The organism is Mesorhizobium sp. WSM4841, from assembly GCF_055811515.1.
Genome location: NZ_JBVVQC010000012.1, coordinates 1 through 54,808 on the forward strand (window position 1 = coordinate 1; position 54,808 = coordinate 54,808).

59 protein-coding genes, 1 tRNA gene and 1 pseudogene (2 of these 61 running past the window's edge) are annotated in these 54,808 nt (G+C 62.8%); 18 read left to right on the top strand and 43 right to left on the bottom strand.

Annotation, left to right across the window (positions count from 1 at the left end):
- Nucleotides 1-207: 207 nt before the first annotated feature.
- Nucleotides 208-441, top strand: a complete 234-nt coding sequence (locus AC0L14_RS16115) for a hypothetical protein (protein ID WP_473487699.1) — start codon at nt 208-210, stop codon at nt 439-441.
- A 17-nt stretch (nt 442-458) separates the two neighbouring features.
- On the opposite strand, the gene AC0L14_RS16120 is transcribed toward AC0L14_RS16115, so the two are convergent.
- The 3 genes from AC0L14_RS16120 to AC0L14_RS16130 all read right to left on the bottom strand — a co-directional run bounded on the left by AC0L14_RS16120 (nt 459) and on the right by AC0L14_RS16130 (nt 1,777).
- Nucleotides 459-797: a hypothetical protein gene (locus AC0L14_RS16120; protein WP_473750098.1), complete on the bottom strand. Its 339-nt coding sequence runs from the start codon at nt 795-797 to the stop codon at nt 459-461.
- A gap of 439 nt (nt 798-1,236) precedes the next feature.
- A tRNA-Pro gene (locus AC0L14_RS16125) sits at nt 1,237-1,313 on the bottom strand.
- 176 nt (nt 1,314-1,489) lie between these two features.
- Nucleotides 1,490-1,777 carry a helix-turn-helix domain-containing protein gene (locus AC0L14_RS16130; protein WP_095491037.1) on the bottom strand — a complete coding sequence of 96 codons (288 nt, stop codon included), beginning with the start codon at nt 1,775-1,777 and terminating at the stop codon, nt 1,490-1,492.
- Between the two features lie 458 nt (nt 1,778-2,235).
- On the opposite strand from AC0L14_RS16130, the gene AC0L14_RS16135 reads away from it, so the two are divergent.
- Nucleotides 2,236-2,514, top strand: a complete 279-nt coding sequence (locus tag AC0L14_RS16135) for a hypothetical protein (RefSeq protein ID WP_473750099.1) — start codon at nt 2,236-2,238, stop codon at nt 2,512-2,514.
- Between the two features lie 55 nt (nt 2,515-2,569).
- Here AC0L14_RS16135 and AC0L14_RS16140 read toward each other — a convergent pair whose 3' ends face one another.
- The 7 genes from AC0L14_RS16140 to AC0L14_RS16170 form a co-directional block, all read right to left on the bottom strand.
- Complete coding sequence (locus AC0L14_RS16140; protein WP_123147532.1) at nt 2,570-2,908, bottom strand: hypothetical protein; 339 nt, start codon at nt 2,906-2,908, stop codon at nt 2,570-2,572.
- 302 nt (nt 2,909-3,210) lie between these two features.
- Nucleotides 3,211-3,753 (bottom strand): MerR family transcriptional regulator, encoded by a 543-nt coding sequence (locus AC0L14_RS16145; RefSeq protein ID WP_123147533.1) that lies wholly within the window; start codon nt 3,751-3,753, stop codon nt 3,211-3,213.
- A gap of 195 nt (nt 3,754-3,948) precedes the next feature.
- On the bottom strand, nt 3,949-4,272 hold the full coding sequence (locus tag AC0L14_RS16150) for an integration host factor subunit alpha (protein WP_095485783.1): 324 nt from the start codon (nt 4,270-4,272) through the stop codon (nt 3,949-3,951).
- Between the two features lie 104 nt (nt 4,273-4,376).
- Nucleotides 4,377-5,348 carry a beta-ketoacyl-ACP synthase III gene (locus AC0L14_RS16155; RefSeq protein WP_473750100.1) on the bottom strand — a complete coding sequence of 324 codons (972 nt, stop codon included), beginning with the start codon at nt 5,346-5,348 and terminating at the stop codon, nt 4,377-4,379.
- Between the two features lie 9 nt (nt 5,349-5,357).
- On the bottom strand, nt 5,358-6,422 hold the full coding sequence (plsX, locus tag AC0L14_RS16160; protein ID WP_473750101.1) for a phosphate acyltransferase PlsX: 1,065 nt from the start codon (nt 6,420-6,422) through the stop codon (nt 5,358-5,360).
- Between the two features lie 131 nt (nt 6,423-6,553).
- Nucleotides 6,554-7,102, bottom strand: a complete 549-nt coding sequence (locus tag AC0L14_RS16165; protein WP_473750102.1) for a YceD family protein — start codon at nt 7,100-7,102, stop codon at nt 6,554-6,556.
- Nucleotides 7,103-7,128: 26 nt separating this feature from the next.
- Nucleotides 7,129-7,671, bottom strand: coding sequence for a ubiquinol-cytochrome C chaperone family protein (locus AC0L14_RS16170; protein ID WP_473750175.1), 543 nt, complete (start codon nt 7,669-7,671; stop codon nt 7,129-7,131).
- Between the two features lie 115 nt (nt 7,672-7,786).
- Between AC0L14_RS16170 and AC0L14_RS16175 the strand changes: the two genes are divergently transcribed.
- Nucleotides 7,787-8,329, top strand: coding sequence for an outer membrane protein assembly factor BamE (locus tag AC0L14_RS16175; RefSeq protein WP_473750103.1), 543 nt, complete (start codon nt 7,787-7,789; stop codon nt 8,327-8,329).
- A gap of 276 nt (nt 8,330-8,605) precedes the next feature.
- Here the strand turns inward: AC0L14_RS16175 and AC0L14_RS16180 are convergent, their stop codons facing one another.
- The 20 genes and pseudogenes from AC0L14_RS16180 to AC0L14_RS16275 form a co-directional block, all read right to left on the bottom strand.
- Nucleotides 8,606-10,747 (bottom strand): sodium-translocating pyrophosphatase, encoded by a 2,142-nt coding sequence (locus AC0L14_RS16180; protein ID WP_473750104.1) that lies wholly within the window; start codon nt 10,745-10,747, stop codon nt 8,606-8,608.
- A 276-nt stretch (nt 10,748-11,023) separates the two neighbouring features.
- The gene (locus AC0L14_RS16185; RefSeq protein WP_473750105.1) at nt 11,024-11,788 is read right to left on the bottom strand and encodes an ABC transporter permease; all 765 of its coding nucleotides are present in this window, start codon (nt 11,786-11,788) and stop codon (nt 11,024-11,026) included.
- Nucleotides 11,785-12,722 (bottom strand): annotated as a pseudogene (locus AC0L14_RS16190) (ABC transporter ATP-binding protein). Before AC0L14_RS16190 ends, AC0L14_RS16185 begins: the two are co-directional and overlap by 4 nt.
- Nucleotides 12,719-13,885 carry an ABC transporter permease gene (locus AC0L14_RS16195; RefSeq protein ID WP_473750106.1) on the bottom strand — a complete coding sequence of 389 codons (1,167 nt, stop codon included), beginning with the start codon at nt 13,883-13,885 and terminating at the stop codon, nt 12,719-12,721. Before AC0L14_RS16195 ends, AC0L14_RS16190 begins: the two are co-directional and overlap by 4 nt.
- A gap of 168 nt (nt 13,886-14,053) precedes the next feature.
- Nucleotides 14,054-14,965 carry a glycine betaine ABC transporter substrate-binding protein OsmF gene (gene osmF, locus AC0L14_RS16200; RefSeq protein WP_473640404.1) on the bottom strand — a complete coding sequence of 304 codons (912 nt, stop codon included), beginning with the start codon at nt 14,963-14,965 and terminating at the stop codon, nt 14,054-14,056.
- Nucleotides 14,966-15,320: 355 nt separating this feature from the next.
- Nucleotides 15,321-16,541, bottom strand: coding sequence for an MFS transporter (locus tag AC0L14_RS16205; protein ID WP_473528389.1), 1,221 nt, complete (start codon nt 16,539-16,541; stop codon nt 15,321-15,323).
- A complete protein-coding gene (gene nusB, locus AC0L14_RS16210) occupies nt 16,538-17,038 on the bottom strand; it encodes a transcription antitermination factor NusB (RefSeq protein ID WP_023798402.1) in 501 nt (166 codons plus the stop codon). The genes AC0L14_RS16205 and nusB overlap by 4 nt, the downstream gene beginning before the upstream one ends.
- Nucleotides 17,035-17,529: a 6,7-dimethyl-8-ribityllumazine synthase gene (gene ribH / locus AC0L14_RS16215; protein ID WP_473487710.1), complete on the bottom strand. Its 495-nt coding sequence runs from the start codon at nt 17,527-17,529 to the stop codon at nt 17,035-17,037. Before ribH ends, nusB begins: the two co-directional genes overlap by 4 nt.
- Before the next feature lie 251 nt (nt 17,530-17,780).
- Nucleotides 17,781-18,293, bottom strand: coding sequence for a GNAT family N-acetyltransferase (locus tag AC0L14_RS16220; protein WP_473750107.1), 513 nt, complete (start codon nt 18,291-18,293; stop codon nt 17,781-17,783).
- Between the two features lie 3 nt (nt 18,294-18,296).
- Nucleotides 18,297-18,602, bottom strand: a complete 306-nt coding sequence (locus tag AC0L14_RS16225) for a type II toxin-antitoxin system TacA family antitoxin (protein WP_473750108.1) — start codon at nt 18,600-18,602, stop codon at nt 18,297-18,299.
- Between the two features lie 50 nt (nt 18,603-18,652).
- Nucleotides 18,653-19,270, bottom strand: coding sequence for a riboflavin synthase (locus AC0L14_RS16230; RefSeq protein WP_473750109.1), 618 nt, complete (start codon nt 19,268-19,270; stop codon nt 18,653-18,655).
- A gap of 89 nt (nt 19,271-19,359) precedes the next feature.
- The gene (gene ribD / locus AC0L14_RS16235; RefSeq protein ID WP_473750110.1) at nt 19,360-20,484 is read right to left on the bottom strand and encodes a bifunctional diaminohydroxyphosphoribosylaminopyrimidine deaminase/5-amino-6-(5-phosphoribosylamino)uracil reductase RibD; all 1,125 of its coding nucleotides are present in this window, start codon (nt 20,482-20,484) and stop codon (nt 19,360-19,362) included.
- Between the two features lie 2 nt (nt 20,485-20,486).
- Nucleotides 20,487-20,963 (bottom strand): transcriptional regulator NrdR, encoded by a 477-nt coding sequence (nrdR, locus tag AC0L14_RS16240; protein WP_023798407.1) that lies wholly within the window; start codon nt 20,961-20,963, stop codon nt 20,487-20,489.
- Nucleotides 20,964-21,113: 150 nt separating this feature from the next.
- Complete coding sequence (locus AC0L14_RS16245) at nt 21,114-21,704, bottom strand: hypothetical protein (protein ID WP_473750111.1); 591 nt, start codon at nt 21,702-21,704, stop codon at nt 21,114-21,116.
- An 82-nt stretch (nt 21,705-21,786) separates the two neighbouring features.
- Nucleotides 21,787-23,100: a serine hydroxymethyltransferase gene (glyA, locus tag AC0L14_RS16250; protein WP_473750112.1), complete on the bottom strand. Its 1,314-nt coding sequence runs from the start codon at nt 23,098-23,100 to the stop codon at nt 21,787-21,789.
- 118 nt (nt 23,101-23,218) lie between these two features.
- Nucleotides 23,219-24,865: a Na+/H+ antiporter gene (locus tag AC0L14_RS16255; RefSeq protein WP_473750113.1), complete on the bottom strand. Its 1,647-nt coding sequence runs from the start codon at nt 24,863-24,865 to the stop codon at nt 23,219-23,221.
- 108 nt (nt 24,866-24,973) lie between these two features.
- Entirely contained in the window at nt 24,974-26,227 is a 1,254-nt protein-coding gene (locus AC0L14_RS16260) for a L,D-transpeptidase family protein (RefSeq protein WP_473750114.1), read from the bottom strand.
- Nucleotides 26,228-26,578: 351 nt separating this feature from the next.
- Nucleotides 26,579-27,094: a transcriptional regulator LdtR gene (gene ldtR, locus AC0L14_RS16265; protein ID WP_473487716.1), complete on the bottom strand. Its 516-nt coding sequence runs from the start codon at nt 27,092-27,094 to the stop codon at nt 26,579-26,581.
- Nucleotides 27,095-27,371: 277 nt separating this feature from the next.
- Nucleotides 27,372-27,794, bottom strand: coding sequence for a DUF6163 family protein (locus AC0L14_RS16270; protein WP_473487717.1), 423 nt, complete (start codon nt 27,792-27,794; stop codon nt 27,372-27,374).
- The gene (locus tag AC0L14_RS16275; protein ID WP_473750115.1) at nt 27,791-28,834 is read right to left on the bottom strand and encodes an enoyl-CoA hydratase/isomerase family protein; all 1,044 of its coding nucleotides are present in this window, start codon (nt 28,832-28,834) and stop codon (nt 27,791-27,793) included. Before AC0L14_RS16275 ends, AC0L14_RS16270 begins: the two co-directional genes overlap by 4 nt.
- A 161-nt stretch (nt 28,835-28,995) precedes the next feature.
- Here AC0L14_RS16275 and AC0L14_RS16280 point away from each other — a divergent pair, with 161 nt between their 5' ends.
- The 5 genes from AC0L14_RS16280 (at nt 28,996) to AC0L14_RS16300 (ending at nt 32,587) form a co-directional block, all read left to right on the top strand.
- On the top strand, nt 28,996-29,814 hold the full coding sequence (locus tag AC0L14_RS16280) for a DUF2066 domain-containing protein (RefSeq protein ID WP_473750116.1): 819 nt from the start codon (nt 28,996-28,998) through the stop codon (nt 29,812-29,814).
- A gap of 252 nt (nt 29,815-30,066) precedes the next feature.
- Nucleotides 30,067-31,098 (top strand): porphobilinogen synthase, encoded by a 1,032-nt coding sequence (hemB, locus tag AC0L14_RS16285; protein ID WP_473487720.1) that lies wholly within the window; start codon nt 30,067-30,069, stop codon nt 31,096-31,098.
- Between the two features lie 48 nt (nt 31,099-31,146).
- The gene (locus tag AC0L14_RS16290) at nt 31,147-31,443 is read left to right on the top strand and encodes a nucleotidyltransferase family protein (protein ID WP_202363192.1); all 297 of its coding nucleotides are present in this window, start codon (nt 31,147-31,149) and stop codon (nt 31,441-31,443) included.
- Nucleotides 31,443-31,793 carry a HepT-like ribonuclease domain-containing protein gene (locus AC0L14_RS16295; protein ID WP_473750117.1) on the top strand — a complete coding sequence of 117 codons (351 nt, stop codon included), beginning with the start codon at nt 31,443-31,445 and terminating at the stop codon, nt 31,791-31,793. The genes AC0L14_RS16290 and AC0L14_RS16295 overlap by 1 nt, the downstream gene beginning before the upstream one ends.
- Nucleotides 31,794-31,942: 149 nt before the next feature.
- On the top strand, nt 31,943-32,587 hold the full coding sequence (locus tag AC0L14_RS16300) for a dihydrofolate reductase family protein (protein ID WP_473487722.1): 645 nt from the start codon (nt 31,943-31,945) through the stop codon (nt 32,585-32,587).
- A 273-nt stretch (nt 32,588-32,860) separates the two neighbouring features.
- Here the strand turns inward: AC0L14_RS16300 and ppk2 are convergent, their stop codons facing one another.
- Complete coding sequence (ppk2, locus tag AC0L14_RS16305; protein WP_473487723.1) at nt 32,861-33,781, bottom strand: polyphosphate kinase 2; 921 nt, start codon at nt 33,779-33,781, stop codon at nt 32,861-32,863.
- 258 nt (nt 33,782-34,039) lie between these two features.
- Here ppk2 and AC0L14_RS16310 point away from each other — a divergent pair, with 258 nt between their 5' ends.
- The gene (locus AC0L14_RS16310) at nt 34,040-35,083 is read left to right on the top strand and encodes an aldo/keto reductase (protein WP_473528399.1); all 1,044 of its coding nucleotides are present in this window, start codon (nt 34,040-34,042) and stop codon (nt 35,081-35,083) included.
- A gap of 36 nt (nt 35,084-35,119) precedes the next feature.
- Here the strand turns inward: AC0L14_RS16310 and AC0L14_RS16315 are convergent, their stop codons facing one another.
- Nucleotides 35,120-36,091, bottom strand: a complete 972-nt coding sequence (locus AC0L14_RS16315) for a glycosyl transferase family 90 (RefSeq protein ID WP_473528400.1) — start codon at nt 36,089-36,091, stop codon at nt 35,120-35,122.
- 204 nt (nt 36,092-36,295) lie between these two features.
- On the opposite strand from AC0L14_RS16315, the gene AC0L14_RS16320 reads away from it, so the two are divergent.
- Nucleotides 36,296-36,454: a hypothetical protein gene (locus AC0L14_RS16320; protein ID WP_123147561.1), complete on the top strand. Its 159-nt coding sequence runs from the start codon at nt 36,296-36,298 to the stop codon at nt 36,452-36,454.
- A gap of 55 nt (nt 36,455-36,509) precedes the next feature.
- Here the strand turns inward: AC0L14_RS16320 and AC0L14_RS16325 are convergent, their stop codons facing one another.
- Nucleotides 36,510-36,878, bottom strand: a complete 369-nt coding sequence (locus tag AC0L14_RS16325) for a DUF982 domain-containing protein (protein ID WP_473528401.1) — start codon at nt 36,876-36,878, stop codon at nt 36,510-36,512.
- Nucleotides 36,829-37,494 carry a GntR family transcriptional regulator gene (locus AC0L14_RS16330; protein ID WP_473750118.1) on the bottom strand — a complete coding sequence of 222 codons (666 nt, stop codon included), beginning with the start codon at nt 37,492-37,494 and terminating at the stop codon, nt 36,829-36,831. The genes AC0L14_RS16325 and AC0L14_RS16330 overlap by 50 nt, the downstream gene beginning before the upstream one ends.
- A 177-nt stretch (nt 37,495-37,671) precedes the next feature.
- Between AC0L14_RS16330 and AC0L14_RS16335 the strand changes: the two genes are divergently transcribed.
- Together AC0L14_RS16335 and AC0L14_RS16340 are read left to right on the top strand one after the other, a co-directional pair.
- Nucleotides 37,672-38,931, top strand: a complete 1,260-nt coding sequence (locus AC0L14_RS16335) for a multidrug efflux MFS transporter (protein ID WP_473750119.1) — start codon at nt 37,672-37,674, stop codon at nt 38,929-38,931.
- Between the two features lie 41 nt (nt 38,932-38,972).
- Nucleotides 38,973-39,347 (top strand): DUF423 domain-containing protein, encoded by a 375-nt coding sequence (locus tag AC0L14_RS16340; RefSeq protein WP_473528404.1) that lies wholly within the window; start codon nt 38,973-38,975, stop codon nt 39,345-39,347.
- 100 nt (nt 39,348-39,447) lie between these two features.
- Here AC0L14_RS16340 and AC0L14_RS16345 read toward each other — a convergent pair whose 3' ends face one another.
- The gene (locus AC0L14_RS16345) at nt 39,448-39,612 is read right to left on the bottom strand and encodes a hypothetical protein (protein ID WP_473487728.1); all 165 of its coding nucleotides are present in this window, start codon (nt 39,610-39,612) and stop codon (nt 39,448-39,450) included.
- Nucleotides 39,613-39,673: 61 nt separating this feature from the next.
- Nucleotides 39,674-39,817, bottom strand: a complete 144-nt coding sequence (locus AC0L14_RS16350) for a hypothetical protein (RefSeq protein ID WP_473528405.1) — start codon at nt 39,815-39,817, stop codon at nt 39,674-39,676.
- Between the two features lie 147 nt (nt 39,818-39,964).
- Here AC0L14_RS16350 and AC0L14_RS16355 point away from each other — a divergent pair, with 147 nt between their 5' ends.
- On the top strand, nt 39,965-41,047 hold the full coding sequence (locus AC0L14_RS16355; protein ID WP_473528406.1) for a LacI family DNA-binding transcriptional regulator: 1,083 nt from the start codon (nt 39,965-39,967) through the stop codon (nt 41,045-41,047).
- Between the two features lie 16 nt (nt 41,048-41,063).
- Here the strand turns inward: AC0L14_RS16355 and AC0L14_RS16360 are convergent, their stop codons facing one another.
- Nucleotides 41,064-42,272 (bottom strand): OpgC family protein, encoded by a 1,209-nt coding sequence (locus AC0L14_RS16360; protein WP_473528407.1) that lies wholly within the window; start codon nt 42,270-42,272, stop codon nt 41,064-41,066.
- Between the two features lie 194 nt (nt 42,273-42,466).
- Between AC0L14_RS16360 and AC0L14_RS16365 the strand changes: the two genes are divergently transcribed.
- Nucleotides 42,467-43,138 carry an alpha/beta hydrolase gene (locus AC0L14_RS16365; RefSeq protein ID WP_473528408.1) on the top strand — a complete coding sequence of 224 codons (672 nt, stop codon included), beginning with the start codon at nt 42,467-42,469 and terminating at the stop codon, nt 43,136-43,138.
- Between the two features lie 12 nt (nt 43,139-43,150).
- Here the strand turns inward: AC0L14_RS16365 and sthA are convergent, their stop codons facing one another.
- Nucleotides 43,151-44,539, bottom strand: coding sequence for a Si-specific NAD(P)(+) transhydrogenase (sthA, locus tag AC0L14_RS16370; RefSeq protein WP_473487786.1), 1,389 nt, complete (start codon nt 44,537-44,539; stop codon nt 43,151-43,153).
- A gap of 308 nt (nt 44,540-44,847) precedes the next feature.
- Between sthA and AC0L14_RS16375 the strand changes: the two genes are divergently transcribed.
- The 3 genes from AC0L14_RS16375 to AC0L14_RS16385 all read left to right on the top strand — a co-directional run bounded on the left by AC0L14_RS16375 (nt 44,848) and on the right by AC0L14_RS16385 (nt 47,238).
- Nucleotides 44,848-45,318, top strand: a complete 471-nt coding sequence (locus AC0L14_RS16375) for an RDD family protein (protein ID WP_473528409.1) — start codon at nt 44,848-44,850, stop codon at nt 45,316-45,318.
- A gap of 136 nt (nt 45,319-45,454) precedes the next feature.
- Nucleotides 45,455-46,219, top strand: a complete 765-nt coding sequence (locus AC0L14_RS16380) for an arginyltransferase (protein WP_095491336.1) — start codon at nt 45,455-45,457, stop codon at nt 46,217-46,219.
- Between the two features lie 122 nt (nt 46,220-46,341).
- The gene (locus AC0L14_RS16385) at nt 46,342-47,238 is read left to right on the top strand and encodes a DMT family transporter (protein ID WP_473528410.1); all 897 of its coding nucleotides are present in this window, start codon (nt 46,342-46,344) and stop codon (nt 47,236-47,238) included.
- Here the strand turns inward: AC0L14_RS16385 and AC0L14_RS16390 are convergent.
- Both AC0L14_RS16390 and parC read right to left on the bottom strand, forming a co-directional pair.
- Entirely contained in the window at nt 47,226-48,434 is a 1,209-nt protein-coding gene (locus tag AC0L14_RS16390; RefSeq protein WP_258117865.1) for an AI-2E family transporter, read from the bottom strand. The genes AC0L14_RS16385 and AC0L14_RS16390 overlap by 13 nt on opposite strands.
- Nucleotides 48,435-48,713: 279 nt before the next feature.
- Nucleotides 48,714-50,966, bottom strand: a complete 2,253-nt coding sequence (parC, locus tag AC0L14_RS16395) for a DNA topoisomerase IV subunit A (protein WP_473528411.1) — start codon at nt 50,964-50,966, stop codon at nt 48,714-48,716.
- 255 nt (nt 50,967-51,221) lie between these two features.
- On the opposite strand from parC, the gene AC0L14_RS16400 reads away from it, so the two are divergent.
- A complete protein-coding gene (locus AC0L14_RS16400; RefSeq protein WP_473487736.1) occupies nt 51,222-52,412 on the top strand; it encodes a hypothetical protein in 1,191 nt (396 codons plus the stop codon).
- A 266-nt stretch (nt 52,413-52,678) separates the two neighbouring features.
- On the opposite strand, the gene aspS is transcribed toward AC0L14_RS16400, so the two are convergent.
- Nucleotides 52,679-54,469, bottom strand: coding sequence for an aspartate--tRNA ligase (gene aspS, locus AC0L14_RS16405; protein WP_473750176.1), 1,791 nt, complete (start codon nt 54,467-54,469; stop codon nt 52,679-52,681).
- A gap of 199 nt (nt 54,470-54,668) precedes the next feature.
- A protein-coding gene (locus AC0L14_RS16410) for a GNAT family protein (RefSeq protein ID WP_473750177.1) crosses the window boundary here: on the bottom strand, nt 54,669-54,808 show its 3' portion. It continues 88 nt past the right edge of the window; 140 of the gene's 228 nt are visible here — the last part of the coding sequence; its start codon lies off the right edge, out of view; its stop codon occupies nt 54,669-54,671.
- Nucleotides 54,790-54,808 carry the end of a hypothetical protein gene (locus AC0L14_RS16415; RefSeq protein WP_473750183.1) on the bottom strand. It continues 638 nt past the right edge of the window, so 19 of the gene's 657 nt are visible here — the last part of the coding sequence; its start codon lies beyond the right edge, outside the window; the stop codon is at nt 54,790-54,792. The genes AC0L14_RS16410 and AC0L14_RS16415 overlap by 107 nt, the downstream gene beginning before the upstream one ends.

Genomic DNA, 54,808 nt, shown 5'->3' on the forward strand with positions numbered 1-54,808 from the left:
GCTAAACACGGGGGCTGCGCGGCGGACACGCCAACGTCACCGCTGAATGCCACGCCATTTTTGCAGAACTTGACGCACACAACTCTCACGGTCCCAGCCTGTCGCCTCTCACCCCCGGCTGCCGGGCCTGTCCGGCGCGGCCTGAGAGGCCATCTGGAGAGAATAAATGAACGCTCATGCAACCGTCACGGAAAGACCGGCCGGAACATGGCAATCGAACTCGGCCAGTGGATCACCCACCGCGACCAAGACATGCCATCGCTGGTTATGATGCGGCACAAGGCCGGCAATCTAGGAGAGGTTTACGGCGTGCGATCGTTCGCAACCGTGGATCCGAACCGGGATAGAATGATGCTAGGCTCGGCGCTGCGGCCGATTGATGATGAGGCTTGGGCGGCTTGCTTGCTAACACCGGAATGGGCCGCCGAACTTGCGGCCTGACCGCCTCGCACCGCAACCTAGAAACCCCGCTTCGGCGGGGTTTTTCGTTGAGGGAAGCGTTGCGGAGAAACTGAAGGGTAATGCGCCAGTTCCTTAGAAGGACCAGCCTCGGCTGCCCGTTCTGAAGAAGACGACGGTAGGCCAACCTCGCCAAGCCACTCATCATAGTGATGGTTCAAGGCCAACAACAACTCGTCTGGCTTATCCATGCCGCCTTGGAATAACTCGATGATGTGACGACCAAGACGCTCTCTGGTCGGATCGCCAACTGCTATCCCGGCCTGATGGCAATAATCGTCGACCACCGCGGCAAGCATTGAAAGCTGCGCTGGATCCGTTACGCGGTTGAAGGTCATATCGCTTCTCCCTTTGTTTTGGGCGAAAGCGTGGTGATCTCTTCCAATCGACGGCTTGCCGTTAATGTGCGGGCGACTTCCGTTATATAGTGTGTCGGTTTGGTACATACGAGTCGCAGCGTCAACCTAACGCAACGTCAGGTTGCGGCAGCCGCGAATGATGATCAATGCCACAGGAAACGAACCTAAGCGCGTGGCGCTTGAACACTGCGCCGGTTCCCGAAGACACAATTCGTCATTACCGCCGTGATCCCAATTCACCATAGTCTCAAGTCGGGCGCGGCGGTGAACCGTTTTCGGCAACACCGATGCGGCGGCTCAGGCAACATCTGCCGCGTCCACCAGCCCGCTTCGCGCGGGCTTTTTGTTGTGCTGGCTGCAATGTGGCTATTTTCTGTATAGCCAGCTTAGGGGATACTGGCTAAGCCTTTGATTTTAATGGTCGGAGTGGCCGGATTCGAACCGACGACCCCTTGACCCCCAGTCAAGTGCGCTACCGGGCTGCGCTACACTCCGGACCGGTCGCGATGTATCGTGATAACCCGGTTCGGGTCAACCGAATTCGGCGGCGGTCGCGCCGATGCCCGGCATGGTGGATTTGAAGTTCCTGCTCCGTTGGGCGTCGTCAGCATTCAGGAACTTCAAATCCAGAATCACACTCGTTTGTCTGGCTTGATCCTCTGGCGTCGCTGTTATGAGACGGGCCGTCGATTTTCCACGGATTGTGTCAGCACGGCTGTATTGATCAGCGCGTCTTCCGGAAGCCGGAGCGCGGAGGCTATTCGCCGAAGCTTCGACAAATCTGCATTCTTGCCGTTCTCGATGTCCGCGATTTCATCGACCGCCAGGCCGCACGTCAGAGACAGCTCTTCCATGCTGTATCCCCTGGTTTCTCGGATGGCCTTGAGGGCGCTGTGGTCGGGGGCAGCTTCGGTCGCCGACAGTTCGGAAAAAGCTTCGCTTGTTGCTATTTGGGGCATTTGGCAACTCCGTGGATTTAAAGAGTTTGATCAAAACACGATGTTGCCTGAGACGGCGCAGAGAATGCCCTCTCGATGGTGATTTGCCAAGTACCAACGGAACCGTCACGGCATCGTGATGCCGATCGGAGCAGCCCGGCACAGGCCTCAGCGGCGCCGGCGCGGGACGCCACCCCAATTAGCTTCCTTGACTGGCCGATCGCTGAATTGTTCGACGGTTCTGAGCCGCTCCCTTGTTAAGCGGCTGTCGCTGGCCCGTCAGCCGTTTTGAACGGATCGAATCAGCGGCAGGAGCCTGATGCAGGCAGAACGCGTCAGGGGGCTGCGAATATTTTTGAACCGACGCGTGAACCTTTCCTCTCCGGGCCGCACCAAGACGGTATGGACGCCACAAAGGTGGTCCCCAACCAGAAGGACGCCCTGACGGCGATCCTCGATCCAGAGAAGGAAATGCTCAAATGACTGATATCTCGAACTTCAAGCGCCTTTCGCTCGCCGCTGCCATCGTCGTCTCGGCCTTCGGCTCGATTTCAGTTCCGAGCTCGGCCTTCGCCAACGGCACGCATCCCACCGGCGACGGCGGCGCGGTTTGTAAGGGCGCGGGTCACTGTCTGGTGCTGGAGCTCGACTGCAAGGGTACATACACGGATGCTACCGACCCCAACGGCACCGTCTATGGCAAATGCAGCCAGACCGCGCAGGTCAGCCCGAAGAACAAGCTCAAGCTCGCGCGCTGATCGACTTGTTATCAAACGAAAATGGCGGCCGTCCGCGCCGCCATTTTCTTTTGTCTCAACGTGCCGATCTCGACGTCGGTCGCGACGTCTTCTGCTGTCGGCTGAGCAACAGGCTGGCGACGAGCCCGACCACAACCAGCCCGACAGCGGCCGCTGTCGCGGGATGATCGCGGGCTGTCTTCTCTATCACCCTGCTATGCCTCCTGATCGCAGGCAGAGCGTCACTGATGCGCTCGGCAAGATCCGAGTAATAATCCGACGCGGTGTCACGCCCGTCCTCGTAATAGGCGCTGCCGCGCCTGGACACGGCTTTTCTCAGCGCCGCCAGTTCCCTGGAGAGGGATGCGACCTGCTTTTCAAGGTCGATGTCGGAGAGGGTCGAAAAAGATACCATGATATGCTTCCTTCCTTTGCGAAAAAGAACGCATGATTTCGGAAGCAGTTCCGGTTTTTGCTGGCGATCGATTGGGCCTTGAAGCGCGCTGGGTCTGAAGGGATTCACGCGACCCAGCTTTTTCTTTTTATGCGTCGTTGTCCCAAAACCGCTGCCCGTCCGGCTCACGCCCGAGGGCAGGCTTTTGGGCGACATGCACTACAGCACCGCGCGTCCTATTGGACGCGCAAGGGACGCTGTAGCACTTTAATTTTGCGCATGATCCTTTTCCGAAAATCGATTCCGATTTTCGGGGTCATGCGCTAGCGCACCTGATCGAGCAGGCGCTTGCATTCCAGAAGGTCGAACAGCGCCTCCTGCAGCAAAGCACGGTTGTCGCGCGAGAGTTTCGACGTGCCCGGCTGCACCGGCCCGTCGTCGTCGGTCTTGCCCAGGCCGAAAAAGCGCCGGCTGGGTTTCACCTTGGGCTCGCCGACCAGCATCTCGTCATCGGCACCGCGCGGCTGGGCCGCCGGCGTCAGCGGCACCGCATCGGCCTGCCGGCGTTGCGAGATCGCCTCGACGGCCGCCATGTCGCCACTGCCGATGGCGACCAGGAAATGGTTGCCGTTCTCGCGCAGCAGCTTCTGCACGCCCTTGATCGTATAGCCCTGGTCGTAGAGCATGTGGCGGATGCCCTTGATCAATTCGACATCCTGCGGCCGGTAGTAGCGGCGGCCGCCGCCGCGCTTCATCGGTTTGATCTGGTTGAAACGCGTTTCCCAAAAACGCAGCACATGCTGCGGCAGGTCGAGATCTTCTGCGACCTCACTGATGGTGCGGAAAGCATCGGGGCTCTTGTCCATGGGCGAAATCCTCACGCTGGAGCATGATCCCGAAAAGTGGGAATCGGTTCTCGGCCAAGATCATGCTCAACAAAGAGTCATTCCGATCCGGCTGGTTCTGCCGAATCGGGCCTTATTTCAGCGGTTTATGAAACAATATTCAAGCCCGGCGTCAAAGCGGGCGACCGTTTTCAACCGGGCTTTGATGCGCAGCCGCTATTTGCTGCCCTTGGCCTTGCTGTTCTGGTGGGCGCGCAGAATGCGGTTCTTCAGCACATTCGACGATTTGAAGGTCATCACCCGGCGCGGCAGGATCGGCACTTCCTCGCCGGTCTTGGGGTTGCGCCCGATGCGCTCGTTCTTGGAGCGGACATGGAACGTCGCGAACGACGACAATTTCACCGTCTCGCCGCGAACGATCGCTTCGCAAATCTCGTCCAGAACCGCTTCGACGAGCTCGGCCGATTCAGTGCGCGACAAGCCAACCTTGCGATAAACGGCTTCAGCAAGATCGGCGCGCGTAAGTGTCTTTCCCCCCATGCGAACCGTCCCCATCAGCTCAAAAACATAACTCTATACAAGCAGAGATAGAGCCTAAGTAATTGATCCGGCAAGGTCAAGGACCGAACCTGTCAGTTCGGCACTTACCAGCGAACCAAAACCGCGCCCCAGGTGAAGCCCCCGCCCATCGCCTCGATCAGCACCAGGTCACCGTTCTTGATGCGGCCGTCGGCGACGGCCACCGACAGAGCCAGCGGCACGGAAGCAGCCGAGGTATTGCCGTGCAAATCGACCGTAACCACCACCTTTTGCTCTGCTATCCCGAGCTTTTTGGCGGAAGCGTCGATAATTCGTTTATTGGCCTGATGCGGCACGAACCAGTCGAGATCCTCAGCGGTTATGCCGGCAGCTGAGAACGTCGCCTCGATGACATCGGTGATCATGCCGACCGCGTGCTTGAACACTTCGCGGCCTTCCATCCTGAGATGGCCCACCGTTCCAGTGGTCGACGGTCCACCGTCGACGAACAGCTTGTCCTTGTGGGCCCCGTCGGAGCGCAGGCTGGCCGCCAGCACGCCGTGGTCGGCAATACTGCCCGCCCCCTCTCCTGCTTCCAGCACCATTGCGCCGGCGCCGTCGCCGAACAGGACGCAGGTCGAGCGATCGCTCCAGTCGAGGATGCGCGAGAAGGTTTCGGAGCCGATCACCAGCACGCGTTTGGCCAGGCCGCCGCGGATATAGAGGTCGGCTGTCGTCACCGCGTAGACAAAGCCCGAGCACACTGCCTGCATGTCGAAGGCGAAGCCGTGATGCATGCCGAGCCGGTTCTGGATGTCGACGGCGGTCGCTGGAAAGGTGTTGTTGGGCGTCGAAGTCGCCAGCACGATCAGGTCGATATCGGCCGGCGTCAGGCCGGCATTGTCGAGGGCTGCGCGCGCCGCAGCCTCGCCGAGCGAAGCCGTCGTCTCGTCGTCGGCCGCGATATGGCGCTGGCGAATGCCGGTGCGCTGGGCGATCCATTCGTCTGACGTCTCGACCATGCCTTCGAAATCGGCATTCTTCATGATGCGGCGGGGCAGCGCGGCGCCTGTGCCGCGCACGACTGATCTGATCAAGGCTCTTTCCTATTCCTCTGCGTCGGCAACGACGTCGGATTTCCTCTGGGCATGCGGATTGCGCGCATGGAACAGGTCGAGATCGGCTTCGATGCGGTCGAGCAGATTGTTGCGCACCATGTCGTAGCCAAGCTCGATCGCCGCCGCGAAGCCGTCCGAATCAGCCCCGCCATGGCTTTTCACCACGATGCCGTTCAGACCCAGGAAAACACCGCCGTTGGAGCGGCCGACATCCATCTTTTCGCGCAGGCGATCGAAGGCGCCCTTGGCGAATATATAGCCGATCCTGGCCATCAGCGTCCGGTCCATCGCGGCACGCAGATAACCGGCGATCTGTCTTACCGTGCCTTCCGCCGTCTTCAGCGCGATGTTGCCGGCAAATCCTTCGGTGACGACCACGTCGACCGTGCCCTTGCCGATGTCGTCGCCCTCGACGAAACCATGGTAGTTCATCGAGGCCATGTTGGCCTCGCGCAACATGCGGCCCGCCTCCTTGACCTCTTCCTGGCCCTTGATCTCCTCGACGCCGACATTGAGCAGGCCGACGCTCGGCCGTTCGATGCCGAAAACCGAGCGCGCCATGCCGGTGCCCAGAATGGCAAAATCAACCAGTTGATGCGCATCCGCGCCGATGGTGGCGCCGACGTCCAGCACCACGCTTTCGCCGCGCAATGTCGGCCAGAGCGCCGCGATCGCCGGACGGTCGATGGTCGCCATGGTGCGAAGGCAGAACCTCGACATCGCCATCAGCGCGCCGGTGTTGCCGGCCGAGATGCAGGCGTCCGCAGTACCTGCCTTGACCGCCTCGACCGCTTTCCACATCGACGACTTCCAGCGGCCATGGCGCAGCGCCTGGCTCGGCTTGTCGTCCATCCTGACTGCTATCTCGCAGTGAATGAACTCGCACACTTCCGCCAGCTTGGGGAGTTTTGCGAGTTCGGGACGCACTGCCTCCTCGCGACCATAGATGACGAAGCGGATGTCGGGACGCCGCGTCGCGACCGTCATGAGCGCCGGGATGACCACGCTTGGTCCGTGATCGCCACCCATGGCATCGATGGAAATCCTGATCACGCGGTGTTCATCTCACAGTTTGCTTGAGCGAGCGCCTGGCGCTGGCAACGGTTTTGGGGCTCGCGAAGGTTCGGCGAAAATAGCGTTTTTGGGCTGCCGCACAACCGGCTTTCTCCGATTGGGTCGGGTTTTCAGGATTTTCCCAGCAGGGAACGCAGCTTTTGCTGGAATTCGCTTTCCGCAGTCCCGGCATCGTCGGCAGCCTCCATTGAAACGCCTTGCTTGCGCGGATAGGGATCGATCGCCAACCCAAAGAACTGTTCGGCGAGCGCCCCGACATCGATCGTATTGCCGGAAAATGTTTCCGGGCTGTCCGGCCCTTCGGCATCGAGCATTATCTCGCCGCCGCCCTCGAAACCCTGCCGCCCGAGCTTGGACCGCTCCGGCAGGAACAGTCCGTCGACCGCCTCGTCGATATGCGCCTCGACCGGATCGAGGGTGACGATGCAGGCCTGGGTGATATCGGCCTCGACGCGGCCGCTGACCTTGACGCCGTTGCGCTTCCACGGCGCCACCAGGAGTTCGACACGGTAGTTCTCGACCGAGAGCAAATCGTGCTCGCCCGCCAGCGCGGCGCGCTGCGCGGCGTCGGCCTCGATCACCACCGGCAGTCCCTTTTGCGGCAGCCGGGCGACATTGGCCACGAAGGACACGGGGCTCTGGGAATCGGCGTGTTTCATCTTTTCCTTAGATAGTCTTATTTTTCTTAGATAGTCTTGGCCACAGGGAATGCCACAGTGCCGGAAACAATCGATTCGGTCGGCTGTTCCGCGAGTCGCCTGGAGACATCGGCGACGTAGCCGGCCAGTTGCGTTGCTTGCGGCCAGGTGGCGGCATCGGGCCTGACATTGCGGGCAAGGGCGGCGATGAGTGCATCATGGTCGTTTCGTTCCAGCGCATCGTCATAGGCGGCGGTGCGGCCATAGAACATCTTCGCCAGTTTCTTCATGCGCTTCGGCACGCCGACGTCGCCGATGCCCAGTTCCCGCAGCGAATGCTCGACATCCATGAAGAATTCGTCGATCAACACCTGCGCGACCTCCCCGGCGACACCGCCCTCGCCGCGCAGCCGGTGCTGGAACAGGAACATGTGCAGGGACAGCATCTCGAAGCGGCCAAGCGGCGTGTCCGGTATACTCCAGTCGGAATAAAACACGGTTTGCCGCGCCGCTGCCACGATTTGTGCGTAAAGCGCCTCGGTGATAGCGCGGTTGGCGTGACGTTCGCGACCAAAAAGGCGCTGGAACATTGAGGGTGGTCTCCCGGGGACCGTTTGTTTGAATTGGCCTTGTTGCATCGGCGAGCAAGCTGGTTTACCGGTTTTGCGGCCCAGCGCAAGTTGCGGCCAGCTAATGGAGTTGTAGTTGCGCGCGCTGAAATTCAAGTCGACTTTTCTGTCCAGGTCCGCTTTGTCCAGGTCCACCGGCGCGGTCTCGCTGCTGGTGGTTGCATCGGCGCTATCCGCCTGCAACTCGTCGAAAATGATCGGCGATCTCAATCCGAGCGAAACGCTGACGCAGGGCTACGTGATCGACCAGCAGGCGATCGACCTGGTGCCGGTCGGCTCGAGCCGCGAACAGGTGCTTCTGGCGCTCGGCACCCCGTCGACGAAGGCGACTTTCGACAACGAGGCCTTCTACTACATCTCGCAGACGCGCAAGCGTTACGTCGCCTTCGACAAGCCGAGGCTGGTCGACCAGAAGGTGCTGGCGGTCTATTTCGGCGAGGACGGGCGCGTCACTCAGATCGCCAATTACGGCCTGAAGGACGGCAAGGTGTTCGACTTCATCTCGCGGACCACTCCGACCGGCGGCAAGGACCAGAACTTCCTCAGCCAGATCATCAAAGGCGCCAGCAAGCTGGCGCCCGGCCTCCCCGGCGGCGGCGGCGGCTCGCCCGGCACCTGATCCATCCCGGCAGAATCGGCTTCATCCTTTCCTTTTGCTTCCCTGGAAGCAGCAACATCTCAGGCGACCGAAAACCCGCGGGAGCGATCCTGCGGGTTTTTGTTTTGAGACAGCAAGCCAGCGTCGCGGGCTGCGGGCCGCAGACGACTTGAACGCGAGCTTTGGAGCCGTCACGGGCGTCAATGCCCTGATGCTGGACGTCCAAAATAGAAGAACCCGCGGGATCGCTCCCGCGGGTTCGGTGCTGGATTTCGGCCCTGGAAAGGCCGAGCGGCCTCAGCCGTGCGCGAGCACGGCCAGCAGCAGCAGGGCGACGATGTTGGTGATCTTGATCGCCGGATTGACTGCCGGACCGGCGGTGTCCTTGTAGGGATCGCCGACGGTGTCGCCGGTCACCGAGGCCTTGTGTGCCTCGGAACCTTTGAGATGCTTGACGCCGTCCTTGCCAGTGAAGCCGTCCTCAAACGATTTTTTCGCGTTGTCCCAGGCGCCGCCGCCAGAGGTCATCGAGATGGCGACGAACAGGCCGTTGACGATGACGCCGAGCAGCGAGGCGCCGAGCGCCGCAAAGGCTGATGCCTTCGAGCCCGAGATCAGCAGCACGCCGAAATAGACGACCAGCGGCGCCAGCACCGGCAGCAGCGACGGAACGATCATTTCCCGGATCGCCGCCTTGGTGAGAAGGTCGACCGCTCGCGCATAGTTCGGCTTCGACGTGCCGGCCATGATGCCCGGATCCTCGCGGAACTGCTTGCGCACCTCCTCGACGATGGCGCCCGCCGCACGGCCGACGGCGGTCATGGCGATGCCGCCGAACAGATACGGGATCAGACCGCCGAAGATCAGGCCGGCGACGACGTAAGGGTTGGAGAGGTCGAAAGAGACGTCGCCCATGCCCTGGAAGTAAGGATATTTGTCGCTATTGGCGGCAAAGAACTTCAGGTCGTTGGAGTAGGCCGCAAACAGCACCAGCGCACCGAGACCGGCCGAACCGATGGCGTAACCCTTGGTCACCGCCTTGGTGGTGTTGCCGACGGCGTCGAGCGCATCGGTGGACTGGCGCACTTCCTTGGGCAAGCCGGCCATTTCGGCAATGCCGCCGGCATTGTCGGTGACCGGGCCGAAGGCATCGAGCGCAACGATCATGCCGGCAAGGCCGAGCATCGTGGTGACTGCGATCGCCGTGCCGTAGAGGCCGGCGAACTGGTAGGTCGATATGATGCCGCCGACGATGACGATCGCCGGAAGTGCCGTCGATTCCAGCGAGACCGCAAGACCCTGGATGACGTTGGTGCCGTGACCAGTGACCGAAGCCTGGGCGATGGAGTTCACCGGGCGCTTGTTGGTGCCGGTATAATATTCGGTGATCACCACGATGAGACCGGTCACCACGAGACCGATCAGGCCGCAGATGAACAGGTTCGCGCCGGTGATGGCCATGCCGTCGACCGTGCCAATTTCGCCCCAGCCCAGTGTTGCCGAGGTTGCGATGCCGAGGCCGACGATCGACAGCAGGCCGGTGACGATCAGGCCCTTATAGAGCGCGCCCATGATCGAGCCGTTGGAGCCGAGCTTGACGAAGAAGGTGCCGACGATGGAGGTCAGGATGCAGGCCCCGCAGATGGCCAGCGGATAGAGCATCGTGGCGCTGAGAACGGCGGTGCCGCCGAAGAAGATGGCGGCGAGGACCATGGTAGCGACCACGGTCACCGCATAGGTCTCGAACAGGTCGGCGGCCATGCCGGCGCAGTCGCCGACATTGTCGCCGACATTGTCGGCGATGGTGGCCGGATTGCGTGGATCGTCTTCGGGAATGCCGGCTTCGACCTTGCCGACGAGATCGCCGCCGACGTCGGCGCCCTTGGTGAAGATGCCGCCGCCGAGACGGGCGAAGATCGAAATCAGCGAGGCTCCGAAGCCGAGCGAAACCAGCGAGTCGATGACGACACGGTCGTTTGGCTGAAGGCCCATGAATTGGGTGAGGATCAGGTAGTAGATCGAGACGCCGAGCAGGGCCAGGCCAGCGACCAGCATGCCGGTGATGGCGCCCGACTTGAAGGCGATCTCGAGGCCGGCAGCGAGGCTGTTGGAAGCCGCCTGCGCGGTGCGGACATTGGCGCGCACCGAGACGTGCATGCCGATGAAGCCGGCAGCGCCCGACAGAACGGCGCCGATCAGGAAGCCGATGGCGGCGGTGATCGAAAGCAGCCACCAGGCGAGCAGCAGGACCACGACACCGACGATGGCGATGGTGGTGTACTGGCGCGCCAGATAGGCCTGCGCGCCTTCGCGGATGGCCGCGGAAATTTCCTGCATGCGTGCATTGCCCTGATCGGCCGCGAGGACCGAACGTGTCGCCCAGATGGCGTAAAGGACTGAAAGCAGACCGCAGGCGATGACAGCTGAAATTATGGTCATTGCCGGATTTTCCTCGCTTGATGACCCAAAAGAACCCCTCCCTGGGCCGTTGAGACAGGGAGCGGATTCCGCGCGCGGAATCCGCTCCCTTCGCACCGGCTTATGCGAAACGGGGTTGCGAACGTCAAGATATTGTTCGGTTTTTGCCCGGCTTTCGCCCAAAAGCCTCTCGGTAGAGCCGCTATCTTTCACTTCAGAACCCAGTCGGTCATGGAAATCGCTGTTTGGAATCCATTTCCGCCGAGATGAGTGAACGCGATATCTGAGTTTTGGTGACTACGCCGTCTCCTGCCCCATGCGACGCGCGGTGTAGCGCTCGATAGCCGACAGCCCGTCATAGATTAGCACGGCAAGGGCTGCGACGATCAGGCCTCCCTGCAGGACGAAGGCGAGGTTGTTGGACAACAGACCGGCGATGATCACCTCGCCGAGCGTCCTGGCCGCCACGGTCGAGCCGATCGTCGCGGTGGCGAGGCTGATGACCACCGACAGCCGGATGCCGCCGAGAATGATCGGTGCGCTGAGCGGCAGCTCGACCCTGCCCAGCCTTTGCCAGCCGGTCATGCCGGCGCCGCGCGCCGCCTCGACCACATTGGCCGGCAGCGTCGTCAGCCCGGTCAGCGCGTTCTCGAAGATCGGCAGCAGACCGTAGAGAAACAGCGCGATAAGTGTCGGCTTTTCGCCGAAGCCGACGGCCGGGACGGCCAGCGCCAGCACCGCCACCGGCGGAAAGGTCTGGCCGATATTGACCAGGCTGCGCGACAGCGGCAGGAATTCGACGCCGGCCGGCCTGGTGACCAGGATGGCGAGGGCCACGGCAACGATGGTCGCCGCCACCGTTGCGATCAGAACGGTCCTCAGATGCAGCAGCGTCAACGTCAAAAGGCTGCCCTGATTGTAGATTGCCGGCGCGTTGTTCTCGGTCAGCGGCTTCAGAAGCGGCTCGAACCAGCCGGGATTGGTCACGAAGGCAACCAGCAACGCCACCAGGACAAGCCTGAGCAGCGACGGAAGCCAAGCTTTTACACCGGCCTCCTTCATGCCGGCCTCGCCGCGCGTTTCACCAGCCCGTCCACCGTCACGCGGCCGAGCGGCTTGCCGTCGGCGCCTTTCACTGGCAATGCCGGGCGGCCCGACCAGAGGAGCTCGGCCAGCGCATCGCGCTGGCTGGCGTCGGCGGGGATCGCCTCGCCTTCGGCGGTGCCCGTCTCCACCGCGTCGCGCACCCGGCCGAGCGACAGCAGCCTGAACGGTTTTTCGCTGGCGCCGACCAGGGTCTCGACGAAGGCGCTGACCGGCTTCGCCAGGATCTCGGCGGGCTTGGCATATTGCACCAGCTTGCCGGCATCCATCACCGCGATCTTGTCGCCCATATGCACCGCCTCTTCCATGTCATGGGTGACGAGGATGATGGTGGTGCCGAAACGCTTCTGGATCGCCAGAAGATCCTCCTGCGCCTTGTTGCGGATGATCGGGTCGAGGGCGCCGAACGGCTCGTCCATCAACAGCAGGTTCGGCTCCGCGGCAAGCGCCCGGGCGACGCCGACGCGCTGCTGCTGGCCGCCAGAGAGCTCGTGCGGATAGCGTGGCCCGAACGCCTGGGATCGAGCTGGTAGAGCGTCATCAACTCGTCGACGCGGCGCTTGATGCGGGCCGCGTCCCAGCCGAGCAGCACCGGCACGGTTGCGATGTTCTGCGCCACCGTGCGATGCGGAAACAGCCCATGGCCCTGGATGGCGTAGCCAATGCTGCGGCGCAGTTCGTAGCCGGGCAGCGAGCGGTTGTCGGCGCCGTCGAGCCTGATCACGCCCGCGGTCGGCTCGACCAGGCGGTTGATCATGCGAAGCAGCGTCGTCTTGCCGGAGCCGGAGGTGCCGACGATGACGGCGATGGTGCGCGGCTCGATCAGCAACGACACGTCGTCGACCACCGTTGTCGCGTCGTAGCGCTTGGTAATGCCTTCGAACTCGATCATGCCGGTTGTGCCTCGCGTCTCCTGGTGGAGGTCATTTCGATCACCGCGTCGAGGATGATGGCGGCGGCAAAGGCCATAGCCACCGTCGGCACGGCGCCGAGCAGCACCAGGTCCATCGCCGTCTGGCCGACACCCTGGAACACGAACACGCCGAAGCCGCCGCCGCCGATCAGCGCGGCAATGGTGGCAAGGCCGATGTTCTGGACCAGCACGATGCGGATGCCGGTGAGGATCACCGGGAAGGCCAGCGGAAATTCGACGCCGAACAGGCGCTGGCGATCGGTCATGCCCATGCCGCGTGCGGCGTCATTGGCGGCGCGCGGCACGCCGGCAAGACCGACCACGGTGTTGGCCACCACCGGCAGCAGCGAATACAGGAACAGGGCAACGAAAGCGGGCGCGGTGCCGATGCCGCGAATGCCGAGCGCGGCTGCGCCGGGAACATGCGTGGCGACCCAGCCGAGCGGCGCGATCAACAGGCCGAACAGCGCGATCGAGGGGATGGTCTGGATGATGTTCAGCACGTTGAGCACGCCGGCCCGCAATTTTTCGGCGCGGTGGCAGAGGATGCCGAGCGGCAGGCCTGATATCACCGCCGCCGCCAGCGAACCCAGCGCCAGCGTCACATGCTTGGAGCCTTCCGCCCAGAAACTGTCGGCACGGTTGGCATATTCCTTGAGGATCGACAGGCTGTTCCAGCTTCCCGAGACCAGCAACAGGCCGATGGCCAGAGCTGCGACTACAAGTATGCCAACCCGCGCCCATGGCGACAGGTTCAGCCTTGTCAGCACATCGGCGAGCAAAAGCGTAAAGGCGAAGATGAGCAGCCAGAAGCCCGAGGCCGGCGAGATGCGGGCAAAGGTATTGCCCTCAGGCGTCAGGAAGCTGCCGGCGACGCCGATCAGCAGCGCCAATGCTGCAAGCACGACCACACTGGCGGCAAGGCGTAGGATCAGCGGCGTCTTCAACAGCGCGATGAGCCCCGCGGCGACAACGATCGCCAGCAGTAGCGGGCCTGCCGCCGCAGGCAGAGCCTCGAGGATCGAGCGTGCCTCGCCTGGCACGATGCGGTTGGCGCGCAAGGTGGCGAAGGGCGCCACGAAGGCGGCATAAGCAACGATCGCGGCGATGACCACGCCGAGCTTGTCAAAGCGGATGGTCATCGGAGCCCCCCGAGCGGGCAGATTGGTAGCTTCGTGAAGAGCGCCCGTCCAGCAGCCTCGGAGATTGGCGAAAGCCAAAGTGACATCTGATCTCCCCCCTTGCGGGGGAGATGGCCGGCAGGCCAGAGGGGGGCGCCTCGCACCGGCGTCATTTTCAAAACGGGCTGACTACTTCAAAAACCCGTTCTTCTTCAAAAAGTCTTCGGCGACGCCCTTGACCGGCTCGCCGCCGACCTGCACGCGGCCGTTCAGTTCCTGCAGGGTGACGAGGTCGAGCTTGGCGAAGACCGGCTTCAGCAGCGTCTCGATTGCGGGATGCTCCTTCAGCACCGCCTCGCGGATGATCGGCGCCGGCTGGTAGACCGGCTGCACGCCCTTGTCGTCCTCTAGCACGACCAGGCCGGACGGCGCGATGCCGCCATCGGTGCCGTAGACCATGGCGGAGTTGGCGCCGTTGGTCTGGTTCGCCGCAGCGGCGATGGTCGCCGCCGTATCGCCGCCGGACAGCGTGATCAGCTGGTCCGGCTTCAGCGTGAAGCCATAGGTGGTCTGGAAGGCCGGCAGTGCGGCGGCCGAATTGACGAATTCGGCCGAGGCCGCCAGCACGACCTGGCCGCCGCCCGAGACATATTTGCCGAAGTCGGACAGCGTCGCCAGCTTGTTGGCCTCGGCGACATCCTTGCGCAGCGCAATCGCCCAGGTGTTGTTGGCCGGCGACGGCGACAGCCAGACGATCTTGTTGGCGTCGTAGTCGAGCTTCTTGGCCATTTCATAGCCCTTGGCAGCATCCTTCCACACGGGATCGTCGGCCTTTTCGAAGAAGAAGGCGGCATTGCCGGTGTATTCCGGATAGATGTCGATCTCGCCGGCGGTGATCGCCTTGCGCACCACAGGAGTGCCGCCGAGCTGGATGCGGTCGGTGGTCTGGATGTTGTTGGCGTTCAGCACCAGCTGGATGATGTTGCCGAGCACACCGCCTTCGGTGTCGATCTTCGACGACACCACCACCTGAGCGCTCGCCGAGGCTGCGGTGATGCCGAGCGCTAGAGCCGCGCCGGCCAGAACCTTGACTGAAAACATTTCACAAATCCCTTGCTGAGAACCGGATTACGGCTGCCGCATATGAGCATGGCTTCAATGCCCCGTCGGGGCACACGGTTTCATAAGAAGGGGGATGGGGGCAATAATTTTGTTCGGATGCGGCTGGATCCGCTGCTGTCCGATCCCGACAGCGTCATGTCACTAAAGCGCGTCGCGTTTGGCCGGCCTCATGCGACGCGCTTTAGGTTGTTGTTTTTACGCATGTCGTTATCACAAAACCGCTGCACACTTTGCGCGACATGCATTACAGCGCCGCGCGTCCGTTTGGACGCGCAAAGGGCGCTGTAGCACTTTTGATTTTGCGCATGATCCTTTCCGAACCTTCGGTTCGGGGTCATGCGCTGGTCGGCCGTACGCTTGTCATCTTCAACACGCCCAGCGCCACGAAGCACAGCACCGTCACCGGGAAGATGATCCAGTTCAGCATCTCCCAGCCCCAGGCGTTGTAGACCGCGCCCGACATCAGCGAGGCGAAAGCGACGGAGCCGAACAGGACGAAATCGTGAAAACCCTGGACCTTGCCCTTTTCGGATGGCCGGTAGCTGTCGGCGACCATGGCGGTGGCGCCGATGAAACCGAAATTCCAGCCGAGGCCGAGCAGGATCAGCGCCGTCCAGAACTGCCACAGGGCCAGGCCCGACAGCGCCACCACGGCGCAGCCGATCAGCAGCACAAGGCCGGTTGCGACGATCCGTTCGGCACCGAAGCGATAGATCAGCGACCCGGTGAAGAAGCTCGGCGCGAACATTGCCATGACATGCCAGGAAATGCCGAGCGTGGCGTCGTCCGTCGACAGGCCGCAGCCGACCATGGCGAGCGGTGCGCCGGTCATGACGAAGCTCATCAGCGCGTAGCTGCCGACGGCACAAAACAGCGCCGCCACAAAGCGCGGCCTGGTCACGATCTCGGCGAGCGGCCGCGCGTCGCTGTCGGCGATTTCCACTTTGCCGGCTGCCCTGGCAGGGATGCGCAGGAGCGACAGGATGGCGGCGCCGACCGCCGCCAGCACCAGGATCGACGCGAACGAGCCGGCAAACATCACCGGCACAAACAATTCGCGGGTGAAGATGACGATCTGCGGCCCGAGGATGGCGGTGACGATGCCGCCGGCCAGCACGAAGGAGATGGCGCGCGCCTTGAATTCAGACGGCGCGTTGTCGGCGGCGGCGAAGCGGAATTGCTGGACGAAGGCGCCGCCGATGCCGATCACCAGCAGGCCGAAGGCGAACAGCCAAAAGCTGGCCTGGAACAGCGCCAGCGTGGCGACCAGACCACCGAGCGCAGTGACGATCGTGCCGGTCATGAAGCCGTCACGCTGGCCGAGCCGGCGGATGATGGCGGCGGCCGGAAGCGCGCCGAGCGCCACGCCGACGTTGAAGCCGGTGATCGGTGCGGTCGCCAGCGACTTGTCGGAGCCGAGCAGATAATGTCCGGCCAATCCACCCACGGAAATGGCGATGGGTGCGGCCGAACCGATGATCGCCTGCGAAGCGGCAAGGATGAGCGCCGTGCGGCGCGCTTCCCTGCCAGCCTCGGCGATAGCGACGGCCGTCATGAAGCGTCCTTGCCGCGCCCCTCGCCGCGCACCCGGCGCGACACGCGATCGAGCACCGCGTTGACCAGCTTCGGCTCGTCTTCTTCGTAAAACGCCTTGGCGATATCGACATATTCCGAAACGATGACAGCCACCGGCACGTCCTCTCGCTTCATCAGTTCGTAGACGCCGGCGCGCAATATGGCGCGCAGCGTCGAATCGAGCCTGGACAGTGGCCAGTCCTCGGTCAGCGCCTGGCGGATGATCGGATCAATGGTCTTCTGGTTCTCGACGACGCCGGCAAGGATGGCGCGGAACCATTGTGCGTCGGCCTCGCGATAGAGCGCGCCGTCGACTTCCTTGCCAAGCCTGAACGCCTCGTATTCGGCGGTGATCTCGAAGACGCCGCTGCCGGCCACATCCATCTGGTAGAGCGCCTGCACGGCGGCCAGACGGGCAGCACCGCGCTTGTTGGCGTGGCGTACCGCAGGCTGGCCGGGTGATGCGGGTTCGCTCACGATCGCTCTCCCAACTGTTGCTTGAGGGCAATCATAGTCAGCGCCGCACGCGCGGCAAAGCCGCCCTTGTCGCCTTCCGAACGCCTGGCCCGCGTCCAGGCCTGCTCGTCGTTTTCGGTGGTCAGGATGCCGTTGCCAATACAGACCGCATCCTGCACGGACAGGTCCATCAGGGCACGGCTGGATTCATTGGCGACGATGTCGAAATGATAGGTATCACCGCGCACGACGGTGCCGAGGGCGACAAAACCATCATAGCTCGGCCCGCCTTCGGCGGCGCCGTCGAGCGCGAAGGAAATCACTGCGGGAATTTCGAGTGAGCCCGGAACGGTGACGACATCGTATGTCGCGCCCGCTTCCTCGAGCGCGATTGTCGCGCCTTCGAGCAGCGCGTCGGCAAGATCGTCATGGAAGCGCGCCTCGATGACAAGAAGGTGGGCCTTCTTCTTCGGGCGAATGAACGCTTTGCCGTGTTGGGATGTGCCAGCCATAGATGTCTCCGGGATCGCCGGTGACTTAGGCCGAAGCCGGTTTGATCGCAAGCGGAAGATTGGTGGAGACGAGCCAGGTTTATCGCATCTTTGGGCGAGGTGCGGAGTGGGGGCAGTCAGCACCGATGCTTTCAGTCCACACAAGAACGGCCTCGTGATCCACCACACGGCCGTCATCCACGTCGGCCAAGGCTTCGCGCGTCAGCCGCTCTTCCTCTTTGGAATCCCTGCTTTCCATCAAAGTCCCTTCCTCATTTGAACAGCTCAGCGATATCAGCCATCGGCCGGAACAGCTTCATTGGCTGATCTGGGCACGGCAGAAAGCTCTCGCGTTGATAGAAGCGGCGTGCGTCTTCGCCTTTGGCATCGACTATAACAGCGAACGAGGCAATCTCGCTTCTGACGCACCGGGACAGTGCATCGGCCAGGAGATAGCGACCATGGCCTTGCCCCCAATATCGCCGATCAACGGCGAGACGACCGAGCAGCGTCGCTGGAATGAGGGGGTAGCGAGGAAGCTTGCGGATGGTCTGGGCGGGCCACTCGCCAATATCCACGGCAGTCGCCGACAACGTGTAGTAGCCGGCGATGGCTCCGTCCGGCAGGACAAGAACAAACGGTGCCGCGATGTTCTTGCGCGCGTCCTGTCCAGCCTGCATTCGGAAATATCGATCGAGCGGCTCTACGTCGCTCTCGAACGAAGTCCTTTCGTGATGTGGGCCAAGCACCTCAACCCGAAGAGAATCCTCGTTGGAGGCGCTCACTCGTCAGGTGCCGGTGGCCTGACGATACCCACGCACGGTATCGCGCAAACGATCGTTTACCGGCTGCGGATTGATTAGGGCATCGACGAAGGCCCGGCTGTCGCGGACAGACAAATCGAGACGCTGATGCTCCTCGATGGTCCTGCGGGCGGCTTCTTGCACACTGGTCAGCACGAAATCCGTCACCGTCCGGCCCTGCAGGGCCGCAGCATGTTCAATTAGGCTTTTCTGGTCGGCCGTAACGCGCGTCTCCAAACGCTCGCCACGGACACGGCCGCGAGGTGGCTGTGCATGTGCTGTCATCGTCATTCTCCAGCGGCAATGTACGGCCAATGGCCGGAAACTTCAAGGCTGTTGCCTCAAAGCCCCTCTTTCGCGGCCTCGGCCAAGCGCGCCGCGTAGCGGGCCATGGTGTCGATCTCCAGATTGACCCGGTCGCCGACCTGGCGTTCGCCCCAGGTGGTCACGGTCAGCGAGTGATGGATCAGCAGCACGTCGAAGCGGGTGCCTTCGACCTTGTTGACGGTGAGCGAAGTGCCGTCGAGCGCGACGGAGCCCTTGGGTGCGATGAATTTGGCCAGGTCGCGCGGCGCTTCCAGCGTGAAGCGCACGGCGTCGCCCTCCTCCTTGCGCGCCACGATCTCGGCCGTGCCGTCGACATGGCCTGAAACGATGTGACCACCGAGTTCGTCGCCGATCTTCAGAGCCCGCTCCAGATTGATCCTGGTGCCGGATTTCCAGCCCATCGCTGTGGTCAGCCTGAGCGCTTCTTCCCAGGCCTCGACCTCGAACCAGCGTGCATTGGCGCCGCTTTCCGGCAACGCCGTCACCGTCAGGCAGACGCCGCCGCAGGAAATCGAAGCACCAATGGTGATGGTCTGCGGATCATAGGCGGTGTCGATGCGCAAGCCGACGCCCTCTCTCAGCGGCTTCACGGCAGCGACGGTTCCGACATCGGTGACAATCCCGGTAAACATCAGATCCTGTCTTCTTGTTTGGCCATGATCTTTTCCGAAAACCGGTTCCCACTTTTCGCTAACGCGGACCTTCGGTTCGGGATCATGGCCTAGAAATCCCTTATCCACTCGGCGTAGCTGTCTTCGCCGAAACGCATGTCGCGCAATTTGCGAAATCCTGCCGGGATATGGTCGGCGTCGATGGGCGATACAATGCCGCGCTTGCCGATCGGCTCCTGGCCCTGGAACAGCACGATGCGGTCGACCAGCCCTTCGGCGAGGAAGGCCTTGGCCACCTTGGCGCCGCCCTCGACCAGCACGCTGGCCATGCCGAGCGCGGCCAGATCCTCGAGCAGTTCCGGCAGCGCAATATCGCCTTCGTACGTCTCGGTGCCGATGAAGCGCACGCCGGCGCGTTCGAGCGCGGCGCGCCGGTGCGGATCAGCTTCAGCGCAGGCGGCGACATAGAGCGGAACCCGGTCGACGCCGGCGACCAGTTTCGACGTTTCCGGCAGCCTGATTTGGCGGTCGAGCACGATGCGCGCCGGCGAACGGTTTTCCAGCCCCGGCAACCGCACCGTCAGCGCCGGATCGTCCTCCAGCGCCGTGCCGATGCCGATCAATATGCCGTCGGCTTCGGCCCGCATCAGGTAGACTTCGCGCCGGGCGACGTCGCCGGTAATCGAGACTTGCCCCGCGCCTTCCATGCCGATCCTGCCGTCGCTGGAAAGCGCAAGTTTCAGGATCACTTCCGGACGTTTTTTCAGAGATCGAATGAGATAGCCGGCCATCTGCTCGGCGGCTTCTGCCAGCAGCACCTTTTCGACCACTTCGACACCGGCGGCACGCAGGATCGCATAGCCGTTGCCGGACACGCGTGGATCGGGGTCGCTCGCAGCCCCAACCACCCGCGCGACGCCGGCATTGAGCAGCGCATTGGCGCAAGGCGGCGTGCGGCCATGGTGGGCGCAGGGCTCCAGTGTGACATAGGCGGTGGCGCCGCGTGCGAGCTCGCCGGCCTCGGCCAGCGCCTCGGTCTCGGCATGCGGCCGGCCGCCGACAGCGGTGACGCCGGTGCCGACGATCATCGGCCCGGTGCCGTCGTCGCGCACGATCAGCGTGCCGACGGACGGGTTGGTCGAGGTCCGCCCGGCATTTTTGCGCGACAGCCTGAGTGCTGCCGCCATGAAGCGGCGATCAAGAACTTCTTGTTCGGCTTGGCTGCGCCTTGCCATGCTCAGCCGGCGTCCTCTTCCTTGAGCTCGTCACCCTTCAGTTCGCCCAGCACGTCGTGGAAATCCTTGGCCTCACGGAAATTGCGATAGACCGAGGCGAAGCGGACGTAAGCGACGTCGTCGAGCGATTTCAGCGCCTCCATCACCAGGCGGCCGACCTCGCCCGAGGCGACCTCGGTCTCGCCCGAGCTTTCGAGCTGGCGCACGATGCCGGTCACCGCGCGGTCGATGCGCTCGGGATCGACATTGCGCTTGCGCACCGCGATCTCGACCGAGCGCAGCAGCTTGTCGCGGTCGAACGGCACCTTGCGCCCGGACTTCTTCACCACCACGAGGTCGCGCAACTGCACGCGCTCGAAGGTGGTGAAGCGGCCGCCGCAATCGGGGCAGACGCGCCGCCTGCGGATCGCCGCGCCATCTTCGGCGGGGCGCGAATCCTTCACCTGCGTATCTTCGGACTGGCAGTAGGGACAGCGCATGGACAGCCTTGTGTTCGCGATTCTCGTGGAGCGAAAGGCTTAGAGGTTTTTGCCGGGATGGCAAAGCACCGGGGGTGGTCTCTCGCGCCTCAGAGATAGCGAGGCGCGAAGAAAAATGCCAGCATCATACCAGACGGCAACACCGGCCGATTACGGAGCGACGTCACCGGTCGAGAACCCACATGACACGCCGAGGCTGCGATAGGCCTTGGTGAAGCCGTCCATCGATACGGTCGCGACCGGAATGTCGGCGAAGATCACATCGAGTGCGCTGGCGCGGCGCATGGCACGCAGCAGCGCCAGGCTGATCTCGGGCGTGTTGTTCAACATCCATTTTCCGCCGGCACCCGCCATGGCATTGACGGTCGCCTTGACCTTGCCGTTGCTGTCGCCGAACACCGCCGGAATGTTCCCGCCAGTCGGCAAGTCCTTGTTTTTCATGGCGATGACAAGGGTCGGATAGCCGTTGGGCGGCAGTGCATCACCGTTCGAGATGGCGAGGGTGAGGGTGCCGCTGGTACCGCTCGCGTCGAGAAAGGCGGTCGAGGCGACGCAGGTCTTGCGCAGATCCTCGCCGGTATCGATCTCGTCCACAGTGGTGGACCACATGCCGAAGGTTTCCGTCTTCGGCGCGGCTGGGGTGGGCGCAGACTGTGCCAAGGCGGCGGACAGCGGCAAGGCGGTCAATGTCGCCACTACGCCAAGCGCGCAAAACCCAGCGACACGGAAAATCTGCATCATCGTCAAGCCTCCTGTCCGGACTCGGTCCCCACTGCAACAGTGCTTCTCGTGCGGCCGATAACGGATGACACTTTGCGTAAGCTCAACCGAGATAGGGATAGAGCGGAAAACGATCCGCCAGCGCGGCCACCTTCGCCTTCACCGCGGCCTCGACAGCTGCATTGCCCTCGTCCGAATTCGCGGCCTTGAGCCCGTCCAGCACCTCGGCGAACAGCTTGCCGATCTCGCGGAACTCGGCCTGGCCGAAGCCGCGCGTGGTGCCGGCCGGCGTGCCGAGCCGCACACCCGAGGTGACGAACGGCTTTTCGGGATCGAACGGAATGCCGTTCTTGTTGCAGGTGATGTTGGCGCGGCCAAGCGCTGCCTCGGCGCGCTTGCCGGTGGCGTTCTTCGGGCGTAGGTCGACCAGCATCAGATGGTTGTCGGTGCCGCCGGAGACGATGTCGAGACCGGTTTCCTGCAGGCTGGAGGCGAGCGCCTTGGCATTGGCGGCAACGCTCTCGGCATAGACCTTGAAGCTTGGCTTCAGCGCTTCGCCGAAAGCCACCGCCTTGGCGGCGATGACATGCATCAGCGGCCCGCCCTGCAGGCCCGGAAACACCGCCGAGTTCATCTTCTTGGCGATGTCCTCGTCATTGCACAGGATCATGCCGCCGCGTGGGCCGCGCAGCGACTTGTGCGTGGTGGTGGTGACCACATGGGCATATGGCAGCGGCGACGGATGCACGCCGCCGGCGACCAGGCCGGCGATATGGGCCATGTCGACCATCAGATAGGCGCCGATCGAGTCGGCGATTTCGCGAAAACGCTTCCAGTCCCAGACGCGCGAATAGGCGGTGCCGCCGGCCAGGATCAGCTTCGGCTTGGTCTCGTGGGCGGTCTTCTCGATCGCATCCATGTCGAGCAGATGATCGTCCCTGCGCACGCCGTAGGAAACGACCTTGAACCATTTGCCGCTCATGTTGACCGGCGAACCGTGCGTCAGGTGGCCACCGGAATTGAGGTCGAGCCCCATGAAGGTGTCGCCGGGCTGCAGCAGCGCCAGGAACACCGCCTGGTTCATCTGGCTGCCGGAATTCGGCTGGACGTTGGCGAAGTTGCAGCCGAAGAGTTTTTTGGCGCGCTCGATGGCCAGGTCCTCGGCCACGTCGACGAACTGGCAGCCGCCATAGTAGCGCTTGCCCGGATAGCCCTCGGCGTATTTGTTGGTCATGATCGAGCCCTGCGCTTCCAGCACGGCGCGGGAGACGATGTTTTCCGATGCGATAAGCTCGATCTCGTGGCGCTGACGGCCGAGTTCGTTGCGGATCGCGCCGAAAATCTCCGGGTCCGCATCGGCAAGCGTGGTTTCGAAGAAGGATTCGAATTTGTTCGACACTGCCGCTGCTGTTGCCATGCTTGAGATCCTTGTCGTCTGGGGGTCTGCCGCGCCATTAACACAGTTGCTTTCGCCCCGCCACGTTTGCAGCGCGAAATTTGCTGGCCGGATTGCGGCAGCGAGGCGAAGAGCCCACCTATTTCCTTGCCTGTCGACCCTTCAGCAAGGCTTCCGTAAGCGTAATTTCAGTAAGCAGCGCCTGCATGGTGTGATCGTTGATCTCACGGCTGCGAAACATGGCGCGCACGGCCGCGCGCTCGGCCTCGATGCCGGCGAGCCTCATTTCGAGCTCTAGCCGTCCGGCTTCACGGGCTTCAGTGCGCGCTTCGTCAGCCTCGTCGGAGGCGGCGATGCGGCGGCGGTAACCGGCGACAATGCTGTCGGCCGCGGCGAGCCGGGCGCCGGGCACTTCGCCTTCGTCCCCGTCTTCCGCACCAGCGACGCTCTCGATGCGGGCGATGGCGGCCTTGGCCGCGCCGACACGCGCCGGGCGCTCCTCGGCAGCACCTCGATCCTCGCCCGGCTCGACTAAACCGCGCGCGATCTTCGGCAAGGCAAGGCTGGCGATGGCCAGCCAGCAGATGATGACGCCGGCGGCCAGGAAGATCACCACGTCTCGCGCCGGAAAGGGCGAGCCGTCCGCCATGGCGAGCGGCAGCGACACGATGCCGGCCAGCGTTATCGCGCCACGCACGCCGGCCACCGAGCCGGCGAGGAGAATACGCAGTCCGAACGGCTCGGCCTTGCGCTTGCGCAATCGCGCCACGACGCGGGCTGCAGTGTCGCCGATCCAGATCCAGACAAAGCGCAGCGCGATCAAGCACAGCGTCAGCGCCAACACAGTCAGGATCGGCTGGATGACCGGATAGCGGCCGCTGAGCTCGGGCGGCACGTTGCCGATAATGTCGGGAAACTGCAGGCCGAGCAGGATGAAAAGAGCACCGTTGAAAACGAAGGACAGCGTCGTCCACAGCGACATCGTCTGGATACGCGCCGAAACGCCGAGGAAGCGGAAAATTCCGGAACCGCCGGTCAGCACGCCGGCGGTGACCGCAGCCAGGATACCCGAAGCCCCGACATGCTCCGCGCCGAGATAGGCGACGAAGGGCAGCAGGATCATGACCAGCACCTGCGCCTCGGCCGGCACGCCGCCGATGCGATTCAGCAATTGCAGCGCCTTGGCGGCAACGAACAATGCCACCACGCCGGCCAGGATGCCGACTGCCACGGCGTAGAGGAAAGTCAGAGATGCCGCGGCGAAGGAAAAGCTGCCGGTCAACACTGCCGCCACCGCGAAACGGAACATGACCAGCCCCGACGCATCGTTGAGCAGCGACTCGCCTTCCAGAATGTGCATCAGCCGCGCCGGAACCACATTCTTGTCGACGATCGAGGACACGGCCACTGCGTCGGTCGGCGACAGCACCGCGGCAAGCGCGAAAGCGACAACGAGCGGAACGCTCGGCACCAGCCAGTGCAAGGCGTAGCCGAAGCCGACGATGGTGAAGAAGACCAGCCCGATGGCAAGGTCCAGTATCGGCCCGCGCAGCGCCACCAGTTCGCGCTTCGGGGCGCCATAGGCATCGCTGAACAGCAACGGCGGGATGAACACCAGCAGGAAAAGCTCGGGATCGATCTCGACATGGATGCCGCGCATCGGCCAGGCGAGTGCGGCACCTATGGCAATCTGCAGCACCGGCAAAGGCACCCGCACCAGCCGGACCAGCGCGCCGGAAACGGCGACGAAGACGAGCACGATCAGGATGAAGATGGCGACTTGCATGGCCCTGTACCGAACGGCGCTTTCCGGACCCGGCGCAAAGCGTGACCTCCAGCCGGATGCAAAAAGGCCGCCCTCACCGGCGGCCCTTTCAGTAAAAAAATCAGTCGCTTAGAGCGCGGAGGTGATCTGCAACTCGTTGGCTCCGTCGAGCCCGTAGATGTCGTCGCGGAACTGCACGACGCCAGGCCCCGTCGACCAGGCCGAGATGTAGAGGAAAAAGACCGGCACCGGATTGGTGACCTGCACCGGGATGTTCTCGCCGCTCTTGATCGCCGCCTCGAAATACTGGCGGCTCCAGCCCGGCGTGTCGCGCAGGATCCAGGTGACGAGGTCGCGTACGTTCTGGACGCGCACGCAGCCCGAAGAATCGAAGCGCATCATCTTGCCGAACAGGCTCTGCTGGGGCGTATCGTGCATGTAGACGCCGTCCGGGCTCGGGAAATTGATCTTGACTGAGGCCATCGCATTGCCGGCGCCCGGATCCTGGCGGAAGCGGTATTTCTCCGCGTCGTCGGTCGACCAGTCGACGGTCAGCGGATCGACCTCGCTGCCGTCCGGTGCGAACAGACGGATGTTGCTGTCCTTGAGATAGTTGGGGTCCTTCCGCATCAGCGGAATGATGTCCTTGCGCACGATCGAGACTGGCGCATTCCAATAGGGATTGACGATGATCTCGTTGATCTTGGAATCGACGATCGGCGTCTGGCGGTCGATCTTGCCGACAACGGCGGTGTGGCGCAGCACGACGCGGTCGTTCTCGACCGCTTCGATCTGGGCGCCCGGGATGTCTACCAATACATAACGGTTGCCCAGCGTGCCGGCGCGTTCGTTCAGCCGCTGCAGATTGGTCTGCAGCTGGCCAAGCCGGACCTGCGCCGAAACATTCATCGCCGCATACGAATATTGGCCCAAGGTCCCGTCGGAAGGCAGGCCGTGGCGCGCCTGGAAGCGCTTGACCGCCGCATCGACGTAGGAATCGAAGGCCTCTGAAAGGCCGGCGCTCTGCGCCAGGTCGCCCGAAATCATCAAGCGCCTGCGCAATGGCACCACGTCGGGATCGATGACGCCGAGCTGCAATTTCTTGGTGTCCGGGACCGGCTGCCAGCCGCCCTGCGCGACAATATTCTGATACTGCGCGATCGCCTGCTCGGTGAACGCAACGGTCTGCAGGCTGACGATCGGCAGCGTCGAGGCCACCTTGCCGCCCTGGCTGGCGCGGGCGTCGAACTGGTCGTCCCAGTTGCCGCGGCCGGAGGATTTCAGGATATCCGCGATCACGTCCTGCGCGCTGGCGCCGCCGGCAATCATCGTCGCGGCCAACGCGGAGGCTCCAGAAAGGAAGAAACGGCGACTGGTTCTCATTTACGCTCCAGACATTCCTGTAACAGTTTTTTCACCGGGCGATCCCGACCGTACTCTAGGGTTGGCGTCCTTAACAATTAGCCAACCATGGCCCCCTGTTCCTGCTGTGTGAGAACGCGCCGGGCGCAATGCGCGTTCAGAGAGACGGTTGGCAGGGAGACGGTTCGCTCTCGCCGCAACATCACTCGCATTCTCGCTTTCACCGGGAATATGGCGGCAACGTGACCCTGACCGCGATTTGGATCGTCTGGCGTGACGAAACGGAAAGACCGGTGCTTTTCGGCACCGGTCTTTAGGTCGCTCCCGACCGCGCTTCTTCGGCGCGGTTTTCCCCTACATGCTGCGGATGCGTTACATCCGGTAAGCGATGGTGTCGTTCCAGAAGCGGTCGAGGCGCTGCAGGGCGCGATTCATCTGCTTGAATTCTTCCGTGTTGATGCCGCCGACCTGCTCGATCGAGCCGACATGGCGCTCGTATAGGCCGGCGACGACTTCCGCCACCTCACTGCCCTTTGGCGTCAGCGAGATCCGTACCGAGCGGCGGTCGATGCGCGAGCGCTGGTGGTTGATGAAGCCGAGATCGACCAGCTTCTTCAGATTGTAGGAGACGTTCGAGCCGAGATAGTAGCCGCGCGAGCGCAGCTCGCCGGCGGTCAGCTCCGAATTGCCGATGTTGAAGAGCAGCAGCGCCTGGATGGCGTTGATGTCGGAACGGCCGTTGCGGTCGAATTCGTCCTTGATCACGTCAAGCAGGCGGCGGTGCAGGCGCTCCACCAGTTGCAGCGACTCCATGTACAGCGAACGGATCGCCTCGCGACGGTCATCGGATACGTTGGCGGTCTTCGCCGCCGGACGGGAATTGATCATTGTCTTTGCCTCTCGTTTGTCGCCTGGTGATTTTTTGTTTTTCACCTTGATCGCGACACTATCGAATACTCATAAAATTCGACTTAAACGCTAGGGCTAACAAGAGCTTACCGGCAATAGGTTTCGAAAGAGGCTTAACGAAGGGTCACCCGAACAAGGATGATTAACCTAAAGATTTAGCCAATGATTCCGGGCGGAAGCCGATAGAAGTTAGAGCGTCCTTTGCGCGTACGACAGGACGCGCGGGCGCCATTCTTGTTGAGCATCAGTCGATGCTCTATTGCCGGCTCTGGCGCTTCTGCATCCAGATCACCACGCGAAAGACGATGTAGAGCAGCGCCACCGCCGCATGCGAGGCGAGGATAAGCGGCCGGTGGCCGAAGAGCTCGGGAAAGCCGGCATACATGACGGTCTCGGTCGCCGCGCAGATGAACCAGATCACCGGCCCCCAGGAGGCCAGCATCCACAGGCCGGCGGCGGCGAAGGGGAAGAAGACGGCGAGCGTCACCGCCGCCACCTGCCAATGCACCGGCATCAGGTCGAAGCGCCACAACGAACCGGGATAGAAGCCGATCAGCCGGATCCAGTACAAAATCCCGAACAACAGGCAGTAGCCCGATATGACGCGCTGGAACCAGGCGAAGATGACCTCGGCCGTCGAGGGCTGGAGCACGACGCGTCTCGACGTGACGTCGCTCACAGTTCGAGTTCCCGTTCGCCGAGCGGAGCGAAATAGGCATCGACGTCGGCAGCGCTGACGTCGTCGATGCCTGCCGGCCGCCATTGCGGCGTCGAGCCCTTGTCGATGATGGCGGCGCGGATGCCTTCGTAGAAATCGTGGCCGGCAAGCATGCGGTTGAGGATGCGGAACTCCATCCGCATGCACTCGTCCATCGACAGCGTCAGTCCGGCGCTGATCTCGCGCCAGGCGACGTGCAGGCTGGTCGGCGAGCGGGTGCGGATCGTCGCCAGCGTCTTTGCCGCGAACGCATCGGCGGGTGCGGCGCGCTCCAGGCTGCCGATGACGTCACCCAGCGACGGTTGCGCGAAATGGCGGGCGATCGCTTCCAGCGTCGGACTGTCCGTCTCGCGCCGGGCCGGGACGGAAAAGCCGCGCAGCGCCGGTTCCGGGTCGCCGGTCGCGACCAGCCTATCGAGAAAACCGGCCTGGTCCTGCGCCTTGATCGTATGCGTCGCCAGGCCAGACCACAAAGCATCGCCATAGCGGATGCGGTTTCCGGTCAGGGCCAGATACATGCCGAAGCTGCCGCCAAGGTTCGGCAGGAGATGGCTGGCGCCGACATCCGGGAAAAAGCCGATGCCGACTTCCGGCATCGCGAACTGGGCGTTCTCGGTCAGTACCCGATGCGAGCCGTGGAACGAGACGCCGACGCCGCCGCCCATGACGATACCGTCGATCAGCGCGACATAGGGTTTCCCGAACCGCGCGATGCGGGCGTTCAGCCGGTATTCGTCGGCGAAGAAATCGACCGGCGGCTTTCCGGCCCGGCCAGCCTCGTAGATGTGGAGGATGTCGCCGCCGGCCGAAAACGCCCTGCCCTCGGCCTTGACGACGACAACATCGATGCCGTCGTCCCGCTCCCAGGCGCGCAGCGCCTTGTCGAGCGCGTTGACCATTCGGTGGGTGACGGCATTGAGCGCCTGCGGCCGCGTCAGCGTGACAACGCCGGCCCTGCCCGATCGTTCGAAGCGGATCTCGTTGCCGCCGCCAAAATCCATCGCCTAAGAATCCCTCCCCGCGCCGCCGGGACTGAAGTGCTAAAACGCGGCGCATGGGCGCGTCAATGGCGGGGCGCAATCCTGCCGCCTTGGCCACCGCCGGCAGCCGATGCTAGAACGGACCATCTTGATGACGGGCTTTCAAACCGGACGTTGAGCCCATGCTTGGATTTTCGCGTCTTGCCCTGGTGGCGATCGGCCTGATTGTATGCGCGGCCGCTCGTCCGGCATTGGCCGGGGACGACCTCTATCGCGCGAAGACCATCGTCACCGGCCAGGGCGAAGAAAACCGCCGGATCGGCTTCAAGTCCTGTCTGGATGCGGTTCTGGTCAGGGTCTCCGGCGATCAGCGGCTGCCGAAAAGGCCTGAAATGGCGGCGCTGCGCGACAAGGCTGGCAGCTTCGTTGCCGAATTCCGCTATCGCGGCCGGATGGAAGGCATTCCGATCCACGACGAGCAAGGCACGCATGACCGGCCGCACGATCTTACCTGCCTCTACAGGCCTGGTGTGATCGACCCGGTACTGGCCTCGCTCGGCAGCAAGCCGTGGCTCGCCGAGCGGCCGCGGCTGGCGATCTTTCTCGCAACGGAGCGAGGCGCCAGGCATTTCGCGCTGGCCGCCGACGATGAGCGCGGCGCACCGATGCGCGAATCGTTCGTGAATGCTGCCGACCCGCTGGCGATGCGGATCGCATTCCTCAAGGCGTCGCTGCTCTCCGAATCCGGGCTGGACGACAAGGCGCTGCACGAGGTGGATATCGCGGCTCTGGACAAGGCCGCCAAACAGGCCGGCGCCGACCAGGCGCTTGCCGGCAGGATCGTCTGGAGCGACAAGGAATTGGGCTGGATCGCCGACTGGCGGCTGGCCACGGGCGGCAGGACCTACAGCTGGCAGGTGCGCGGCGTCAGCTTCGACGAGGCGTTCCGCGTCGCCATGCGGGGAGCGGCGCAGGTCCTGTCCGGCAACGGTCAGCCATAGGTATACCGAGTTTCAGGTGATGCCGGCCTGCAAACGGTGGTTTCCTGCGCTTCCAGTACTCGCGTACCTAAACGTACGCTCCGTTCCGGTTCTCGGAACACACCTGTTTGGTCGCTTCGCGCCCGTCTTCGACTCCGGCTCGGCCTGACCTGAAACTCGGCATACCCCTCCCTTACGACGCTGGCACAATCGTGTCGCATTGGTCAGCGGCGGAGGCTCGTGGTAAAAGCCGCCCGATCCGGAGTTTTGGCGATGAACAAATTTACCCCAGCAAAGCCTGCCGGCGCGCGCAGCGTCGACGAGATCACCGGCAGCCGCCGTTTGCGCCGCATGCGCAAGGCCGATTGGTCGCGCCGCCTCGTCCAGGAGAACCGGCTCTCCGTCGACGACCTGATCTGGCCGATCTTCGTCGTCGACGGGAAAAACATCCGCGAGCCGATCGCCGCCATGCCCGGCGTCTTCCGCCTGTCGCTTGACCTTGCCGTCAAGGAGGCCGAGCGCGCGGCAAAGCTCGGCATTCCGGCGATCGCCACCTTCCCCAATGTCGAGCTCGGCCTGCGCGACCAGACCGGCTCGCACATCCTCGATCCGGAAAACGTCATCAACCGCGCCACGCGCGCCATCAAGCACGCGGTGCCCGAGATCGGCATCATCACCGACGCGGCGCTCGATCCCTTCACCTCGCACGGCCATGACGGCATCTTGCGTGACGGCATCATCGTCAACGACCAGACCGTGGAGCAGGTCGCCGCGGCTGCCGTCATCCAGGCTTCGGCCGGGGCCGATATCATTGCCCCGTCCGATATGATGGATGGCCGCATCGGCGCCATCCGCGATGCGCTCGACGCCAATGGTTTTCAGGATGTGGCGATCATGTCCTACGCGACGAAATTCGCCTCCGCCTTCTACGGACCCTATCGCGAGGCGGTCGGCACCGCCGGCCTGCTCAAGGGCGACAAGAAGACCTACTATCTCGACCATGCCAATTTCGACGAGGCGGTGCGAGAGGCCGAGCAGGACCTCGCCGAGGGCGCCGACATGCTGATGGTCAAGCCCGGCCTGCCCTATCTCGACATCATCCGCAGGCTGAAGGACGAATTCCGCATGCCGACCTTCGCCTATCAGGTGTCGGGCGAATATTCGATGATCAAGGCGGCCGCCGCCAATGGCTGGATCGACGGCGACAAGGCGATGCTGGAATCGCTGCTCGCCTTCAAGCGCGCCGGCTGCGACGGCATCCTCACCTATTTCGCGCCCGAGGTGGCGGCGATGCTGAAGGGGTAGGCACTCGCATCGTTTTGGGATTTTGCTGCAATCCGCTAGAATGGACTCATGAGCAGGAACGAGGTCATCGAACGGTTGCAGAGGAACGCAGATGCCATCAAGGGCATGGGCGCGACTTCGCTGTATCTGTTCGGGTCGGCGGCGCGGGACGATGCGCAGCCGGACAGCGATCTTGATCTGTTCATCGACTATGATCCGGCGCGGCGCTTTTCTCTGATCGACCTGGTCGGGATCAAGCAATTTCTGGAAGAGAAGATGTCAACGGAAATTGACATCACCACACGCGACAGCCTTCATCCCATGTTGAAGGCCGAGATCGAACAATCGGCCGTGCGCGTATTCTGATGGCAGTCCGCCGGATCGAGCCGATCCTAGACGAGATCATAGCGGCTTTGGATGGCATCAGCACTGCCACCGCCGGCAAGACCCTGGATGACTTTCGTGACGACTGGCTGCTTCGTCATGGAGTGGAGCGCGGCATCGAGATCATTTCTGAAGCCACCCGGCACATCCCGGACGATTTGCTCGCTCTTGCTCCAGAAATTCCCTGGAAACAGATTCGTGGAATTGGCAACGTTTTGCGTCACGAATACCGCAAGACTTCCGACGCCATCGTCTGGACCGTAGTGACAGACAGTCTGTCGCCGCTCCGCCTAGCTGTCGAGCGCATACTCGAGGCGTCGCGGCGCAAGTAGCTGCTGCTGCAACCATCCCCTCTTTGCGGTGGTCCTGATGCTGGCCAAACAAGCCGCTCTTGCTCGGCGGCGAAGTACCGCTTGCAAAACGCAATCAGTCCAGCTAAAAACAACTGATTGCATTTTACAACCGGTTTAGGGAGGTACTCATGTCCAAGCTTCGTGTCAACGCATTCACCCTGTCTATCGACGGCTTCGGCGCCGGTCCCGACCAGGACCTGAAAGAGCCGCTGGGCATCGGCGGGGAAGCCTTGCACACATGGATGCTCGGCACCCGAACCTTCCGCAACATGTCTGGTGAAGATGGCGGGACCACGGATACCGACGACACGTTTGTGACGCGCAGCTTCGAAGATATCGGGGCGTGGATCATGGGCCGAAACATGTTCGGGCCGATCCGCGGACCTTGGCCCGATGACACCTGGAAAGGCTGGTGGGGAGACAATCCGCCCTACCATGTGCCGGTCTTCGTGCTCACCCACTTTCCGCGGGATCCTCTTGTCATGGACGGCGGCACGACCTTCTATTTCGTAACCGATGGTATCCACTCAGCGCTGGAAAAGGCGAAGGCAGCGGCTGATGGCAAGGATGTACGGCTGGGCGGCGGCGTCGCCACGATCCGGCAATATCTCCAGGAAAAGCTCGTCGACGACATGCATCTTGCGATATCGCCGATGCTGCTCGGCTCAGGCGAGAATCTTTTTGCCGGCATCGACATGCCCCGGCTCGGCTACCGCTGCAGCGAGCAGGTCGCAACGCCGAATGCCACGCATCTGATCATCAAGCGCGATTAGGACGTTTCGTCTGCTCTGTTGGCGAAACCTCGGTACAGGCCCCTTTCTCCCCGTCACTATACGGGGAGAAAATGCCCGGCAGGGCAATGAGGGGCGGCGCAATCGATCAATGATTACGCTGCCGGACAATACCCCCTATGGCAATATGACATCAAAATAAGTTTGGTCCCATGCAGTGACTTTGGCAGGTTCAACTGTCGAGGTTGGCGCTGTCTCTCATCCGCCTGCCGGCATCTTTCTCCCGTATAGTGACGGGGAGAAGGGAGCTCTGCCTTAATACTTCTCCGGCACATACAGCTCGCGCGGCAATACCTGGCGCTCGTATTCGGGATTGAAGACGCGGTCGGGCAGCGTGATCTCCTCGTGCGGCACCTCCTGATAAGGCATCTGCTTGAGGAGATGATCGATGCAGTTCAGCCGTGCCCGCTTCTTGTCGTTGCCCTCGACGATGAACCAGGGGGCTTCGGGAATGTTGGTGCGGGCGAAGGTCTCTTCCTTGGCCTTGGTGTACTGCTCCCAGCGCACGCGCGACTGCAGGTCCATCGGCGACAGCTTCCACTGCTTCATCGGATCATGGATGCGCATCTGGAAACGCATCTGCTGCTCCTCGTCGGTGATGGAGAACCAGTATTTGACCAGCGTGATGCCGGAGCGGACCAGCATGCGCTCGAACTCCGGCACGTCGCGAAAAAACTCCTCGACCTGATCCGGTTCGGCAAATCCCATCACCCTTTCGACGCCGGAGCGGTTGTACCAGGAGCGGTCGAACAGCACGATCTCGCCGCCTGCCGGCAAATGCGGCACGTAGCGCTGGAAATACCATTGCGACTTCTCGCGCTCGGTCGGCGCCGGCAAGGCAACGACGCGGCAGATGCGCGGATTGAGCCGCTGGGTGATGCGCTTGATGACGCCGCCCTTGCCGGCCGAGTCGCGGCCCTCGAAAACCACAACCAGCTTCTTCTTGGTGTAAGCCACCCAGGACTGCAGCTTGATCAATTCGGATTGCAGCGTGATCAGGTCGCGAAAATATTGCAGGCGATTCATCGAGGGCGGATGCGCGTTCTTGTAGATTCTGGCGATTTCCAGCGACAGCGCCGGTTCCGACATTTCCAGCTCATAGTCTTCGTCGAGCGTGTCGGCGAGTTCCGCCTCCAGCCAGTCCTTGGCGGGAGAATTCTGTTTTGCTTCAGTCATTTATGCTGCTCCGCGTGCACGCCCGTGTCGGCGTCCGGCCTGCCAGCCAAGATCGAACACCTTGAGCCGACTTGCATACAGGCCGGCAATGACGGTTTTATTGCAGCCGGCCTGTGCGCCGGTCGCGCAAATCCGTGAGATGTGATCGATCAACCTCAATCGCATGCACGACAAGCGGCGCGAATTGTCCTACAAATGCCACGTCCTTTTGGGCAGCCTTCGAAGCAGCCCTTCTCAACGCAATTGCGAGGATCTGACATGGAATACCGCACTCTCGGCCGTTCCGGGCTGAAGGTTTCGACGCTGACCATGGGCACCATGACCTTTGGCGGCGCCGGCGCATTTTCGGCGGTCGGCAAGACCGATCTCGACGAGGCGCGCCGGATGATCGACCTCTGCATCGATTCCGGCATCAATCTCATCGACACCGCCAATGTCTATTCGAATGGGCTTTCGGAAGAGATCATCGGCGACGCGCTCGGCGGCAGGCGCAAGGGCGATGTACTGATCGCCTCCAAGGCGCGCATGCGGATCGGTGACGGTCCCAACGACGAAGGGCTGTCGCGCTACCATCTGATCCGCGAGTGCGAGAAGAGCCTGAAGCGCCTCAGGACCGACGTCATCGACATATATTTCCTGCACGAATGGGACGGCACGACGCCGCTGGAGGAGACCATCGCCGCGCTCGACACGCTCGTCAGCCAGGGCAAGGTCCGCTATGTCGGCTGTTCCAACTATTCCGGCTGGCAAGTGATGAAGGCGCTGGGGATCAGCGACCGCCAGCACCAGCCGCGCTTCGTCACCCAGCAGATCCACTACACGCTGGAAGCGCGCGAAGCCGAATATGAACTGCTGCCGATCTCGGTCGACCAGGGGCTTGGCGTGCTGGTGTGGAGCCCGCTCGCCGGCGGACTGCTGTCCGGCAAATACAACCGCGACCAGGCCACCGCCCGCCAGCTCAGCGGCTGGTCTGAACCGCCGATCCGTGATGAGGAGCGGCTATGGCGGATCGTCGACGTGCTTGCCTATATCGGCAACAACCATGGCGTGTCGGCGGCGCAGGTGGCGCTTGCCTGGCTGCTCGGCCGGCCGGCCATCAGTTCGCTGGTCATCGGCGGACGGACCGAAGCACAGTTCAAGGACAATATCGCCGCTGCAAGCCTTGTGCTGACCAGCGATGAGCGCGCACGCCTCGACGCAGTCAGCCGCCCGCCCGTTCTCTACCCCTACTGGCACCAGCAGTTCACGGCAAAGGACCGGTTTGGTCCGGCCGATCTGGTTCTCGACCGGGAAGGTGTCTGACTCCGGATCCGGATCAGGTCGAAGGTCGCTGCGGGCTTAGCCGGAGATAAAACGCCAGACCTCGGGATCAGGCTCGATCTGACCGCTGAGCACGAAATACTTGTAGAGCACGAGCAAGCAGATCGCCTGCTCGGCCCGTTCGTCGGCGAACTTGCGGCAATAGGCGTTGGCGGCGGCAACGATGCGCTCTGCCTCAGTCGGATGACGTTCGAGATACTGCACCCGCTCGGCAAGATCCGTGAAATCAGGTTCGAGCGGTACATAGTGAACGTCAGCCACGAGTTCGCTTTCGGCGAACCATGTCTCATATGTCGGCGGCGGCATCAGGCACAGTGAATTCGAACTCATGATCCATTTTAGGTTGGTCGCCACATCGTTGCCTTCGAGTGAAATGATGTAGCGACAGCGCCGCTGCTGATCGATGCTCAGGTAAGGCTTGCGATATTCCGGCGCTGCCGTCGGTTTGGGCGTGCCGACATCGCAAAAGGGCAGATCGCGCGCGGCCTCCAGAAGCAAGGTCCTTATCGGGTTGTTGAGCTCGCCGCGCCACACCGCAACCGGAAGCTTGTCCGCGAAGGCAACATCGTCGGCGGGCATGTGGAAGTGGCGGAACTTGTTGAGCTTGAACAGGATCCCGTTCCTGTTATCGCCGGCGATCGGCCGATCCTTGACGATCGACGGCATCGCAGGCACTTCGACGACGTCGCCGAATTCGAGGTCGATGCGCAAATCGGGATCGAAGTAGCGGGTAAATTCCTTCAGATCGTAGTAATACATGCTCCGGTCTGTCGGCAGCCGGCTGACCGGTGCGGCCCCGGCGCTCGGCGCGAAAGCCTTCTGCAATCTGTTGTAATAGTTGAGACGCGCGCGGACCGATCCGTCCGAAAGCCTGGCCTGCTCGAGCAGCCCGGCGAGCCTGCGGCGGAACAGCGCCTGCGGTGCGATATCGCGCGCGGCATTGCGCGCATAGTAGAATAGCTTCTGTGCGTTTCTTTGAAGGGTGGCCATCGGTCACTTGGTGAAAAAGTCGGCTTGTGATTTGCCCTCCCGGCCCCTCCTACACCATTGTGCCGGCTATCTTGCAAGCCACGGAACCGTGTTCAGCCGGCCTGCCGGCTGTGTATGGAGCCGATCGCCCTTTGCGGTGTTGTGTTTGTAGCCCAATGCCCCTAGGCAGGGCTAAGAACCTTTGGGATTGTGAAAGGAAGAGATATGGCGCGAGCACCGAATTACGGCCAGGAACGCAAGGAACGCGACCGGCAGAAGGCTGCCAAGAAGGCGGAAAAGCAGGCGGCCAAGGCGGCAGCCAAGGAACGTTCGAAGCCCGAAGACGAGACCACGTCCGAGACCGAAACGGAAACGGCAGAGTAAAACGCATCCGGCCCGCGAGGCGGATCGGATTTGGCCTAGGAATCCCGCTGCGTCTTCAGGCCGGCGCCTTGTCGCTGACGAACACGTTCACCTCGCGCGCGGCGGCGATGAAGGCGCGCCTTGCAGTCATCGCCGGTTTGTCGCCGGCCAGCGCATCATGGCAGGCCTGCAGCGCTTCGCGATGCTTTGGACTGCGCTTGCCGGGCCAGTTGTTGAGGAGGTAGTCGGAAGCCTCGCGGACGGTCCGCAAGAGCTGAGTGGTTCCCTCCGCGCCCGACTTGACGGTCACGGGTGTTTCAAATCGGTTGTTTTCCATCGCCGCTCTTACGCCATCGGCGCTCGCGAAGCGAGGGCGAAAGTAGTTGCCTCGGCAATCAAGCCGCGACGACGGCAAATCCCCTGGCACGCAGGCCGCGCCGGTCATTGTGCAATGATGTCACCAGCCGGTCGCGGCTGCCGACGATATGAGCCGAAAGCCGGTGTGCCGCCTCATCCGCATCGCCGGCCCGCACCGCCGCCAGAATGGCACGGTGTTCGGCCCAGGCACGGCCGAGTGCCGCCTCGTCGCGCACCTCCAGCCAACGCGCCCGCGACAGGCGCGTCATCGCATCGCGAACCGCCCTGAACAGGAACTCGTTGCCGGACAGGCGTGCCAGCTCGATGTGAAAATCCATGCCGACGCGATGCCATCCCTCGCGCGGGGTGCCAGCGTCGCAGGAGTCCAGCATCGCCTCGATGACGTCGACGGCGCTCCTGTCCTCCAAGGCACAAGTCAGCTTGACCGCCGCCACCTCGACCGCCTCGCGGTAGACGGCGATCTGCTCGAGCTCGGCGATGTTGATTGGGGATACCGTCCAGCCGCGCCCGTCGCGGCAGACCAGACCTTCCGTCTCGAGCCGCAGCAATGCTGCCCTGACCGGCGTGCGCGACGCCCCGAAGCGGCTTTCGATCCAGCGTTCCGTCAGCCGCTCGCCCGGACCGATCTCGACGCCGAGGATCATCTCCCGAAGCTGCTTTTCGACATTCTGCATCTGCGACATGGCGGTTCCGTTCTGGTCGTTTTGCTGGCGATCGGCTCGACTACCATCGTTTGCCGATCACGTTTGAGAGCGCCGCATTGACAGCCGCCGAGCTTGCGTCCATGACGGATACCAACTTGGTATCCCAAAATGGTATCCGGAACAAGTCGTCGAGAGACTTGCCGGACAGGACAGGACATGCCGCAAGAAGCCACCCCTGCCATGCAAGGCGCCCACAACATCCACTGGCGCCGCAATCTCGCCGTGTGCTTTGCCGGCTCGTTCAGCACACTTGTCGCCATGACGCTGCTTTTACCCTTCCTGCCGCTTTACGTCGAGCAGCTGGGTGCCGAGGGGCACGCGGCTGTTGTGCAGTGGTCCGGCATCGCCTATGGGGCGACGTTCTTCGCCGCCGCGCTGGTGGCGCCGCTGTGGGGACGGCTGGGCGACCGCTACGGCCGCAAGCTGATGCTGGTGCGCGCCAGTTTCGGCATGGCCGTCTGCACGTCGCTGACCGGCATGGTGGAGACTGTCTGGCAATTGGTGCTGCTGCGCCTGCTGATCGGTTTCGCCGGCGGCTATTCCTCGGGTTCGACCATTCTCGTCGCCATGCAGACGCCGAAGGACCGGTCGGGCTGGGCGCTGGGCGTGCTGTCGGCCGGCATCACCGCAGGCGCCCTCGTCGGTCCCCTGCTCGGCGGCGCGCTGCCGCCCTTGATCGGCATCCGCGCCACCTTCCTGCTCGCCGGCGGCGTCATTTTCCTGGCGTTCCTGGCAACGACTTTTCTCATCAAGGAGAACCCTCGCCCGGCAGCCGACAAATCAGCACCGACTGAGAAGCCGAAAGGCGGCTGGTCGCAAATCTCGGACAAACGCCCGGTCGTCGCCATGCTGGCGACCGGCATGCTGTTGAGCTTCGCCACCATGTCGATCGAGCCGATCATCACAGTCTACGTCCAGCAGCTCATCGAGGACCAAAGCCGGGTCACGCTGATATCCGGCGTCGTCATGTCGGCCGCGGCACTTGGCGCCATCCTGTCGGCCTCGCGCCTCGGCAAGCTCGCCGACCGCGTCGGTCACTGGAATGTCATCATTGGGGCGCTTGCCGTCTCGGCGCTGCTGCTGATCCCGCAGGCCTTCGTCACGCAGGGCTGGCAGCTCGTTGGCCTGCGTTTCCTGATGGGGCTGGCTCTTGGCGGCCTCCTGCCCTGCATCACCAGCGTCATCCGCCACAATGTTCCGGACGGCGTCGGCGGCAATGTGCTGGGCTTGTCGATCTCGGCGCAATATGTCGGACAGGTCGCCGGGCCGTTGCTCGGCGGCTTCGTCGGCGGTCATTTCGGCATGCGCGCGGTGTTTCTCGGCACATCCGTGCTAATGGCGGGCGGAGCGGCGTATAACTGGCTGGTCCAGTCGCGTCGCGCGCGCGACATGCTGGTGCAGGCGGGCAAATCCTGACACGGTTTGCGGGCTATCACTGCTTCACGGAGACCAGAGACATGAGCACGGCCGAGCAACCAGCAAGCGGCAGCGGCCGCATCCTCGTTCTCGTAGGCGGCCTGTGCGGCGCGGCCGGCGTGGCGCTCTCCGCCGCGGCGGCACATCTGGGCGGCGCTTTCGTCGGCACGGTCGCGTCCTTCCTGCTCATGCATGCGCCGGTCTTTCTCGCCGTCGGCCTCGTCGGCGCAAATCGGATCCTGCGAACAGCAAGCCTTATTCTTCTTGTCGGGCTTGTATTGTTCTGTGGCGATCTCCTTGCCCGTGACTTCCTCGGCTCGCGGCTTTTTTCGATGTCGGCGCCGATCGGCGGCACCTTGCTCCTCGCCGGCTGGCTGGCTGTTGCAGCCTCGGCGCTGGTGCGCCCACGCTCCTGAAATGGCATTCCTGCAGCTCAGCGGGAGAGCTAGGCTGGTAGCCCTCCCCAGCTCAAGTACGGCGCTTGCGGACAGACGGCCAGGTCCCGCCAAACGACGATCAATCAGACGATGACCAGTCTTGCCGGCGTTCGGGCCGGACCGGCAGGTCGCGATTGTGTGCCGCCGGCTTGGTCAGCCGGCGTCGCTCCGGCCTGTCGATGGCCGGCGAGATGCCCCAATAGTTGCGATAGATGTCTTCGAACAAATGATTGATCGGATGCATGTTTGGCTCCTTTTTCAAACTTGAATCGATCCAATCGACAGGCCAGAAAATACCGTGCCGATCAGCCCCGCTTGCGCTCCACGAGAAAACGCAGACCGCGGATCCACGAACCGGCGCCGCCGCGACGTGTCCGGGTCACCGCGTTCGAAATCATGCTCCAGTCGTTGCGATAGATGTCTTCGAACAGGTAATTGACGGGGTGCATGGCTCTCTCCTTCCTGAATCGATCCCATCGACAGTTAGCGAAATTTGGATCGATTCAAAAATACGCCCAAATGCACCAATGTCAAGCAAAATTTGAATCGATCCAACAAAGGTGCTAGATACTGGATAAGGAGTCCGGAAGCAGAAAATGGCGTCATCCACCGAAGGCAATACGAAACCCATCCGGCTGGCAGACATCGCCAAGGCCGCCGGAGTTTCGCACGGCACTGCCTCCAACGTGTTCAGCCGTCCCGAGATCGTACGCGAGGAGGTCCGCGAACGGGTCAAGGCAGCGGCCGAGGCGATGGGCTATGCGGGGCCGGATCCCAAGGGTCGGCTTCTGCGTGCCGGCAAGGTCAACGCGATCGGCGTCGCCACGACCGAGCCGCTGTCCTATTTCTTCGAAGACCCATTCGCCCGCGCGATGATGACCGGGATTTCCGAGGCATGCGACGCCACCGGCGCCGGCATCGCGCTGGTATCGGCCGGCAATCAGGAGAAGCTTGCCTGGAACATCCAGAGCGCGCTGGTCGACGGCTTCATCCTGTTCTGCATCGAGGGCGGCTCGCGCCTCGTCGAACTGACGCGCGAACGCAAACTCCCTTTCGTCGCGCTTGAGCTCGGTTTCGACGACGACACTGTTTCGGCAATCGGCGTCGACAATGTCGCCGGCGCCCGCCTGGCGGCGCAGCATCTCGCCGAGCTTGGCCATCGCCGCTTCGCCGTTCTGGCGCTGCCTTTCGCCGACGACAGCACCGGTCTTGTCTCGCCGAGCCAAGTCCGGGCGGCCGTCTACACCGGCACGCGCGATCGCCTCGTCGGCTATTTCGAGGCGTTTTCCCGGTACGGCGTCGATACCGCCGGGATACCGGTATACGAAACCGAAAACGACGAAGCCAGCACAACGGCCGGCCTCGAAACGATCTTCGCCTCGACAGAGCCGCCGACCGCCATCCTGGCGATGTCGGACCGGATCGCCATGGTCGCGATCGAATGGTTGGCCGCGCGTGGCATTGCGGTTCCCGGCGACGTCTCCGTCGTCGGTTTCGACGGCGTGCCGGACGCCGCACTTTGCGATCCTCCGCTGACCACGGTTGCCCAGCCGATCGCCGACATCGGCCGCCGGGCGGCGCGAACGATCCTCGATTTCGACGGCACGGTGCGACGCGAGACGCTTGGCGTCGAACTCGTCGTCAGGGCATCTTCCGGACCGCCGCCCAAAACAGCGTGAGGCAGACGCTATCGATTCAGCCTGTCGCCATGCCGCTCACGCCGAAGGGTGCATTGACCGGCGGCGGCTCGCTGCGGACCGGCTTGCTGTTGCCGCCAATACCCGACAGCCATTCGAGGTAATAGGCGAGCGCGAACTGCATGGCGATGCCGGCGGCGATCAGCAAGCTGTCGTAGGCAAACCCGCCCGGGTTGATCAGCTTCATCACCTGCGCCGCCATGGCCATCACCGTGCCGGCGATGAAAACCGGCAGCGATCGTTTGCCCAATATGGCGAGCGGATGGTCGCGGCTGGTGCGGAACAGGTTCGAGACAGAAGGAAACGCCACGATCAGGTAGCTCACCGCCAGGATGTGCAGCAGCCTCGGCAGCGACAGGAACGTCTTGTCAAAGCCGGTCAGCACTACGGGCAGGTTCAGCCACGACACGTGCCCCCATAGCGGGCTGTGCACCCAGACCAACGCCGCCGCGACATAGACCGCCGACGCGCCGACCAGCCAGCGATTGACCGGAATGGTGCCGCCGCGCCTGATATGCAGCATGCTCGCCAGGCCGATGTTGAAGAGGAATTGCCACGACAGCGGATTGAGGAACCAGAAGCCGGGCTCAGGATAATTCGGCGGGGCGATCTGGTAGACCCCGGCAACCAGCCACAGAGCTCCGGATAGGGTGAGTGCCGTGAAAGGCCTGCGGCTGATGAACAGCAGGAAGGTTGGCGCCATCAGCAGCAGCACCGCATAGACCGGCAGGATGTTGTTGTAGCCAAGCTGATGGCCAAGCGTGACGATGCCGATCAGCGCTTGCTGCGGGTTCTTGATCAATGGCTCGATGTTGATCAGCGTCAGCATGTCCGGCCGCTTCGCGAACACCGCTGCCGCGCAGAAGATGGCCAGCACCACCATCGTCGTGACAATGTGGGCGACATAGAGCACACCGGCGCGGCGCCACAATTTCAGTGTGGCCATGAGCCGGTTTCCGGACTGGAATTTTGAGCCGTAGGCGAGCGCGACGGACATGCCAGAGATCAGCACGAAGGCCTCGGCGGCATCCGAAAAGCCGAAATTCTTGTAAGTCAGGGTTTCGAAAACCGTGCCCGGGACATGGTCGACAAATATGATCAGCAGAGCGAGGGCGCGGAACACATCGATGCGCGTATCGCGATCCGGGATACGCGTTCCGCGATCCGGGATACGCGTGCCGCGATCCGGTGAAATTGGCATGGTCATCGATAAAAGGCCTCAAAGCTGGTTGTTCATGCCGATGCGACCGCCCAGCGCACCGCTTCGCTCCCGCAGGAGCATATCGGCGAACAAACGGACTGAAATGCGCCCGGTTCAATCAACTTTGAAGGAGCCCGAAAATATTCCGTTTTGAAGTCGGCAAATGAACAAAAGCGACGCGAAATCAAAAGGATGCAACTATGGCCGAAAAACCTCTGGAAGACGGCTTTTTGCGGCGCGACCTGCCGTTTTTCTATCGCCTCTACAGACCAGCAGAACCAACCGGCGAATGCCTTTTTCTGCTGCATGGATCCGGTGTCGACGAGTCGACTCTGGTGGCGCTCGGGCAGCAAATCGCACCGAACGCGGTGTTGGTGGCGGTGCGTGGTCGCATCGCCCAGGAGGACGGATTCCGCTGGTTCGCGCGGATCACGCCGACGCGCTTCGAACAGGAGAGCATCTGCACCGAGGCGGACGCTTTCGCGGGCTTCATCACCGCGGCCGCGAATCGCCACGGGCTCGATCTCTCCCGAACGATCTTTCTTGGCTATTCAAACGGCGCCAATCTGGTTTCGAGCGTGATGCTGCTGCATTTCGGCCTCATCGAACGGGCGGCATTGCTGCGCCCGATGCCGGTGCTCGACGAGGTCCCCCCGGCCGATCTGTCCAAGGCGCGCGTGCTGATCATCGCCGGCGCCGCTGACCTGACCTACGCGCCTTTCGCGCCGGCGTTGGTCACATTGCTCGAATCACATGGCGCCGCGGTCGACGCCCACACCATCGCCTCCGGCCATGAAATCGGCGACCGGGATGCTGTAATCGTCAGGCAATGGCTGGCGCGTCCGGCAACCGCCATCGCGCAGGCGAATTGATCAGCCGACGCTCTACGCTCGCCCCATCCGGTTCCAGGCATCCAGCCCAGCGATCTTGTAGGCTTCGGCCAGCGTCGGATAGTTGAAGGTGTTGTTGACGAAGAAATCGACGGTGCCACCGAGATTGATCACCGCCTGGCCGATATGGATCAGTTCGGTCGCGCCCTCGCCGACGATATGCGCGCCGAGCAGCCTGCGCGTTTCGATCGAAAACAGAAGCTTCAGGAAGCCGGTGTTAACGCCCATGATATGGCCGCGCGAGGTTTCGCGGAAGCGCGCCACGCCGACCTCATACGCGCCGCCGCTCTCGCGCACCTGCTCCTCGGACTGGCCGACGGTCGAGATTTCCGGCACGGCGTAGATGCCGTAGGGAAAGGTTTCCGGCGGCGGCGGCAACGGCACGCCGAAGGCATGGCAGGCGGCCACCCTGCCCTGTTCCATCGAGGTGGAGGCGAGGCTCGGAAAACCGATGACGTCACCGGCGGCATAGATGTTCGGCGCGCTGGTCCGGAAGGTCTGCGGATCGACCTTGATGCGGCCCCGGGAATCGGCCTCGATGCCGACCGCGTCCAGGCCGAGCGCGCCGACATTGCCGGTGCGCCCCGCGGCATAGAGCACCATCTCCGAGCGTATGGTGCGGCCGTCGGCGAGTGTCACCTCGGCGTAGTCGGGTTTCGAGGCGATCTCCTTGATCGCACTGCCGAGCCGGATCGTCATGCCGCGATCGCGCATCTGATGGATGAAATCGTCGACGATTTCGCGGTCGACGAAATCGAGGATGGTGTTGCGCGGCTCGACCAGCGTCACCGGCACGTCGAGCGCCGAAAAGATCGTCGCGTACTCGACGCCGATGACGCCGGCGCCGATCACCGTCAATGTCCGCGGCAGGCGCTCGAGTTCCAGCATCTCGTCGCTGTCGAAGACACGGGTCTTGTCGAAAGGCACGTCGCGCGGCCGGTGCGGGCGGGTACCGACCGCGATCAGCGCATGCGCAAAACCGACTTCACTGTAGTCGCCGCTGTCCGTCGTCAGGCTCGCTCTGTTCGGACCGAGAAACTTGACCGCAGCGCGCACGCTCTTGACCGTGTTGCGCATGAACTGGTGCTGCAGCACCTCGACCTCGTGATCGAGCGTCTTGTGCAGGCGTTCGATCAGATCGCCGACCGAAATGTCCTGCTTGACCCGGTAGCCGCGCCCGTAGAAGCCGCGCTCGCGCCAGCCGGAGAGGTTGAGCACGGTTTCCCGCAGCGTCTTCGACGGGATGGTGCCGGTATGCACGGAAACGCCTCCCAGCCGCCGGCCCCTGTCGACCACCAGCACGGATTTGCCCAGCTTGGCCGACTGCACCGCGGCGCGGCGCCCGGAAGGCCCGCTGCCGATGACCAGCATGTCGTAGTCCATGTCGCCCTCGCCCTGGCGCATGACCCCGAAAACCGGTTTCGGTTTTCGGAAAGGGGATCATGCGCCGATTCAAAGTGCTAGAGCGTCCTTTGCGCGTCCAAAAGGACGCGTGGCGCTCTAGGCGCGCTTTGCTGCGCTGCAGCAAACTAACGCCATCGGCGCTGCAAATTCAACCGATTCGGGCTGTACCCGGCGCTGTTTCCCCCGCATGCCGCGGAAACGCCCGATCTTGATTCCGCCGCAAGACTTCACCATTTCAACATCAGGCGGCCCGCAACCTATCCCGGGCCTGACGACGAGGAAATGACATGAACGCGCGCGTTCTCGACGGTGAAATCATCACCTTCAGGCTTGATGATATCCGGGCCTATAACGGCGTGCGCACGCGGCGTGTCCTCGCCTTCATCATCGACTACTGCATCGTCGCGCTGCTTACCATTCCGTTCGCGATCCTGGTGTTCTTGCTCGGGATTTTGACGCTCGGCCTCGGCTGGATGCTGTTTTCCGTTCTCGTGCCGGCCGTCGCCATCCTCTACATCTGGAACACGCTCGGCAGCGCCGACCAGGCCACCACGGGCATGAAGATGATGGGAATCCGGCTCGACCGTCTGGACGGCACCCGTATCGACGGGCTGACGGCCGTGGTGCACTCGGTGCTGTTTTGGGCGGGCAACGTCATCCTGACGCCGCTGGTGCTTCTGGTGTCGCTGTTTGCCGACCGCAAGCGCACGCTGCACGACCTGCTGCTGGGCACGGTGGTCAGCCGCAGTGACCGCTGAGACAGCTTTTTCACGAGTCCCGCGAGCATTTGTGTGCAAAGTGAAGGCTCCGATGCCCACGCTTTCACAATCCTGTTGAATTTTTCGCCGTACGCGCCAAAGGTATGATGATTCGCAGGAGTGTTTCCAAGGTTCGATGACGCACCATCCTACCCAGTCGCCGCAGTTCTTCCTGACCGCGCCGTCGCCGTGCCCGTATCTTGAGGGCCAGTTCGAACGCAAGGTGTTCACGCATCTGGTCGGCGACAAGGCGCCGGAGATGAACGACCTGTTGACGCAAGGCGGCTTCCGGCGATCGCAGAACATCGCCTACCGGCCGGCCTGCGAGACCTGCCGCGCCTGCGTTTCGGTGCGCATCCTGGCCCAGGAATTCACCGCCAGCCGCAACATGAGGCGGGTGATACAGCACAATTCAGACCTCATCGGCGCGATGCACGACGCGCAACCTTCGACCGAGCAGTATTCGCTGTTCCGCAGCTATCTCGATGCCCGCCACCGCCGCGGCGGCATGTCCGACATGACGGTGCTCGACTACGCCATGATGGTCGAGGACACGCATGTCGACACCAAGGTCATCGAGTACCGGCGCCGCGGCCCCGACAGCTTCATCACCGGCAAGGGCCAGGGCGAGCTGATCGCGGTGGCGCTCACCGACAAGATGGCCGACGGCCTGTCGATGGTCTATTCCTACTTCAATCCGGACTTCGAGGACCGCTCGCTTGGCACCTTCATGATCCTCGACCACATCGCCCGCGCCAGGGCGATGGGCTTGCCCCATGTCTATCTCGGCTACTGGGTCAACGGCTCGCGCAAGATGAACTATAAGATGCGCTTCATGCCGCAGGAGCATCTCGGCCCGAAAGGCTGGGAACGCTACGACCACGAAGCGGTTTCGCGCTGAATAGTTTTTCCAAAATCCAATCTTAAACTGTTTCCAGGAAGAGCATGCTGGCCTTTCCGCTTAGCGGAGAGTGTGCAAAAGCGCGGCCGGCCGGCCTTCAAATTCATTGCGAGAATTGCCGCATGTCGTCCCACAATGATCACCAGAAGGGCCTTCTCATCACCGCCATCGGCGGGCTGACGCTGACCATCGACATTCCACTGATCCGGCTCGCCGACGGCGGCGCGTGGACGATCCTCCTGCTGCGCACCGGCACCACCTTGGTCGCGGCGCTGATCATCTGGGCCGTCTGGCGCTCGCTGAGCAGGAACGCGCCGCAGCTCATCCCCGGCTGGTCGGGGCTCGTTGTCGCCATATGCTACGGGCTGACCTCGGTCACTTTCGTCACCAGCATCTATTACACCACGACCGCCAATCTGGTCTTCATCCTGGCCTTCAACACCGTGTTCGCGGCGCTGCTGTCCTGGCTGTTCCTGAAGGAGCGGCCGCGACTGGTCACCGTGGTCGCGATGCTGGCCATGATCGTTGGCGTCGCGATCATCGTCGGCGATTCGATCGGCACCGGGCACCTGTTCGGCGATCTTATGGCGCTGTGCTCGGCTTTCTTCATCGCGCTGGCCATCACCATCTCGCGTGCCAGCGGCAAGGACATGGGGTTCACATCGCTGATCGGCGTGATCCTGCCGCTGGCCGTCGCGGTGTTCATGGTCTCAGGCGAAGGCGTTCAGGTGAACGCGCCGTGGTGGATCATCTTCAACGGCGCCGTCATCATGCCGATCTCGTTCTTCTGCCTCGCCAACGGACCGAAATATATTTCGGGGCCGGAAGTGGCGATGTTCTATCTGCTCGAAACCGTGCTGGCGCCCGTCTGGATGTGGATGATCTTTGCCGAGTCGCCGTCACGCAACAGCCTGATCGGCGGTGCGATCCTGATCGTCACGCTGGTCGCCCATTCACTATGGCAGCTGCATGAGGGGCGCAAGCGCCGCGCAACCCTTGCGGTCCGTCACCCGGCCTGAGACTTCTTCTCGGCAACGATTTCGATTTGCGGCGGCGCCCCCTCCAGCTCCACCGGTGCTGCGGGGGCAAGTTCGTCGGCCAATTCCACCTCGCGCAGCCATTCGCGCCATATCGCGACCAGCAATGCCATCAGCACCGGGCCGATGAACAGGCCGAGAAAGCCCATCGTCTTGACGCCGCCGATCAGGCCAAAAAAGGTCGGCAGGAACGGCAGCTTTATCGGGCCGCCGACCAGTTTCGGGCGCAATGTCTTGTCGACGATGAACAGTTCGACAGCCCCCCAGATGAACAGCGCCAACCCGGCCATCGGCGAGCCGCTGGCGGCGAGATAGATCGAAACAAGCGTGAAGGACAGCGGTGCGCCGCCAGGGATCAGCGCCATGATGCCGGTCAGGGCGCCGAGCGTCACAGGCGACGGCACGCCGGCCAGCCAGTAGGCCACGCCCAGCACCACCCCCTCGCCGATGGCGATAATGGTCATGCCGGTTACTGTCGAGGAAATCGTCGCCGGCACGACGCGTGAAATCCGCTCCCACCTGGTCGGCAGGATGCGTTCGCCGAGACGGTCGACCTGCCCGGCAAAATGCTCGCCGTCGCGATAGGCAAAGAACAGCGCGATCATCATGAACAGCAGCGCCAGCAGAAGGCCGAAGGCGCTGCCGCCAGCGGCCAGCACGCCGCGATAGATGCTGCCGATGTTGGCGCCGCTGATCAGCTGGATCAGTTCGCCGATGCCGCCGGGATGGCCGAGATTGCGCGTCCACTGCTCGTTCAGCCAGTCGCCGACCACGGGCAGCGTGGCGATCCAGTGCGGCGTCACCGCGCCTTCGCGGTTGGTCTCGATCGCCCAGCCGACCCATTCGCGGACTTCGTTGCTGGCGTAGGCGCCGGCGAGCGCGATCGGCACCACCAGGAAGGTGAGAATGAACAGGATCGCCAATGTCGCGGCGATCGTGCGGTTGCCGCCGACAGCAGCGAGCAGCCGCCGATAGAGCGGCCAGCTGGCAAAGGCGATGACAAGAGCGGCCAGCACCGGAACCAGGAAACCATGAAAGAAATAGACCCCGGCGGCAACGATCAGCACCAGGAGCCAGCGCGCCGCCGACAGCGGTGGAATGACGGCGGATCTGACCGGCGTCGACAGGCCGAACAAGCGCTGCTGCCCTTCCGGTTTCTTAATCCTGGGTTCTTTCAAATGCCCATTTCTCCCCAAACGCGTATGTCGTCGCCTTATGTAGCGGTGCTTATGCACCGACATAGTGCAGCAATCGTGACGACATTCCAAATGTTTGCATGGAGGCGCTAATCTCCCCCCTTGAGGGCCCTCAAGGGGGGAGATGGCCGGCAGGCCAGAGGGGGTCGCCGAGCATGAAGCTCCAGCCTCCTCTGTCCGCAATAAGATGTCGCGTCTGAACGTTCCGACCCCCCTCTGTCGCCTTCGGCGACATCTCCCCTCAAGGGGGGAGATTAGCAACTACCCGAATTTCCCCGTCCTCGGGAATCCCTTTGGCACCATGCGTCCGGCCGAGGCTCGAGCACCGATCCACTCGACCAGCTCTTCACGTGATTTGATGAAGGTGCGGTCGGCCGAATCCTGCCAGGAGAGACCGCCCGCGAGCGTGAAGGTCTTGAGGTCGAGAACGCCGCCATCCTTGTATTTCTGCAGGCGAACGCCCTTGCCGCGCCCCATCTCAGGGATCTCGGCGAGTGGGAAGACCAGCATCTTGCGGTTCTCGCCGACGATGGCGAGATGGTCGCCGGCGACCGGCACACAGCGCTGGGCCTCGTCGGGCGCCTTGACGTTCATCACCTGCTTGCCCTTGCGAGTGTTGGCGACAACCTCTTCTTCCGGCACGACAAAACCATTGCCGTCGTGCGACACCAGCAGCAGCTTGCGCTTGGGATCATGGACAAAGGCGGTGACGATGTCCTGGTCGTTGTCCATGTCGACGATGATGCGGATCGGTTCGCCATGGCCGCGCCCACCCGGCAGCCGGTCGGCGCCGATCGTGTAGAACTTGCCGCCGGTGGTGAAGACCAGCACCTTGTCGGTGGTCTGGGCGTGGAAGGCGAGCTTGAGGCTGTCCCCCTCCTTGAAGGTCAGCAACGAATGATCGGTCAGGTGACCTTTCATCGCCCTGAGCCAGCCCTTTTCCGAAACGACCACGGTGACCGGCTCGCGCTCGATCATGGCATGGGCGATGTCGGTCAGGTCATGTTCGGGGGCGTCGGCGAACTGGGTCCGGCGCTTGCCGAGCTCGGTCTCCGGTCCGAATTTCTCGCGGATGCTGGAGACTTCCCACTTGATCGTCGACCACTGCCTGGCGTCGGACGCAAGCAGCGCCTCGATCTGCTTCTTCTCGATAGTGAGGCCGTCGAATTCCTTGCGGATCTCGAATTCCTCGAGCTTGCGCAGGGCCCTGAGCCGCATGTTGAGGATGGCTTCGGCCTGGTTGTCGGTGAGCGACCAGCGCGCCATCATGACTTGCTTGGGCTCGTCCTCCTCGCGGATGATCCTGATCACCTCATCGATGTTGAGATAAGCGATTAGATAGCCGGCGAGGATCTCCAGCCGCCTTTCGATCTCGCCGAGGCGATGCCTGGAGCGGCGGATCAGCACCTCGCGGCGGTGCTCCAGCCATTCCTTGAGCACGCCTTTCAGCGACAGCACGTTGGGTATCTTGCCGCGCGACAGGACGTTCATGTTGAGCGGAAAGCGGCTTTCGAGCTCGGTCAGTTTGAACAGCGATTCCATCAGGATTCCGGGATCGACAGAACGGCTCTTCGGCACCAGCACGACGCGGACGTCTTCGGCGCTCTCGTCGCGGATGTCTTCGAGCAGCGGCAATTTGCGCGCCATCAGCAGCTCGGCGATCTTTTCGATCAGCCGCGCCTTCTGGACGCCGTAGGGGATTTCGGTGACGACGATGCTCCAGGTGCCCCTGCCTTGGTCCTCCTGGCTCCATTTCGCCCTGACGCGGAAACCACCGCGACCGGTTTCATAGGCTTCGAGGATCGAGGCACGGCTATCGACGATGATGCCGCCGGTCGGGAAATCCGGACCTTGGACGAAGTCCATCAATGTCGTCACCGGTGCATCCGGATGCTCGATCAGATGCAGGGCGGCGGCGCAGAGCTCGGCGGCATTGTGCGGCGGGATCGAGGTCGCCATGCCGACGGCAATGCCGGACGAGCCGTTAGCGAGCAGGTTTGGGAAGGCGCCGGGCAGCACGACCGGCTCCTCGTCCTCCTCATTGTAGGTCGGCCGGTAGTCGACCGCATCCTCGGTGATACCGGACAGCAGCTCGGTCGCCACGTCGGTCATGCGCGCTTCGGTGTAGCGCATGGCGGCGGCGTTATCGCCGTCGATATTGCCGAAATTGCCCTGCCCGTCGACCAGGGGATAGCGCATCGAAAAATCCTGCGCCAGCCGCACCAGCGCGTCGTAGATCGACTGGTCGCCATGCGGATGGAACTTGCCCATCACCTCGCCGACGATGCGGGCGCATTTGGCGAACCCCTGGTCGGGGTTGAGCCTGAGCAGCCGCATGGCATGCATGATGCGGCGGTGGACCGGCTTCAGCCCGTCGCGCACATCCGGCAGCGCCCGGTGCATGATGGTCGACAGCGCATAGGCGAGATAGCGCTCTTCCAGCGCTTTCTTCAGATCGACCGGCTCGATGTTGTCGCCACCGCCATCGCCAGGCGGTAAAAGCCTTTTTCCCATGGGCTGGGACTAGCCGAGCGGGTGATTCGCGGCAAGAGGCGCTGAATGCGCCGCCCCTTCCGCAACACGAACTGGACGCCGACCAACATCAATCGGTTACATCCCGGCTCTATGGCAATGGATCGGATTTGCGTTTCGCCATGGTTTTCGACCATTGTGCGGGAGAACGCCTTTTTCCCGTCCAGTTCGTCACGGAAGGGTGGCGGCGCAACGAGTTGAAAAGACAATCTTCAGGACACGCTCAGGGGACTCGCGATGACGATCAGACGCTCGACACTTAACAAACTTGCTTTTTCGACGTTTTTGCTGACGCTGCCGCTGAACGCGGCCTTGGCGCAGGATGCGGCGGTCGCCGACCGGCTGAAGGCGGCTCTCGCCGCCCAGGGCGTCGACATCTCCTGGACCGGGGTGACGGGCGATGCCTCCAGCATGGTGCTGCAAGGCGTGGCCTTCAAACCGGCGGCCGAAAAGGAAGCGCTCAAGTTCGGCGACATCAAACTCGAAGGCGTGACCGAAGCCAATGGCGGTTATGAAATCGAAACCGTCTCGACTTCGGCGTTCCAGCACAGCGAAGACGGCGTCACGCTCGACCTCAGCCCCTTCGTCATCCACGACATGACGGTTCCCGCCGACGGCGCTACAGGCCCGCTGGGCTCGCTGATGATGTACAAATCGGCCGAACTCGACAACATGACGGTCAAGGTTGGCGACAAGACCGCCTTCTCGATGGACGGGCTCGCCATCGAAATCACCCCGCCGGCCGACGGCAAGGCGATGGCGTTCTCCGGCACCACGGAAAAGTTCAATGCCGACCTGACGCTGGTCGAGGACCCGAAGTCCAGGGAGGTGATCAACGCGCTCGGTTACCAGAACATCAGCGGGAACCTTAAAATGGCGGGCACCTGGCAGCCTGCGGACGGCAAGATGGAGCTGTCGAAATACGACATCTCCGTCGACAATGCCGGAACGCTCGGCATGACCTTCGGTTTCGGCGGCTACACGCTTGACGTTATCAAGTCGCTGCAGGAGATGCAGAAGAAGATGGCGGCGCAGCCCGAAGGCGCCGACAACTCGGCGCAAGGCATGGCCATGCTCGGCGTCTTGCAGCAGCTTTCGTTCAACAGCGCTTCGATCCGCTTCGACGACGATTCCTTGACCAACAAGGTGCTGGACTATGTCGGCAAGCAGCAAGGCATGTCCGGCAAGGACGTCGCCAACCAGGCCAAGGCGATCGTGCCTTTCGGCATGGCGCAGCTCAACAATCCCGAATTGACGGCGCAGGTGTCGGCTGCGGTCGGCAGATATCTCGACGATCCGCAGAGCATCGAGATCTTGGCCGAGCCGCCGGCAGCGGTGCCGTTCGCGCTGATCATGGCGGGCGCCATGTCAAACCCGGTGGACCTGACGAAGACGCTTGGCGTGACGGTCAAGGCGAACGAAGACTGACCGGCACGTCTCTGGCCGGTTTGCAAAATGCGCTTGCATTGGAAGTGTCAGCGCCGCCCCTCATCCGCCTGCCGGCACCTTCTCCCCGTATAGTGACGGGAAGAAGGGAGACGGCCGCGACGTTTGCGCCCATCTTGCAACGCTGGCAGTTGGCGAAATCATTTGTGACAGTGTCTTTCTCCCCGTCACTATACGGGGAGAAATGCCCGGCAGGGCAATGAGGGCAGCGCAAACCGACAGCGTTTAGCGTCGGTTGCGGGAGGTTTTTAACCCTCTTTCTTGGTCACCGCGACGCGCAGTGACAATTCGCGAAGCTGCTGCGGGCTGGCTTCTGATGGCGCGCTCATCAACAGATCATAGGCCTGCTGGTTCATCGGGAACATGGTCACTTCGCGCAGGTTCCTGGCGCCGACCAGCAGCATGACGACGCGGTCGATGCCGGCCGCCATGCCGCCATGCGGCGGTGCGCCATACTGGAAGGCGCGGTAGAGGCCACCGAAGCGCTCCTCGACCGTCTCGCGATCCAGGCCGACGATCTCGAATGCCTTGACCATGGTTTCGGGCAAATGGTTGCGGATGCCGCCCGACGCGATCTCGAAACCATTGCAGACCATGTCATATTGGAACGCTTTGATGCCGAGCAGATCCTCGCCGTTTAGCGCCTCGATGCCACCCTGCGGCATAGAGAACGGGTTGTGGCCGAAATCGACGAGCTTCTCGTCCTCGTTCCATTCGTAGAAGGGGAAGTCGACGATCCAGCACAATTCGAAGCGGTCGCGGTCGACGAGGTTCAGCTCCTCGCCGGCGCGGGTGCGCGCCGCTCCCGCGAACGAGCCGAACTTTTTCGGGTCGCCGGCGACGAAGAAGGCGGCGTCGCCATCGGCAAGGCCGAGTTGGAGGCGGATTGCCTCGGTGCGGTCCTCGCCAATGTTCTTGGCAAGCGGACCGGCGCCTTCGAGCTTCTCGCCCTCCTTGCGCCAGAAGATGTAGCCGAGGCCCGGCTGGCCCTCGCCTTGCGCCCACGAATTCATGCGGTCGCAGAAGGCGCGTGAACCACCGGTCTTGGCCGGAATGGCCCAGACTTCGGCCTTGGGGTCGTTGGCAAGGATGTTGGCGAAAACCTTGAAGCCGGAATCGCGGAAATGATCGGAGACCGCCTGCATCTCGATCGGGTTGCGCAGGTCCGGCTTGTCAGTGCCGTATTTGCGCATAGCGACGTCATAGGCGATGCGCGGGAACTCCTGCGTCACCGGCTTGCCGGCGGCAAAGGCCTCGAAGACCGCGCGCATGACCGGCTCCATTGTCGCCAGAACGTCGTCCTGCTCGACGAAGCTCATTTCCACGTCAAGCTGGTAGAATTCGCCCGGCAACCGGTCGGCGCGCGGGTCCTCGTCGCGGAAACACGGCGCGATCTGGAAGTAACGGTCGAAGCCCGACACCATGATCAATTGCTTGTATATCTGCGGTGCCTGCGGCAGCGCGTAGAAGGTGCCGGGATGGATGCGCGACGGCACCAGGAAGTCGCGCGCCCCTTCTGGCGACGAAGCGGTCAGGATCGGTGTCGAGAATTCGGTGAAGCCGACCTCGCCCATGCGCTTGCGCATCTCGGCGATGACCTTCGTGCGCGCCACGATGTTCTTGTGCAGCGTGTCGCGGCGCAGGTCGAGGAAGCGGTATTTGAGGCGGATATCCTCGGGATAGTCCGGCTCGCCGAACACCGGCAGCGGCAATTCCTTGGCCGCCGACAGCACTTCGATCTCGCGTGCAAAAACCTCGATCTCGCCGGTCGGCAGGTTGGCGTTCGCCGTCTCGGCCAGGCGCGCCTTGACCTCGCCGTCGACGCGGATGACCCACTCGCCGCGCACCGTCTCGGCAATCTTGAAGGCCGGCGAATCCGGATCGGCGACGATCTGGGTCAGGCCATAGTGGTCGCGCAAATCGATGAACAGCAAGCCGCCATGGTCGCGCACGCGATGCACCCAGCCCGACAGGCGAACGGAAGAACCGACGTCGCTCTTCCTCAACTGGGCACAGGTATGGCTGCGGTAACGATGCATTGTCATTGGTAGGTCCGGATGTTTGATTGCGGCCAAGGCATGATAGCCCGGCCCGAAAATTTGCGCGAAAAGCACATGAGAGGCCGCCTTTGTCAAGGCAGGCGGCGCACGGGCAGCATCTCGGTTCGAAGTTCGGCTTCGAGCCTAAGCGGTCATCGCTCGGAATGAGCCCTGGTCCAACATCAACCGCCAATGGTGGTTAGCGGGTGAAGCGCGCACCATCGCCAAGCGTGGCAACCCCGCACACAACAGCGGGATCGCGACGAAGTCCACATGATTCCACCATTCGTCGGGACGGTAGGTTCGAGGCCGATACGAGCTCATAAATGTGCGTCGCAT

Coding starts and splice junctions, on each gene's coding strand:
- AC0L14_RS16320 (WP_123147561.1), top strand. CDS start 36,296: ATGGCGCGAGCACCGAATTACGGCCAGGAACGCAAGGAACGCGACCGG.
- AC0L14_RS16295 (WP_473750117.1), top strand. CDS start 31,443: ATGGCAGTCCGCCGGATCGAGCCGATCCTAGACGAGATCATAGCGGCT.
- AC0L14_RS16275 (WP_473750115.1), bottom strand. CDS start 28,834: ATGGATTTTGGCGGCGGCAACGAGATCCGCTTCGAACGATCGGGCAGG.
- AC0L14_RS16130 (WP_095491037.1), bottom strand. CDS start 1,777: ATGCCCCAAATAGCAACAAGCGAAGCTTTTTCCGAACTGTCGGCGACC.
- ribH (WP_473487710.1), bottom strand. CDS start 17,529: ATGGCTGGCACATCCCAACACGGCAAAGCGTTCATTCGCCCGAAGAAG.
- AC0L14_RS16340 (WP_473528404.1), top strand. CDS start 38,973: ATGAGCACGGCCGAGCAACCAGCAAGCGGCAGCGGCCGCATCCTCGTT.
- sthA (WP_473487786.1), bottom strand. CDS start 44,539: ATGGACTACGACATGCTGGTCATCGGCAGCGGGCCTTCCGGGCGCCGC.
- AC0L14_RS16335 (WP_473750119.1), top strand. CDS start 37,672: ATGCCGCAAGAAGCCACCCCTGCCATGCAAGGCGCCCACAACATCCAC.
- AC0L14_RS16150 (WP_095485783.1), bottom strand. CDS start 4,272: ATGGGGGGAAAGACACTTACGCGCGCCGATCTTGCTGAAGCCGTTTAT.
- AC0L14_RS16385 (WP_473528410.1), top strand. CDS start 46,342: ATGTCGTCCCACAATGATCACCAGAAGGGCCTTCTCATCACCGCCATC.
- AC0L14_RS16300 (WP_473487722.1), top strand. CDS start 31,943: ATGTCCAAGCTTCGTGTCAACGCATTCACCCTGTCTATCGACGGCTTC.
- AC0L14_RS16120 (WP_473750098.1), bottom strand. CDS start 797: ATGACCTTCAACCGCGTAACGGATCCAGCGCAGCTTTCAATGCTTGCC.
- parC (WP_473528411.1), bottom strand. CDS start 50,966: ATGGGAAAAAGGCTTTTACCGCCTGGCGATGGCGGTGGCGACAACATC.
- nrdR (WP_023798407.1), bottom strand. CDS start 20,963: ATGCGCTGTCCCTACTGCCAGTCCGAAGATACGCAGGTGAAGGATTCG.
- AC0L14_RS16135 (WP_473750099.1), top strand. CDS start 2,236: ATGACTGATATCTCGAACTTCAAGCGCCTTTCGCTCGCCGCTGCCATC.
- AC0L14_RS16355 (WP_473528406.1), top strand. CDS start 39,965: ATGGCGTCATCCACCGAAGGCAATACGAAACCCATCCGGCTGGCAGAC.
- AC0L14_RS16170 (WP_473750175.1), bottom strand. CDS start 7,671: ATGTTCCAGCGCCTTTTTGGTCGCGAACGTCACGCCAACCGCGCTATC.
- ribD (WP_473750110.1), bottom strand. CDS start 20,484: ATGGCAAGGCGCAGCCAAGCCGAACAAGAAGTTCTTGATCGCCGCTTC.
- ldtR (WP_473487716.1), bottom strand. CDS start 27,094: ATGATCAATTCCCGTCCGGCGGCGAAGACCGCCAACGTATCCGATGAC.
- ppk2 (WP_473487723.1), bottom strand. CDS start 33,781: ATGACTGAAGCAAAACAGAATTCTCCCGCCAAGGACTGGCTGGAGGCG.
- AC0L14_RS16195 (WP_473750106.1), bottom strand. CDS start 13,885: ATGACCATCCGCTTTGACAAGCTCGGCGTGGTCATCGCCGCGATCGTT.
- AC0L14_RS16185 (WP_473750105.1), bottom strand. CDS start 11,788: ATGAAGGAGGCCGGTGTAAAAGCTTGGCTTCCGTCGCTGCTCAGGCTT.
- AC0L14_RS16225 (WP_473750108.1), bottom strand. CDS start 18,602: ATGACGATGACAGCACATGCACAGCCACCTCGCGGCCGTGTCCGTGGC.
- AC0L14_RS16400 (WP_473487736.1), top strand. CDS start 51,222: ATGACGATCAGACGCTCGACACTTAACAAACTTGCTTTTTCGACGTTT.
- osmF (WP_473640404.1), bottom strand. CDS start 14,965: ATGTTTTCAGTCAAGGTTCTGGCCGGCGCGGCTCTAGCGCTCGGCATC.
- AC0L14_RS16245 (WP_473750111.1), bottom strand. CDS start 21,704: ATGATGCAGATTTTCCGTGTCGCTGGGTTTTGCGCGCTTGGCGTAGTG.
- hemB (WP_473487720.1), top strand. CDS start 30,067: ATGAACAAATTTACCCCAGCAAAGCCTGCCGGCGCGCGCAGCGTCGAC.
- AC0L14_RS16165 (WP_473750102.1), bottom strand. CDS start 7,102: ATGAAACACGCCGATTCCCAGAGCCCCGTGTCCTTCGTGGCCAATGTC.
- AC0L14_RS16290 (WP_202363192.1), top strand. CDS start 31,147: ATGAGCAGGAACGAGGTCATCGAACGGTTGCAGAGGAACGCAGATGCC.
- AC0L14_RS16280 (WP_473750116.1), top strand. CDS start 28,996: ATGCTTGGATTTTCGCGTCTTGCCCTGGTGGCGATCGGCCTGATTGTA.
- AC0L14_RS16315 (WP_473528400.1), bottom strand. CDS start 36,091: ATGGCCACCCTTCAAAGAAACGCACAGAAGCTATTCTACTATGCGCGC.
- AC0L14_RS16230 (WP_473750109.1), bottom strand. CDS start 19,270: ATGTTTACCGGGATTGTCACCGATGTCGGAACCGTCGCTGCCGTGAAG.
- AC0L14_RS16360 (WP_473528407.1), bottom strand. CDS start 42,272: ATGACCATGCCAATTTCACCGGATCGCGGCACGCGTATCCCGGATCGC.
- glyA (WP_473750112.1), bottom strand. CDS start 23,100: ATGGCAACAGCAGCGGCAGTGTCGAACAAATTCGAATCCTTCTTCGAA.
- AC0L14_RS16350 (WP_473528405.1), bottom strand. CDS start 39,817: ATGCACCCCGTCAATTACCTGTTCGAAGACATCTATCGCAACGACTGG.
- aspS (WP_473750176.1), bottom strand. CDS start 54,469: ATGCATCGTTACCGCAGCCATACCTGTGCCCAGTTGAGGAAGAGCGAC.
- AC0L14_RS16375 (WP_473528409.1), top strand. CDS start 44,848: ATGAACGCGCGCGTTCTCGACGGTGAAATCATCACCTTCAGGCTTGAT.
- AC0L14_RS16365 (WP_473528408.1), top strand. CDS start 42,467: ATGGCCGAAAAACCTCTGGAAGACGGCTTTTTGCGGCGCGACCTGCCG.
- AC0L14_RS16145 (WP_123147533.1), bottom strand. CDS start 3,753: ATGGACAAGAGCCCCGATGCTTTCCGCACCATCAGTGAGGTCGCAGAA.
- AC0L14_RS16115 (WP_473487699.1), top strand. CDS start 208: ATGGCAATCGAACTCGGCCAGTGGATCACCCACCGCGACCAAGACATG.
- AC0L14_RS16180 (WP_473750104.1), bottom strand. CDS start 10,747: ATGACCATAATTTCAGCTGTCATCGCCTGCGGTCTGCTTTCAGTCCTT.
- AC0L14_RS16325 (WP_473528401.1), bottom strand. CDS start 36,878: ATGACCGGCGCGGCCTGCGTGCCAGGGGATTTGCCGTCGTCGCGGCTT.
- AC0L14_RS16330 (WP_473750118.1), bottom strand. CDS start 37,494: ATGTCGCAGATGCAGAATGTCGAAAAGCAGCTTCGGGAGATGATCCTC.
- AC0L14_RS16380 (WP_095491336.1), top strand. CDS start 45,455: ATGACGCACCATCCTACCCAGTCGCCGCAGTTCTTCCTGACCGCGCCG.
- AC0L14_RS16255 (WP_473750113.1), bottom strand. CDS start 24,865: ATGCAAGTCGCCATCTTCATCCTGATCGTGCTCGTCTTCGTCGCCGTT.
- AC0L14_RS16140 (WP_123147532.1), bottom strand. CDS start 2,908: ATGGTATCTTTTTCGACCCTCTCCGACATCGACCTTGAAAAGCAGGTC.
- AC0L14_RS16310 (WP_473528399.1), top strand. CDS start 34,040: ATGGAATACCGCACTCTCGGCCGTTCCGGGCTGAAGGTTTCGACGCTG.
- AC0L14_RS16205 (WP_473528389.1), bottom strand. CDS start 16,541: ATGACGGCCGTCGCTATCGCCGAGGCTGGCAGGGAAGCGCGCCGCACG.
- AC0L14_RS16260 (WP_473750114.1), bottom strand. CDS start 26,227: ATGAGAACCAGTCGCCGTTTCTTCCTTTCTGGAGCCTCCGCGTTGGCC.
- AC0L14_RS16345 (WP_473487728.1), bottom strand. CDS start 39,612: ATGCATCCGATCAATCATTTGTTCGAAGACATCTATCGCAACTATTGG.